Source organism: Flavobacterium sharifuzzamanii (assembly GCF_003254585.1).
In the GTDB taxonomy this organism is placed as follows: Bacteria; Bacteroidota; Bacteroidia; order Flavobacteriales; family Flavobacteriaceae; genus Flavobacterium; species Flavobacterium sharifuzzamanii.
Map to the genome: position 1 here is coordinate 115,344 of NZ_QJGZ01000035.1, position 57,671 is coordinate 173,014.

Annotated in this window: 52 protein-coding genes (1 of these 52 only partly in view); 37 read left to right on the forward strand and 15 right to left on the reverse strand. The window is 33.8% G+C overall.

The features are described 5' to 3' along the window. Positions 1 to 168: 168 nt before the first annotated feature. The 7 genes from DMA14_RS05620 (at position 169) to DMA14_RS05650 (ending at position 8,813) form a co-directional block, all read left to right on the forward strand. Positions 169 to 2,607 (forward strand): arylsulfatase, encoded by a 2,439-nt coding sequence (locus tag DMA14_RS05620; RefSeq protein WP_111423808.1) that lies wholly within the window; start codon positions 169 to 171, stop codon positions 2,605 to 2,607. A 94-nt stretch (positions 2,608 to 2,701) separates the two neighbouring features. After that, positions 2,702 to 3,283 (forward strand): hypothetical protein, encoded by a 582-nt coding sequence (locus tag DMA14_RS05625; protein WP_111423809.1) that lies wholly within the window; start codon positions 2,702 to 2,704, stop codon positions 3,281 to 3,283. 20 nt (positions 3,284 to 3,303) lie between these two features. Further along, positions 3,304 to 4,524: an OprO/OprP family phosphate-selective porin gene (locus DMA14_RS05630; RefSeq protein ID WP_111423810.1), complete on the forward strand. Its 1,221-nt coding sequence runs from the start codon at positions 3,304 to 3,306 to the stop codon at positions 4,522 to 4,524. A gap of 73 nt (positions 4,525 to 4,597) precedes the next feature. After that, positions 4,598 to 5,593 (forward strand): DUF6515 family protein, encoded by a 996-nt coding sequence (locus DMA14_RS05635; protein ID WP_111423811.1) that lies wholly within the window; start codon positions 4,598 to 4,600, stop codon positions 5,591 to 5,593. A gap of 103 nt (positions 5,594 to 5,696) precedes the next feature. Beyond that, positions 5,697 to 6,827, forward strand: a complete 1,131-nt coding sequence (locus DMA14_RS05640) for a formylglycine-generating enzyme family protein (RefSeq protein ID WP_111423812.1) — start codon at positions 5,697 to 5,699, stop codon at positions 6,825 to 6,827. Between the two features lie 119 nt (positions 6,828 to 6,946). Then, a complete protein-coding gene (gene pepT / locus DMA14_RS05645) occupies positions 6,947 to 8,224 on the forward strand; it encodes a peptidase T (RefSeq protein WP_111423813.1) in 1,278 nt (425 codons plus the stop codon). Between the two features lies 1 nt (position 8,225). Beyond that, positions 8,226 to 8,813: a YdeI/OmpD-associated family protein gene (locus DMA14_RS05650; protein ID WP_111423991.1), complete on the forward strand. Its 588-nt coding sequence runs from the start codon at positions 8,226 to 8,228 to the stop codon at positions 8,811 to 8,813. A 301-nt stretch (positions 8,814 to 9,114) separates the two neighbouring features. Here DMA14_RS05650 and yajC read toward each other — a convergent pair whose 3' ends face one another. The 3 genes from yajC to DMA14_RS05665 form a co-directional block, all read right to left on the reverse strand. Then, entirely contained in the window at positions 9,115 to 9,390 is a 276-nt protein-coding gene (yajC, locus tag DMA14_RS05655) for a preprotein translocase subunit YajC (protein ID WP_111423814.1), read from the reverse strand. A gap of 108 nt (positions 9,391 to 9,498) precedes the next feature. Beyond that, complete coding sequence (gene nusB, locus DMA14_RS05660) at positions 9,499 to 10,410, reverse strand: transcription antitermination factor NusB (RefSeq protein WP_111423992.1); 912 nt, start codon at positions 10,408 to 10,410, stop codon at positions 9,499 to 9,501. A gap of 289 nt (positions 10,411 to 10,699) precedes the next feature. Beyond that, positions 10,700 to 11,806, reverse strand: coding sequence for a Glu/Leu/Phe/Val family dehydrogenase (locus DMA14_RS05665; RefSeq protein WP_111423815.1), 1,107 nt, complete (start codon positions 11,804 to 11,806; stop codon positions 10,700 to 10,702). Between the two features lie 204 nt (positions 11,807 to 12,010). Between DMA14_RS05665 and DMA14_RS05670 the strand changes: the two genes are divergently transcribed. The 4 genes from DMA14_RS05670 (at position 12,011) to DMA14_RS05685 (ending at position 15,779) form a co-directional block, all read left to right on the forward strand. Next, positions 12,011 to 13,789: an ABC transporter ATP-binding protein gene (locus tag DMA14_RS05670; RefSeq protein ID WP_111423816.1), complete on the forward strand. Its 1,779-nt coding sequence runs from the start codon at positions 12,011 to 12,013 to the stop codon at positions 13,787 to 13,789. A gap of 68 nt (positions 13,790 to 13,857) precedes the next feature. Next, complete coding sequence (locus DMA14_RS05675; protein ID WP_008462177.1) at positions 13,858 to 14,226, forward strand: PUR family DNA/RNA-binding protein; 369 nt, start codon at positions 13,858 to 13,860, stop codon at positions 14,224 to 14,226. Positions 14,227 to 14,382: 156 nt separating this feature from the next. Beyond that, positions 14,383 to 15,207 (forward strand): alpha/beta hydrolase, encoded by an 825-nt coding sequence (locus DMA14_RS05680; RefSeq protein ID WP_111423817.1) that lies wholly within the window; start codon positions 14,383 to 14,385, stop codon positions 15,205 to 15,207. 23 nt (positions 15,208 to 15,230) lie between these two features. Continuing rightward, the gene (locus DMA14_RS05685; RefSeq protein ID WP_111423818.1) at positions 15,231 to 15,779 is read left to right on the forward strand and encodes an RBBP9/YdeN family alpha/beta hydrolase; all 549 of its coding nucleotides are present in this window, start codon (positions 15,231 to 15,233) and stop codon (positions 15,777 to 15,779) included. 91 nt (positions 15,780 to 15,870) lie between these two features. Here DMA14_RS05685 and DMA14_RS05690 read toward each other — a convergent pair whose 3' ends face one another. Then, positions 15,871 to 16,206: a tRNA-binding protein gene (locus DMA14_RS05690; RefSeq protein WP_095931381.1), complete on the reverse strand. Its 336-nt coding sequence runs from the start codon at positions 16,204 to 16,206 to the stop codon at positions 15,871 to 15,873. A gap of 129 nt (positions 16,207 to 16,335) precedes the next feature. On the opposite strand from DMA14_RS05690, the gene DMA14_RS05695 reads away from it, so the two are divergent. The 3 genes from DMA14_RS05695 (at position 16,336) to DMA14_RS05705 (ending at position 18,687) form a co-directional block, all read left to right on the forward strand. After that, complete coding sequence (locus tag DMA14_RS05695; protein WP_111423819.1) at positions 16,336 to 17,229, forward strand: alpha/beta fold hydrolase; 894 nt, start codon at positions 16,336 to 16,338, stop codon at positions 17,227 to 17,229. A gap of 128 nt (positions 17,230 to 17,357) precedes the next feature. Next, entirely contained in the window at positions 17,358 to 17,912 is a 555-nt protein-coding gene (locus DMA14_RS05700) for a thioredoxin family protein (RefSeq protein ID WP_111423820.1), read from the forward strand. Between the two features lie 379 nt (positions 17,913 to 18,291). Continuing rightward, positions 18,292 to 18,687, forward strand: coding sequence for a GreA/GreB family elongation factor (locus DMA14_RS05705; RefSeq protein WP_111423821.1), 396 nt, complete (start codon positions 18,292 to 18,294; stop codon positions 18,685 to 18,687). 106 nt (positions 18,688 to 18,793) lie between these two features. Here the strand turns inward: DMA14_RS05705 and DMA14_RS05710 are convergent, their stop codons facing one another. The 8 genes from DMA14_RS05710 to DMA14_RS05745 form a co-directional block, all read right to left on the reverse strand. Beyond that, complete coding sequence (locus tag DMA14_RS05710; RefSeq protein WP_111423822.1) at positions 18,794 to 19,096, reverse strand: cytochrome c; 303 nt, start codon at positions 19,094 to 19,096, stop codon at positions 18,794 to 18,796. A gap of 91 nt (positions 19,097 to 19,187) precedes the next feature. Continuing rightward, the gene (locus tag DMA14_RS05715; protein ID WP_111423823.1) at positions 19,188 to 20,120 is read right to left on the reverse strand and encodes a peptidylprolyl isomerase; all 933 of its coding nucleotides are present in this window, start codon (positions 20,118 to 20,120) and stop codon (positions 19,188 to 19,190) included. A 42-nt stretch (positions 20,121 to 20,162) separates the two neighbouring features. Beyond that, complete coding sequence (locus DMA14_RS05720; RefSeq protein WP_238989922.1) at positions 20,163 to 21,317, reverse strand: MFS transporter; 1,155 nt, start codon at positions 21,315 to 21,317, stop codon at positions 20,163 to 20,165. A gap of 199 nt (positions 21,318 to 21,516) precedes the next feature. Then, positions 21,517 to 21,867, reverse strand: a complete 351-nt coding sequence (locus tag DMA14_RS05725) for a cupin domain-containing protein (protein ID WP_111423825.1) — start codon at positions 21,865 to 21,867, stop codon at positions 21,517 to 21,519. Positions 21,868 to 21,877: 10 nt separating this feature from the next. Continuing rightward, complete coding sequence (locus DMA14_RS05730) at positions 21,878 to 22,783, reverse strand: archaemetzincin family Zn-dependent metalloprotease (protein ID WP_111423826.1); 906 nt, start codon at positions 22,781 to 22,783, stop codon at positions 21,878 to 21,880. A gap of 9 nt (positions 22,784 to 22,792) precedes the next feature. Next, on the reverse strand, positions 22,793 to 23,665 hold the full coding sequence (locus tag DMA14_RS05735) for a sugar phosphate isomerase/epimerase family protein (protein WP_111423827.1): 873 nt from the start codon (positions 23,663 to 23,665) through the stop codon (positions 22,793 to 22,795). A 32-nt stretch (positions 23,666 to 23,697) separates the two neighbouring features. Further along, positions 23,698 to 24,234 carry an NADPH-dependent FMN reductase gene (locus DMA14_RS05740; protein WP_111423828.1) on the reverse strand — a complete coding sequence of 179 codons (537 nt, stop codon included), beginning with the start codon at positions 24,232 to 24,234 and terminating at the stop codon, positions 23,698 to 23,700. A 68-nt stretch (positions 24,235 to 24,302) separates the two neighbouring features. Then, a complete protein-coding gene (locus DMA14_RS05745; protein ID WP_111423829.1) occupies positions 24,303 to 24,665 on the reverse strand; it encodes a hypothetical protein in 363 nt (120 codons plus the stop codon). A 181-nt stretch (positions 24,666 to 24,846) separates the two neighbouring features. On the opposite strand from DMA14_RS05745, the gene trmD reads away from it, so the two are divergent. The 3 genes from trmD to DMA14_RS05760 all read left to right on the forward strand — a co-directional run bounded on the left by trmD (position 24,847) and on the right by DMA14_RS05760 (position 27,660). Continuing rightward, entirely contained in the window at positions 24,847 to 25,527 is a 681-nt protein-coding gene (trmD, locus tag DMA14_RS05750; protein ID WP_111365359.1) for a tRNA (guanosine(37)-N1)-methyltransferase TrmD, read from the forward strand. Between the two features lie 81 nt (positions 25,528 to 25,608). Continuing rightward, positions 25,609 to 26,433 (forward strand): AraC family transcriptional regulator, encoded by an 825-nt coding sequence (locus tag DMA14_RS05755; protein WP_111423830.1) that lies wholly within the window; start codon positions 25,609 to 25,611, stop codon positions 26,431 to 26,433. 105 nt (positions 26,434 to 26,538) lie between these two features. After that, positions 26,539 to 27,660, forward strand: coding sequence for an agmatine deiminase family protein (locus tag DMA14_RS05760; protein ID WP_111423831.1), 1,122 nt, complete (start codon positions 26,539 to 26,541; stop codon positions 27,658 to 27,660). Between the two features lie 83 nt (positions 27,661 to 27,743). On the opposite strand, the gene DMA14_RS05765 is transcribed toward DMA14_RS05760, so the two are convergent. Together DMA14_RS05765 and DMA14_RS05770 are read right to left on the reverse strand one after the other, a co-directional pair. After that, on the reverse strand, positions 27,744 to 28,472 hold the full coding sequence (locus tag DMA14_RS05765) for a hypothetical protein (RefSeq protein ID WP_157957672.1): 729 nt from the start codon (positions 28,470 to 28,472) through the stop codon (positions 27,744 to 27,746). Positions 28,473 to 28,509: 37 nt separating this feature from the next. Further along, positions 28,510 to 29,052, reverse strand: a complete 543-nt coding sequence (locus DMA14_RS05770; RefSeq protein WP_111423833.1) for an SMI1/KNR4 family protein — start codon at positions 29,050 to 29,052, stop codon at positions 28,510 to 28,512. 272 nt (positions 29,053 to 29,324) lie between these two features. Between DMA14_RS05770 and rplS the strand changes: the two genes are divergently transcribed. The 17 genes from rplS (at position 29,325) to DMA14_RS05855 (ending at position 47,992) form a co-directional block, all read left to right on the forward strand. Then, positions 29,325 to 29,675: a 50S ribosomal protein L19 gene (rplS, locus tag DMA14_RS05775; RefSeq protein WP_111423834.1), complete on the forward strand. Its 351-nt coding sequence runs from the start codon at positions 29,325 to 29,327 to the stop codon at positions 29,673 to 29,675. Positions 29,676 to 30,185: 510 nt separating this feature from the next. After that, the gene (locus DMA14_RS05780; RefSeq protein WP_111423835.1) at positions 30,186 to 30,980 is read left to right on the forward strand and encodes a hypothetical protein; all 795 of its coding nucleotides are present in this window, start codon (positions 30,186 to 30,188) and stop codon (positions 30,978 to 30,980) included. Then, positions 30,973 to 31,728 carry a hypothetical protein gene (locus DMA14_RS05785; protein ID WP_111423836.1) on the forward strand — a complete coding sequence of 252 codons (756 nt, stop codon included), beginning with the start codon at positions 30,973 to 30,975 and terminating at the stop codon, positions 31,726 to 31,728. The genes DMA14_RS05780 and DMA14_RS05785 overlap by 8 nt, the downstream gene beginning before the upstream one ends. 298 nt (positions 31,729 to 32,026) lie before the next feature. Continuing rightward, the gene (locus DMA14_RS05790) at positions 32,027 to 34,246 is read left to right on the forward strand and encodes an NADP-dependent isocitrate dehydrogenase (RefSeq protein ID WP_111423837.1); all 2,220 of its coding nucleotides are present in this window, start codon (positions 32,027 to 32,029) and stop codon (positions 34,244 to 34,246) included. Positions 34,247 to 34,388: 142 nt separating this feature from the next. Further along, positions 34,389 to 36,770 carry a TonB-dependent receptor gene (locus DMA14_RS05795; RefSeq protein ID WP_111423838.1) on the forward strand — a complete coding sequence of 794 codons (2,382 nt, stop codon included), beginning with the start codon at positions 34,389 to 34,391 and terminating at the stop codon, positions 36,768 to 36,770. A 30-nt stretch (positions 36,771 to 36,800) separates the two neighbouring features. After that, positions 36,801 to 37,622 carry a DUF4249 domain-containing protein gene (locus DMA14_RS05800; protein WP_111423839.1) on the forward strand — a complete coding sequence of 274 codons (822 nt, stop codon included), beginning with the start codon at positions 36,801 to 36,803 and terminating at the stop codon, positions 37,620 to 37,622. Positions 37,623 to 37,624: 2 nt separating this feature from the next. After that, on the forward strand, positions 37,625 to 38,104 hold the full coding sequence (locus DMA14_RS05805; RefSeq protein WP_111423840.1) for a GyrI-like domain-containing protein: 480 nt from the start codon (positions 37,625 to 37,627) through the stop codon (positions 38,102 to 38,104). 5 nt (positions 38,105 to 38,109) lie between these two features. Next, positions 38,110 to 38,556 (forward strand): DinB family protein, encoded by a 447-nt coding sequence (locus tag DMA14_RS05810; RefSeq protein WP_111423841.1) that lies wholly within the window; start codon positions 38,110 to 38,112, stop codon positions 38,554 to 38,556. Positions 38,557 to 38,677: 121 nt separating this feature from the next. Further along, a complete protein-coding gene (locus DMA14_RS05815) occupies positions 38,678 to 39,340 on the forward strand; it encodes a thiamine diphosphokinase (protein ID WP_111423842.1) in 663 nt (220 codons plus the stop codon). A gap of 214 nt (positions 39,341 to 39,554) precedes the next feature. Continuing rightward, on the forward strand, positions 39,555 to 40,505 hold the full coding sequence (rlmF, locus tag DMA14_RS05820) for a 23S rRNA (adenine(1618)-N(6))-methyltransferase RlmF (RefSeq protein ID WP_111423993.1): 951 nt from the start codon (positions 39,555 to 39,557) through the stop codon (positions 40,503 to 40,505). 81 nt (positions 40,506 to 40,586) lie between these two features. Then, positions 40,587 to 40,823, forward strand: coding sequence for a uroporphyrinogen decarboxylase (locus DMA14_RS05825; RefSeq protein ID WP_111365373.1), 237 nt, complete (start codon positions 40,587 to 40,589; stop codon positions 40,821 to 40,823). A gap of 85 nt (positions 40,824 to 40,908) precedes the next feature. After that, positions 40,909 to 41,847: an alpha/beta fold hydrolase gene (locus DMA14_RS05830; protein WP_111423994.1), complete on the forward strand. Its 939-nt coding sequence runs from the start codon at positions 40,909 to 40,911 to the stop codon at positions 41,845 to 41,847. Positions 41,848 to 42,002: 155 nt separating this feature from the next. Beyond that, positions 42,003 to 43,994: an excinuclease ABC subunit UvrB gene (gene uvrB, locus DMA14_RS05835; protein ID WP_111423843.1), complete on the forward strand. Its 1,992-nt coding sequence runs from the start codon at positions 42,003 to 42,005 to the stop codon at positions 43,992 to 43,994. Between the two features lie 104 nt (positions 43,995 to 44,098). Then, on the forward strand, positions 44,099 to 45,328 hold the full coding sequence (locus DMA14_RS05840) for a hypothetical protein (protein WP_111423844.1): 1,230 nt from the start codon (positions 44,099 to 44,101) through the stop codon (positions 45,326 to 45,328). Between the two features lie 39 nt (positions 45,329 to 45,367). After that, the gene (locus DMA14_RS05845) at positions 45,368 to 46,378 is read left to right on the forward strand and encodes a dipeptide epimerase (RefSeq protein ID WP_111423845.1); all 1,011 of its coding nucleotides are present in this window, start codon (positions 45,368 to 45,370) and stop codon (positions 46,376 to 46,378) included. 1 nt (position 46,379) lies between these two features. Beyond that, a complete protein-coding gene (locus DMA14_RS05850; protein WP_111423846.1) occupies positions 46,380 to 47,402 on the forward strand; it encodes an aminotransferase class I/II-fold pyridoxal phosphate-dependent enzyme in 1,023 nt (340 codons plus the stop codon). A 125-nt stretch (positions 47,403 to 47,527) separates the two neighbouring features. Then, the gene (locus DMA14_RS05855) at positions 47,528 to 47,992 is read left to right on the forward strand and encodes a DUF1456 family protein (RefSeq protein WP_111423847.1); all 465 of its coding nucleotides are present in this window, start codon (positions 47,528 to 47,530) and stop codon (positions 47,990 to 47,992) included. A gap of 293 nt (positions 47,993 to 48,285) precedes the next feature. Here DMA14_RS05855 and sucC read toward each other — a convergent pair whose 3' ends face one another. Continuing rightward, complete coding sequence (gene sucC / locus DMA14_RS05860) at positions 48,286 to 49,479, reverse strand: ADP-forming succinate--CoA ligase subunit beta (protein WP_091131042.1); 1,194 nt, start codon at positions 49,477 to 49,479, stop codon at positions 48,286 to 48,288. A gap of 416 nt (positions 49,480 to 49,895) precedes the next feature. Here sucC and gltB point away from each other — a divergent pair, with 416 nt between their 5' ends. The 3 genes from gltB to lysA form a co-directional block, all read left to right on the forward strand. Then, on the forward strand, positions 49,896 to 54,410 hold the full coding sequence (gltB, locus tag DMA14_RS05865) for a glutamate synthase large subunit (RefSeq protein ID WP_111423848.1): 4,515 nt from the start codon (positions 49,896 to 49,898) through the stop codon (positions 54,408 to 54,410). Positions 54,411 to 54,503: 93 nt separating this feature from the next. Continuing rightward, positions 54,504 to 55,958 (forward strand): glutamate synthase subunit beta, encoded by a 1,455-nt coding sequence (locus DMA14_RS05870; protein ID WP_012024227.1) that lies wholly within the window; start codon positions 54,504 to 54,506, stop codon positions 55,956 to 55,958. Positions 55,959 to 56,548: 590 nt separating this feature from the next. After that, positions 56,549 to 57,671 carry the 5' portion of a diaminopimelate decarboxylase gene (gene lysA, locus DMA14_RS05875; RefSeq protein ID WP_262510315.1) on the forward strand. Its footprint extends 170 nt past the window's final position, so the window shows 1,123 of its 1,293 coding nt (coding positions 1-1,123); its start codon is at positions 56,549 to 56,551; its stop codon lies beyond the right edge, outside the window.

Consider the following 57,671-nt stretch of genomic DNA (forward strand, 5'->3'; position numbering starts at 1 on the left):
AAGCTTATAATGTCTAAATTTGAGAGATTACATTTTTAAATTATAAGCCAATAAAAATATTTCAATTCAGAAAAGACTAAAAATTCCATTTTTTTCAGATTATTTTTTATACCCAAAAGTTCAACAAAGTGCCCCGCACAAGATCAATAATAATTAATAACTTAAATCATGAAAGTCAGCAAACAATTCATTCTGAAAAGTATTTTCACTCTCCTATTTTGCCTTTCATTAGGCTTAACCGCAAAACTAGCTGCTCAGGCAGATCCTCAACAAGTCACGAAAGAAACCTTCAAAGGCAAAATAGCATTGGATGTGCGTGATTCAAAAGAAGACTGGGGACCTTATTCTCCAAAAAAAGCACCAGCTGGAGCACCAAATATCTTATTTATCTTATATGATGACACTGGTATGGCAGCTTGGTCACCTTATGGAGGAGCTATCAATATGCCAACTATGCAAAAATTAGCAGATAACGGGATCACTTATTCGCAATGGCATACTACTGCTTTGTGTTCTCCAACAAGATCAACCCTATTAACAGGAAGAAACCATCATCTTAATGGTATGGCTGCCATTACTGAAGCTGCAGCTGGTTTTCCTGGCGGAAGCGGAAGACTGCCAAAACAAGCCGCAACTATAGGTCAAGTACTGCAAGATAACGGATGGAGTACTTTTTGGATAGGAAAAGATCATAATGTTCCTGAGCAAGATGTGGCTGCAGGAGGCGATCGAAGCACATGGCCGTTACAAATGGGATTTGACCGTTACTACGGATTCCTTGGTGGTGAAACCAATCAATGGTATCCTGATTTAACTGAAGACAATCATTTTGTTGAACCGCCTGCAACTCCAGAAGAAGGCTATCATTTATCTAAAGATTTAGCAGATCACGCTTTGGAATTTCTTAAAGACCAAAAAGCAACAAATCCTTCTAAACCTTGGTATATGTGGTATTGTCCTGGTGCCAACCACGCACCGCATCAAGCTCCAGAAGAATATATTGCAAAATACAAAGGCAAGTTTGATGATGGTTATGAGGCTTATCGTAAATGGGTATTGCCACGTATGATTGCAAAAGGTGTAATTCCTAAAGGTACAAATTATGCAAATTTCAACCCACTGCCTCCTGGCATTTCAAATCCAGGTGATGAAGTTTTAGATTGGAATAAATTAAGTGCAGACGAAAAGAAACTATTTTCTAGATTAGCTGAAGTTTATGCTGGTTTCTCTGAATATACAGATGCTCAAGTTGGTCGTGTGATTGATTATCTAGAACAAACTGGACAATTAGAAAATACACTTATTATTTATGCTGCTGATAATGGAGCTTCTGGCGAAGGTTCACCAACTGGTTCTGTAAATGAAAACAAATTCTTCAATGGATATCCAGATGAGTTAAAAGAAAACTTAAAATATATTGACAAATTAGGAAGCCCTGATACTTATGAACACTATCCTACAGGATGGGCAGCCGCTTTCTCTACTCCATTTAAAATGTTTAAAAGATATAGCGAATATGCGGGAGGAACTTGCGACCCATTGGTTATTTCATGGCCAAAAGGAATCAAAGCAAAAGGCGTAGTTCGTGACCAGTTTCACCATTCTACAGACATTGTTCCAACTATATTAGATGTCTGCGGACTTCAAATGCCAAAAGTATATCGCGGTGTTGAGCAATATCCATTATCTGGAGTTTCAATGCGTTATACTTTTGATGCAGCGCCAAATACTAAAACACAAAAACACATTCAGTATTTTGCTATGTTAGGAAGCCGCGCTTTATGGAAAGATGGCTGGAAAGCTGTTGCGCTTCATGCTCCATTAACAGGAAAAGGAAACTTTGATAAAGATGAATGGGAATTGTATAATACAGATGTGGATCGTGCTGAAGTAAATAATCTAGCCAAAAAATATCCAGACAAGTTAAAAGAATTAATAAAGGATTGGAATGATGAAGCTGCCAAAAACCTAGTATTACCGCTCGATGACCGTACAGCTGTAGAACAATTAGGAATTGAAAGACCTTCATCTGAAGCACCTCGAGATCTTTACAAATATTATCCTGGAACTTCAGCAGTGCCAGAAGGTGTTGCTGTAAACGTTCGCGGAAGATCTTATAAAATCCTAGCCGATGTTGACGTTAAAGACGCTAAAGCTTCAGGAGTGCTTTTTGCACATGGATCGCGTTTTGGAGGACATACTTTATTTATAAAAGACGGCAAGCTAAATTATGTCTACAATTTCTTAGGAATTGCTCCTGAACAAAAATTTACTTCAAATGTGCCAATTACAACTGGAAAACATGTTTTTGGAATGGAATTCACACGTGAAAAAGCAGGTCCAAATGGAGAATCTCTTGGTCAAATGAAACTTTATATTGATGGAAAAGAAGTTGCTTCTGGCCCTATGAGAACACAATCTGGTAAGTTTACTTTAGCTGGTGACGGACTTTGTGTTGGATTTGATAGTGGAGATTCTGTTAGTAAAGAATATAAAACTCCAGGCACTTTTAAAGGCGGTGAAATTGTTGGTGTCGGAATTAGTGTTGGAAAACTTGAATATACTGACTTAAACAATGAAGCAAAAAGAGCTTTAGGAAGAGATTAAAAATAAACGAAAGAGGCATGTTTGATTACAATCTAAAGTGATCAAAGTGCCTTTTTTTCTTTTTAAACAAACGTTTCATTAATAGAGAAATCAAATGTTTTATACCAATTTGCCTTTAAAATTTTGTTCTCTTTTCTGTTTTTGCTTAATCTATTTTTTCTCTAATAAAATTTTAGCTCAGGAAAGTGACGAAAAAGAATTCAAATCGCATCATCAAATCGGAATATCCATTAATCATGTTCATGTTTTTGAAGGTCGTGATGACGAAGGAAATCGGGAGACTTTAACTCTTCCTGCTTGGGGGATAGATTATACATTTCAGTTTCATGAAAAATGGGCTATTGGACTCCATACTGATTTTATTATGGAAAAATATAAAGTCGAAAAAGTATATGCTAGTGAAGAAAACAAAGAAACTGTAGAAAGAAGTTATCCTATTGCCCCTGCCCTTATGGGAATTTACAAACCAAACGAACATTGGAGTTTTCTCTTAGGTTTTGGAGGCGAATTTGCTAAAGAAGAAGATTTTTTCTTAACCCGAGCTGGTGTAGAATATGGCTACGAACTCCCTAAAGGATGGGAAATTTTTGGCACTGTGAGTTACGATTTTAAATGGAATGCATATGACAGCTGGGGAATCGGTTTAGGAATTTCAAAAAACTTTGGAGGAAAATAATTTATAAACCTATTAATCTTATGTGCAGCTCAAATAAATCAAATCATATTTCTAAATGCCTACTCTTTGTTTTCCTTTTATTAGTTGGTTTTAAAGGATTTTCACAACAAGAAAAAGACACTACCAAACTAATGAATGTCCGTTATGGCAGTAAAGGAATTGAACTGGAAACCCGAGACAAAAAATTTCTGTTTCAATTGGCAAGCCGTCTTCAATTTCGCTTTTCAACACCAAATGATACAGATCCATTGACTTACGATGATTATAGCCAAGATGCTAAAACCACTTTCAAAATAAACCGTGCCAGATTAAAAGTCGGCGGTCATGCTTTTGAACCTTGGCTTAAATATTATTGGGAATATGAATTGAGTCAATCTAATTTGCTTGACTTCAGAATAATGATTGAGAAATGGGATTGGCTGAGTTTTAAAGTTGGACAATGGAAAACAGAATTTACACGCGAACGCTTTATTAGCAGCGGTGAACAGCAAATGGTAGATCGATCATTGATCAACCGCCCTTTTACTGTTGACAGGCAATTAGGAGTCGAAGTTTATGGTCATTTAAAAGGAGCTGGAATTGCCGATTTTAATTATTGGGCCGCAGCATTAACAGGAACAGGACGCGGAAGCACTTCAAACGATGATAATCACTTAATGTATTTTGGAAGAGCACAATGGAATTTTCTAGGTAGATTTCTTGATTTTGAAGGCTGCGATTTAGAATTTCATGAAAAACCAACTCCGATTATTGCCTTTTCAGCCATCACAAACCGAAGCCCTTACACTCGTTTCTCGCAAGCTGGAGGAGGTTCTCTCGACGGATTTGAAGATGGATTACCAGGTCAATACAGAGTCAATCAATGGAATTTAGAAAGTGCTTTTATGTATCGAGGCTTTTCTTGGCAGAGCGAATGGCATACCAAAGAAATTATAGACAAATACAATAATAATGATATGACTGTAATGAAAGGCTATTATATTCAAGCTGGATATTTCTTTCATAATGTTTTTGAATGGTGGCCAAAACATTTAGAAATGACTGGACGACATGCCGCCTATAGGCCTGATAATTCTATAAGAGAAAATAGACAAGACGAGTCTACATTGGCATTTAATTGGTTTTTTAAAGGACATAAAAACAAACTAACTTCAGAGGTAAGTTATTTTAGTTTTCAAGATAAAACACTTCCTTTACAAGAAGGATGGCGTTTTAGAATACAATGGGATATCTCATTATAATTCAAACTTTTAGTTCATTAATTCAAAATGAACATTTTTTTTTCATAACTTTAAATCACATAAATTACTGAATATGAAAAACATATCCAAAACAGTAAAAAAACTGGCACTTCTAATGTGTTTAACCGGAGCTTTTTTGTTTATTTCTGTTGACAGTTTAGCGCAGCGGCATCGAGGTGGCGGAGGTGGCGGCGGATTTAACAGAGGCGGCGGCGGAGCAGCTACACATACTCGCCAAGCTAGACCTGCTACACAATCTAGACCAAATGTGAGTAGACCTACCACAACAAGGCCAACAGCAACAACTAGACCAGCTGCAACTAGACCTGGAGCAAATAACTCAGGAACTAAAATAAATAGACCTTCTAACAATTCCAACAGAAACAATACGGTAAATAGAAATAATACCGTAAACAGAAACAATGTTGGTAACAGAAACACCAACATAAGCGGCAATAACATTAATAGAAACAGAAATAATGTCAACATCAATGTTAACAATAGTGTTCATGTTCGCAATAATCGAAATACAGTAGTTCGTCCCGGATATAGACCATATACACGTCCGCCTTATGTATATGGCGGTTACAGATACAATTGCTACCATCCTTATTATCCACGCCCTTACAGACCTTTTTATTGGGGACCAGTTTGGCATCCTTGGGGATTCTTTGTTGCAACTCTAGCAACTACAGCAATTATTGTTAGTGTGCAAAACGAAAAGTATCACTACGATCAAGGAGTTTGGTATACCTCAACCAATGGCGGTTATACAGCAGTTCCTGCACCAGTTGGCGGAACGGTAAATAATATTCCAAGCGGAGCAGAAACAGTAAATACTGGTACGGTAAATAATTACTATTACGGAGGAACGTATTACGAAAAAGACGGTGGAAAATATACTGTCGTTGCCCCTACTGCTGGAACAATTGTAGAAAACTTGCCCGAAGGCGGAGAAGAAGTTACAATTGGCGATGCAAAATATGTAAAATTTGGAGAAACCTATTATCAGCCTGTTCAAATTGATGGAAAAGATAAATATGAAGTAGTTCAAGTTGAAAAAGAATAATTTAATCTTATTAATTCTATAAAATTAATATACTTTAAAAAATAATTTTAACTAATTTTATCCCTGCTATTGACAACCATTATAAGCTCAAAATAAATAAACCATGAAAAACAAAACCTTTTGGATCTTTGCATTACTCACATTATCCATTATTTCAATTGCTTACAGTTATACAAGATTTAAAGATAAAGCAGAAAAAACAGCTGTTGAATGCCATGAAACGCCAACAATGATAGAATCTGCATTTAAACCAACTGTTGAAAATAAATTTAAACCAACAGAAAAAGCCCCGAAAGGCATGGTTTGGATTCCTGGAGGAGAATTTTCTATGGGAACAAATGTAGAAGATGAAAGTCTTTGCAGTATTAAAGGTGTAACGAAAGATGCAGCTCCAATACATAGAGTTTATGTTGATGGATATTATATGGATGAAACAGAAGTTACCAATGAAGAATTCGAAAAATTTGTAAAAGCTACAGGTTATGTAACTGTTGCGGAACAAAAACCAACAAAAGAAGAATTCCCAACAGCAAATGAGGAAGACCTAGTTACCGGTTCTGTTGTCTTCACTCCTACTCCTTCAGCGGTTAATCTGAACAATTTTTTACAATGGTGGCGCTACGAGCCAGGTGCTGATTGGAGACATCCAGACGGTCCGCAGAGCACCATTAAAGGAAAAGAAAAATATCCTGTTGTGCATGTTGTATACGAAGATGCCGCTGCTTATGCTAAGTGGGCTGGAAAAAGATTGCCAACAGAAGCAGAATGGGAATTTGCAGCACGCGGTGGCAAAACTGGAAATCTTTATGCTTGGGGTAATGATTTAAAACCTAAAGGAAAATTTCAAGCTAATATTTATCAAGGACATTTCCCTATCAAAGACGGTGATACTGGAGAAGATGGTTTTAAAGGCATTGCACCAACAGCACAATATGCTCCAAACGCATACGGCTTGTATGACATGGCTGGAAATGTATGGGAATGGGTAAACGATTGGTACAGTGTTGACTATTACAAATCATTAGCTGAAAGTGGAAAAGTAACAAAAAATCCGCAAGGACCTAGCGCTTATTATGATCCTAGTGATCCATCTGAAATAAAACGAGTTCATCGTGGTGGTTCGTTTCTATGTACAGATCAATACTGTACGCGCTATATGGTGGGAACAAGAGGAAAAGGCGAAATCAGATCTGCTGCAAACCATGTTGGTTTTAGATGCGTAAAAAGCAAATAAAAGACTTAAAATAACAGAAAGGGATTCTACATAAAGAATCCCTTTTTTATTAATTCAGATATGGAAAGCTAAATTTTGGAGCAGAAAAATTTTTCTATATTTGCTAAAAATCTAAAAAAATGCAACATATCATAGATCGTTTTATCAGTTATGTAACAATTGATACTGAATCGGATCCAAATTCACAAACAACTCCAAGCACACAAAAACAATGGAATCTTGCCAATAAATTAGTTGACGAACTAAAAGCAATTGGCCTTGAAGATGTAACTATAGATGACAAAGCGTATATCATGGCAACACTTCCAAGCAATGTTGATCACGAAGTGCCAACAATTGGTTTTGTTTCTCACTTTGACACTTCTCCCGATTTTAGCGGAGCAAATGTAAAACCTCAAATCGTTGAAAATTACGACGGAAAAGATATCGTTCTGAACGCTGAAAAAAACATTGTCTTATCTCCTGATTATTTTAAAGATTTATTACAATATAAAGGACAAACCATCATTACAACTGATGGAACAACTTTACTAGGTGCCGACGATAAAGCTGGAATTACAGAAATCGTTTCGGCAATGGAATACCTAGTTCAGCATCCTGAAATTAAGCACGGAAAAATCAGAATAGGTTTTACTCCAGATGAAGAAATTGGACGTGGAGCGCATCATTTTGATGTTGAAAAATTTGGAGCACAATGGGCTTACACAATGGATGGAAGCCAAATTGGCGAATTAGAATACGAAAATTTCAATGCTGCTGGAGCAAAAATTACTTTTAAAGGTAAAAGCGTTCACCCAGGTTACGCTAAAGGAAAAATGATCAATTCTATGCTTTTGGCAAACGACTTTATCAATGAACTTCCAAAAGGCGAAACTCCGCAAGAAACTAAAGGTTATGAAGGTTTTTTCCATGTTCATCACATTAAAGGAAATATCGAAGAAACAGTTTTAGAGTTGATTATTCGTGATCACAACAGAAAGAAATTCGAAAAGCGAAAAGAATTGATTCATAAACTGGCTAAACAGTTTAATAAAAAATTCGCAAAGAAATTTGGCGAAGATATAGTAATCGCTGAAGTAAAAGATCAATATTACAATATGAAAGAAAAAGTTCTTCCTGTAAAATATATTGTAGACATTGCCGAAAAAGCAATGAGAGAATTGAACATAAAACCAATCATTAAACCAATTCGTGGTGGAACTGATGGTTCTCAATTGTCATTTATGGGATTGCCTTGTCCGAACATTTTTGCGGGCGGACATAATTTCCACGGAAAATACGAATATGTGCCAGCAGAAAGCATTCAGAAAGCGACTGATGTTATTGTAAAAATTGCCGAACTGACCGCTATTCCAGGAATTTTTGATGCACCAGAAAAATCTAAAAGAAAAAAATAAAGTGGAACCGAATTCTGACAAAAAACACGTTTGGGACAAAGTCAATCAATGGGAAGAAGAACTTCTTTTCCTGAAATCAATTATTGACAAAACAGAACTGGTCGAAACCATAAAATGGGGAGGACCAATTTATGTTTACAACAACAAAAATGTTATCGGAATTGGAGGTTTCAAAAATTATTTTGCAATTTGGTTTCTAAATGGTGTTTTTCTAAAAGACGAAAAAAAGAGACTAATCAATGCTCAGGAAGATAAAACAAAATTGATGCGCCAATGGCGTTTTACTTCAAAAGAAGAAGTAAATGAAAAAGAAGTTTTAGAGTATATTCACGAAGCGATTGAAAACGAAAAACAAGGAAAAGTTATTAAACCTTCTAAAAAAGAAGCGATAGTTTCAGAACTTCTAAATGCAGAAATGGCGAAAAATCCAGATTTGAAGTCAGCGTTTGAAAAATTTTCTCCTTATAAACAATATGAGTTTTTAGAATATATCGAAACAGCTAAACAGGAAAAAACAAAACTTTCTAGAATCGAAAAAGTAATTCCGATGATTTTGGCGAATGTTGGATTGAATGATAAATATAGGTAGTTTAAGTTTCAATATTTAAAATCCAGATTCCAAAACTGTTGGCATTCTGAGTGAAGTCGAAGAACGAAACTATACGAGACCTTTGTCAAAGTTTAAAACTTTGACAAAGGTCTTTCTTTTTTTGTCATCCTGACGAAGGAAGGATCACACTCGGAAATCGACAAAGATTATCCACATTACTTTACGGAGCTTCTTGTGTGATCCTTCCTTCGTCAGGATGACAAAACAAGGCGCAAAAAAAATCCCAAACTCCTATTGGCATTTGGGATTTAAATTTTTGGAATTTATTTTAGAATAAAATTTACGCTTTCTTATTCAAAGCCGCGCTCAATTCTAAAGAGATAGCAGAACGCTCTAATTTTAATTTTCCAGACATCGTTTCGATTACAACAGTAGTTTCTGCTAATTCAGCGATTTTACCGTGGAAACCACTTTTTGTAACTATTTTATCACCTACTTTTAGGTTGCTTTCAAATTCTTTTTCGTTTTTAGCTCTTTTTTGCTGTGGTCTAATCATAAAGAAATAAAGCACTACAAACATTAGTAAATAAGGAGCAAACTTTAATAAATCTTGCATGGTATTTTGTTTTTATTGTTGTTATTAATATTTTTTTTCTTTTTCTCTCTCTCGTAGCTTGGAAGCTCAAAGCGACAATTGGGATTTAGAATTTCGGATTTTTCTTTTTTACATTAGTCCTCTTCCTACTTTTACCATCTTTTTATTGGCAGTCAGTTCCTTAACAAGATTGTCTAAAATTCCGTTGATAAAAATACTACTTTTTGGTGTAGAATACTCTTTTGCAATTTCTAAATATTCGTTAAGAGTTACTTTTACTGGAATTGAAGGGAATTTAATAAATTCGCAAATTGCCATTTTCAAGATAATAGTGTCGATCTCGGCAATACGATCACTGTCCCAATTTGGTGTTTTATCTTCGTATTCTTTTGCAAATGCCGTTTCGTTTAGAATTGTTCTTCTAAATAAATCTTTAGCAAAATCTTTATCTTCAACATCTTTATACAATTTTGGTACTCTAAAATCGTCTGGATCTTCTGTTTTGATAGCTTTCAATTGTTTAACAATATGTGTATTTACAACCGGAATATCATCAACCCAAGTTAATTTATCATCCTCTAAATACTCATATAATTTTTCATTTGGCACAATAACATTTTCAAACAAATCAATAATAAATTGTCTGTCTTCTTCAAACGTATTTACGTTATTGCTCATGTATTTTTTGTAGATATCGCTTGTTTTAACATCATTTAAAAGCAAAATAATATAATCGTCGTTTAAAGACCAGTTATTGATTTTACGATTTTCTAAAGCAATGCTAAGAGAATTACTTTCTGCTAAAAGCTGGAAGATTTTGTTTTTGATGAACTTTTCGTTCGGATTACGTTCTGCTGCAGTAGCAAGGTGTTTTTTACTTGACAGATGCAAATAGACAGCTTCTTTTTTGCAAATTTCTATCAATGAAGAAAGCATTATAAGATATAAGTCCTGAATATTGTCAATGCTGTAGAAAAGAAATTTCTCTTCTTTTTCCATGTTGTCAGAACCGCTTTGGTGCATTGCATAAATGGATTGCATTACTTTAACGCGTATGTGTCTTCTATTTACCACCGTGTAAGAACATTTAAAAATTAGTCTGCAAAAGTATAACTTTTGATGCGTATTTTAAAATTAATTCGTAAAAAAGTCGTCATTTTAGTGGTCAGTTTTCAGAATTTAGTGGTCAGTCTCTATTTATAGTCGTCAGTGATCAGTGTTTAGTGAGCAGTACCAAACATGCGTAAAAAAAAAAATCTCAGTTACAGAATAAACTGCAAACTGAGACTTTAAGACTGAACACTTAAGAAAGTGAACACTGAACACTTAATTACTTCTTAGCGTTCTCGATTCTTCTTTGATCGATACGGTTTTGAGCAATTGTAAGCGCCGCTTTGTGCGTTGTAATATTGTTTTTAGCAGCAAAATCAATAATTTCTAAAGTAGTATTATAGATATTTTCTGTTTTACTCATGATTTCAGCTTTACCGTAGTTTGCTAATTCAGCATAAACATTGATAATTCCACCTGCGTTGATCAAGAAATCTGGAGCATATAAAATACCTCTTTCTTGTAATCTTGCACCGTGAACATTTTCGTCAGCTAATTGATTGTTTGCTGCACCCGCAATAACTTTAGCTTTAATTTTATCTACTGTATTATCGTTGATTGTTGCTCCCATCGCACACGGTGCATAGATATCAACATCTGCAGTATACAAATCTTCACCAGTGTAAATTGTTGCATTGTATTTTGAAGCAACTTGGAATAATTTTTCTTCGTTGATATCAGTAATCGTTACTTGTGCTCCTTCTTTAGTTAAATAATCAACCAAAGTTTCACCCACATGTCCAATTCCTTGTACCAAAACTTTTTTACCGTCTAAAACATCAGTACCAAACTGACTTTTAGCTGCAGCTTTCATACCTAAATAAACTCCGTAAGCAGTAATTGGAGAAGGATTTCCAGAACCACCTCTTTCTTCAGAAATACCAGTTACATAAGGCGTTACATCTCTTACAGTATCCATGTCTTTAGTTTCCATTCCGACATCTTCTGCAGTAATATATCTTCCGCTAAGTGAGTGAACGAATTCACCAAACTTACGCATTAATTCAGGTGTTTTTTGAGTTTTAGCATCACCGATAATTACAGCTTTACCTCCACCAATATTAAGTCCAGTAATAGCAGATTTAAACGTCATACCTCTTGAGAGACGTAAAACATCGTTTAAAGCTTCCCATTCTGTGTTATAATTCCACATTCTGGTTCCTCCCAAAGCTGGCCCCATAACCGAATTATGAATACCAATAATTGCTTTTAAACCTGTATCTTTGTCATTGCAAAATACAATTTGTTCGTGATCGTCAAAAGATAATTGACCAAAAACAGGATCCATTTTTTGAAGTTCCTTTCCAGTTGCGAAAGTTGCATCCATAGCGCTAGTATTAATTAGGTTAAAATTATGAATTTGTCAAAAAGACAACTCAAACATAATTAAAAAATACACATGTGCTAATTTTTTATCTTTAAAATAACAATTTTACAATATAATTGTTTTGATTAAATCGCAAATTATTATAATTTTATTTAATAATAATTCTTAAATTCAAATCAATTCAATATCATATTTCTTAAAAAAATGAAAGAATTAAGCTATTTAAACAAATATTTCATTAAATATAAATACAGTTTTTCACTCGGTATTTTAATCACCATAATCGCACAAATATTTTCTCTATTTACTCCAAAACTCATTAGCAAGTCTTTAAACGCGATTGAGAATTTTGATAAATTATCTACTGCAGAGCAAAAATCAGAAATAGTAATTGCAACTTTTCGTCAGGATCTCATTCATAATGTGCTACTTATCATTGGAACTACTATCGTTGCAGGCTTTTTAACATTTTTAATGCGTCAGACTTTAATCGTGATGTCACGTCATATCGAATTTGATTTAAAAAATGAAGTTTTCAGACAATATGAGAACCTTTCACAAAATTTCTATAAACAGAATCGAACAGGAGACTTGATGAACCGTATTAGCGAAGACGTTTCAAAAGTTCGAATGTATGTTGGGCCAGCAGTAATGTATACTATAAATACAGCTATCCGTTTCGCGATTGTCATATTATATATGTATAATGTATCTCCGCTGCTTACCTTATACACTATACTACCTTTACCGATTCTTTCGTATTGTATTTTTAAGTTAAGCTCTGAAATCAATAAACGAAGCACAACGTTCCAGCAATATCTTTCTAAAGTTTCGAGTTTTACTCAAGAAATCTTTTCTGGAATTCGCGTTATAAAAGCGTATTCTTTAGAAAATCAGCATCAAAACAATATGGTTGATTTAGCCGAAGAAAGCAAACGCAAGAGTTTAAGTCTTGCTAGAGTTCAATCTTTATTCGGACCTTTAATGATTGCGCTTATTGGAATCAGTAACTTGGTTGTAATATATTTTGGAGGTGTCATGTATATTAACGGAAGCATTCCTAATATCGGAACCATCGCGGAATTTATTTTATATGTAAATATGCTGACGTGGCCGGTTGCTTCTTTAGGATGGGTTTCGTCTATGGTTCAAGAAGCGGAAGCTTCTCAAAAACGCTTGAATGAATTCTTGAAAATTGAACCAGAAATAAAAAACAACACCGAAAACACTTCTGAAATTCAAGGAAATATCTCTTTCGAAAATGTTTCTTTTACTTATGATGACACCAACATTGAAGCTTTAAAAAATGTTTCTTTCACGGTGAAAAAAGGAGAAACACTGGCAATCTTAGGAAAAACAGGTTCTGGAAAATCGACTATTCTTTCTTTGATTTCGAGATTGTACGATGTTACAGAAGGAGAAGTTAAAATTGACGAAAACGAAATCAGTACCTTAAACTTAAATGACCTTCGAAATAATATCGGAATTGTACCTCAGGATGCTTTCTTATTTTCTGATACTATTAAAAACAACATCAAATTCGGAAATCAGAATGCAAGTGACGAAGAGGTAATCGAAGCTGCTAAAAATGCAGTCGTTCACGACAACATTATTGCCTTCAACAAACAGTACGACACTGTTTTAGGCGAAAGAGGAATTACACTTTCGGGCGGACAAAAACAGCGTGTTTCTATTGCGAGAGCCATTATTAAAAACCCTGCAATTTTGCTTTTTGACGATTGCTTGTCTGCTGTTGATACTGAAACCGAAGAAATGATTTTGAACAATTTGTTCGAAATTTCTAAAGACAAAACAACTATAATTGTGAGCCATCGAGTATCATCTGCCAAGAATGCAGATAAAATTATTATACTCGAAGATGGTAAGATAATTCAACAAGGTTCTCATAATCAATTAATAAATCAAGAAGGTTATTACGCATCGTTATATTTAAAACAACTTTCGGAAAAAGAATTACTTTAATTGTTGCGTAATAGATAATTTTTTATGATTTTTGAGTACTATTAATTCCAAAAATGATAGAACGTATTATGAGAGAAAATGACATGTTAGAAAAAGAAGAGATTTTTTCTAAAGTATTACGCGCAGGAAGAAGAACTTATTTCTTTGATGTGAGAGCTACCAAAGCTGATGATTATTATATCACGATTACAGAAAGCAAAAAATTTACTGAAGAAGATGGTTCTTTTCACTTCAAAAAACACAAAATCTATTTATACAAAGAAGATTTTAGTGCTTTCTCTGAAATATTAGAAGAAATGACTTCTTATGTTTTAAACCACAAAGGTGAAGAAGTAATTTCTGAAAGACACCAAAAAGATTTTAAAAAAGAATACAGCTCTGAAAAGACTGAAAGCCAAAGATCTAGTTTTACAGATATTGATTTTGATGATATTTAAATCCAAAATCATCTACATAAAGTAGAAGTCCAATTTGTTATGCATTTTGGACTTTTTTTATATATTTATGTTTTGAGATGCGAATTGTAAAATGTGAGATGTACGATTCATGCACCCTTTACTTCTAACAATTTTACAAATTACATTTTACTTCTAATGAAAAAATTAATTATTCTCCTAAGTCTCTTCTTCTTTGGAATTTCTCTTTCTGCACAGAATATAGAGTATGAAACGAAAAACAATATCCAATATTATAGTGCAGCTGTAAATAAATCTGATAAATACATCAACGAAAGATGTGTTTTGGATATTTATTATCCGAAAAACAAAACCGGATTTGCTACAATCGTCTGGTTTCACGGCGGCGGATTAACTGGCGGAAACAAAGAAATCCCAGAAGCTTTAAAAAATAAAGGTTTTGCAATTATTGGCATAAATTATAGATTGTCACCAAAAGCAAAAGCTGAGAAAGCTATCGAAGACGCTGCAGCAGCTGTTGCTTGGACTTTCAACAACATAGCAAATTATGGAGGCGATAAATCCCTAATTTTCGTTTCTGGACATTCTGCTGGAGGATATTTAGGAATGATGATTGGTTTGGATAAAAAATATCTTCAAAAAGAAAACATCGACGCCAACCAAATTGCAGGGCTTATTCCGTTTAGCGGGCAATGCATTACGCATTTCGAAATTAGACGAGAAAACGGAATTCCTGAAAAACAGCCTACAATTGACCAATTTGCTCCTTTATATCATGTTCGTGCCGACGCTCCGCCAATGTTATTAATTACTGGCGATCGCGAATTAGAAATGCTTGGGCGTTATGAAGAAAACGCATACATGTCCAGAATGATGAAACTGGTTGGACATACACAAACTAAATTATATGAATTAGACGGTTACGGCCACGGAATGACAGAACCTGGTTTTCCTCTTTTACTTAATGAAGTAAACCGAATTTTAAAAGAACGTAAAAAATAATCACTAATAAAAATTCCACGGCAATGGAGACACAACTATTAATTATACCAGGACTTGGAGATTCTGGAGAGAAACACTGGCAAACTTTTTGGCATAAAAAATTCGAAAACTCAATTCGTGTTGTACAAGATAATTGGGATGAACCGATTCGCGAAGAATGGCTTGAAAGATTAAATGAAAACATCTTAAAACTTGACAAACCAACAATTTTAGTAGCGCATAGTTTGGCTGTTTCATTGGTTCTGCATTGGGCAGAAAAATACAATAATCCGAATATTATTGGGGCATTTTTAGTCGCTCCTGCTGATGTTGATTCACCTCAGCATACACCCGAATGCATAAGAAATTTTTCTCCAATTCCGCTTTATAAATTACCTTTTCCATCGGTAGTAGTAGCGAGCGAAAATGATCCTTATGCTTCTTTTGAAAGAAAAAAACTCTTCGCTGAAAAATGGGGAAGCGATTTTGTAAATATTGGTCAACAAGGACACATTAACTCCGATTCTGATCTAAAATATTGGGAGGAAGGACAATTAATACTTCAGCAATTGATTGAAAGCATAAAAAAGTAATCAGTTTACAGTTATTCTTAGTGTTCAGTTTTTTAGTATTCAGTTATTTTATCAACTTACGACTGAACACTAAAAAACTGAACACTGAACACTATCCTATACGTAATCCATTAGGAATCTTAAAATCCGGAGCTAATAAAATTACATCTCCCTCTTCACCTACAGCACCAAGCACTAAACATTCACTCATAAATTTTCCGATTTGCTTTCTAGGGAAATTTACAACTGCCACAATCTGACGATTAACTAAATCTTCTTTCTGATATCTTTTAGTAATTTGTGCAGATGACTTTCTAATTCCGATTTCTGAACCAAAATCAATTGTTAGCTGATAAGCTGGTTTTCTTGCTTCAGGAAAATCGTTTACTTCTATAATTGTTCCTACGCGCATATCTGTGCGTTCAAATTCGTTCCAGGTTAAATCCATTTTTAAATTCTATTATTTACAAACCTATAAATTTTGTAATTAATGCGCCTAATTCTATAACCTTTTTCTTTTTCTTAAATCTAATTTTACGAGAAGAAAACGAAAAACACTCACGAAAAAAGATATAAAATGGAACATACTGAACCAAATGCATGCATGTCAATTAAAGATTTTGAATCTAATTTAAAACAGGTTCACACTGATAAATATATAGAAACTGCTCAAAATGTAAGACTTTATGTGAAAGATTACGGCCAAGGAAAACCAGTAATTCTAATTCATGGCTGGCCCCTTTCTAATGAAATGTGGGAATATCAGATTGATCATCTAGTACAAAACAATTGTCGGGTAATTGCCTACGATCGTCGCGGATTCGGAAAATCTTCTCAGCCTTGGGACGGTTACGATTATGATACTTTGACGGATGATCTTAAGGAAATTATTGAGCAACTAGAATTAGAAAATGTAACGCTTGTCGGCTTCTCAATGGGTGGTGGCGAAGTGGTTCGTTATTTCAGTCGTCATGGCGGAAAAAATGTTATTAAAGCAGCTTTAATTTCATCAATTATTCCATTTCTTTTAAAGACTCACGATAATCCCGATGGGCATCCGAAAGAGAAAAGTGAAAATACAGCAGCAGCAATCAAAGAAGACAGAATTGGTTTTGTAGACAATTTCGGAAAAACGTTTTTTGGCATAAACATTATCAATAAACCAATCAGCACTCCGTTATTAGAATATTACAGAAACTTATGTTCTGTGGCTTCTCCAAGAGCTACTTTAAAATGTGCAGAATCTTTTTCTTATACAGATTTTAGAGATGAATTGGATTTCATAAAAGTTCCAACCTTGATTATTCATGGCGACGACGACAAAATTGTACCTATTGACCTTACTTCAAGAAAAGCGGCAAAATCAATTGCCAATAATACTTATATCGAATATGAAGGTGCGCCACACGGTTTATTCTATACCGACAGAGAAAAACTAAACGAAGATTTACTGGAATTTTTGAATTCATAAAAATTTAAAAAAGTACCCAAAGAAGCAAGCTGAAAAGGCTAACTGCTTTCTTTGGGTATTTTTTTATTCTTGTGCTCTTTTATTTACAGTTTTTTAAACCTATTTTTGAAATTCAAATTTCGAATAAAATGGCACGAACTGAATCAACAATGCTTCCTTTAGGAACAATTGCACCTGATTTTTATCTAAAAGATACCAACTCGAACAATACTTTTTCTTTTGAAGATTTAAAAGGTTCGAAAGGTACTTTGGTTATGTTCATATGCAACCATTGTCCGTTTGTGCACCATGTCATTAAAGAAGTTGTAATGATTGCCAATGATTATCGGGTTCAGGGATTAGGAGTAATCGCTATTTCCAGCAATGACGTTGTCAAATATCCTGAAGACAGTCCAGAATTAATGACTGACTTTGCAATGGAAAACAAAATTGATTTTCCTTATTTGTACGATGAAAGTCAGAAAACCGCAAAAGCTTATCAGGCAGCTTGCACTCCAGACTTCTATTTATTTGATAATCAAGACAAATTATTCTATCGCGGACAGCTAGACGATTCAAGACCTGGCAACGGAATTCCCCTTAGCGGAAGCGATCTTAGAGGTGCAATTGATGCCTTAATTTACAATAGAAGTTTAAAAGAACCACAGAAACCAAGTTTAGGCTGTGGCATTAAATGGAAGTAAAACCTCACTAAATTCAAAAAGATTGCGTATCTTTGCAAATCAATTTAACAATCCTTATGGGAAATAAAACACCATTTACAGCTTCTATAAAGTCGTTTTGCGTAGCAAAACCGCTACCTGCTGTAATTATTTCACATAATAAGGCCTTTATTAATTAGGCCTCCGTCTACTTCACTTTTTCTTCTTTTTGACGGAGGATTTACATCAACTTAAACATTTCTATTATTTGACAAAAATCAATTTTTGATCAGATATTTTTTTGTTTTTCAGATTAAACATTTCGATTCTGTCTTTTAAAAGTCAGAGAAATATTTACTTGTAAATTATTCTAAGAAGAAAAAATCATTTAAAATTTTATAATAATAAATTCAATATAGATATGAAACCAACACCCACTTTCTGTAAATCAGATTATCAATTTTTAAGAGAATTGATTTTAAAAAGTAAAAACTCAACAAATACTAAAGAAGCCAATCTACTTTCGCAAGAATTAGATCGTGCCATAATCAGCAAAGAAAGCGAATTGGATAGCTCGGTAATTCGAATCAATTCATTTGTAACAATAGAAGATGTAAAAGCTAAGAAACAAATGAAAATTCAGATCGTTTTACCTTCTGCAGCAGATGTAAAACAATCTAAAATTTCAATTCTAGCACCTTTAAGTGTTGCTATTATTGGTTTTAAAGAAAATGACGAAGTGGATTGGGAATTACCTGCTGGAATCAAAACTTTAAAAGTAATAGCTGTAAACAATTCGGCTGTACATCATTCTTAAATTTTAAAACACCTCATTCTGTGACGGTGTTTTTTTTATATCTATTTGAAAACAAAAAAACTGTTCAATCGAACAGTTTTTTTATGCTTTTTTCTCAAACTCAAAATTACAATTGCGAATCAATGTAATTGGTAATTGAAGCCATTTGAGTTTCGTCTAATTTTGCTTTTTTACCCATTTTTACTAAAATCGGCGTCCATTCTTCTTTTGTGAATTTTTTCGGCTCAAATAACTTGTGGCATTTTGCACAATTATTCTCGTATAAACTTTTACCTGCTTCCAATTCAGGTGTTAATGCAACAGCTTTCGTCGTTTCGTTAGCTTGCTTAGATGCTACTGGAGCTGCTTTCTTACTTCCGCAAGAAACCATAAATAAGGCAAGTCCTGCAAGGATTAATATATTTTTCATTGGCTTTGTTTTTTTAGTAAATATAAAAAAAATCCCATTCGGCGTTCGAATGGGATTCTATTTATAACAATACTAAATTGCTTCTAAACTCTTATTTTACGTCCATTAATTCAACGTCGAAAATCAAAGTTGCATTTGGTGGAATAACTCCTCCTGCACCAGATGGCCCGTAAGCTAAATCAGATGGAATTACAAAACGAGCTTTGTCTCCAACTTGCAATAAAGCAATACCTTCGTCCCATCCTTCGATAACTTGTCCAATTCCTAATTTGAATTCGATTGGTTTTTTACGTGGGTAAGAAGAATCAAAAACTTTTCCGTTTTCTAAAGATCCTTCGTAATGAACAGAAACTGTTTTTCCAGCTTCAGCTTTTTTACCTTCTCCTTTTTGAATCATTTTATAACGTAAACCGCTTTCTGTTCTATCAAAACCAGCAGCTAATTGTTCCATTTTTGCTTCAGACTCTGCTTTTAAAGCTGCTTCACGTTTCATACGAGCACCTTTTAAACCAATGAAAGCTTCGATAGCATTCCATTTTTGAGCTTCTTCTCCAACTCTGATAATCTCAACAGACTCTAAATTGTCACCTTGAGCAACAGCATCGACAATATCTTGTCCTTCAACAACGTGTCCAAAAACAGTGTGTTTGTTATCTAACCAAGGAGTTGGAACGTGAGTGATAAAAAACTGAGAACCATTACTTCCAGGACCAGAATTAGCCATAGATAAGATTCCTGGACGATCGTGTTTTAAGCTCGGGTGAAATTCATCATCAAATTTGTAACCTGGATCTCCAGTTCCAGTTCCTTTTGGACAACCACCTTGAATCATGAAATCTGCAATTACTCTATGGAAAGTTAATCCGTCATAGAATTTTTGTCCTTGAGGTTTCACTTTGTTTTCCATATTTCCTTCTGCAAGAGCAACAAAGTTCCCTACAGTTCCTGGTGTCAAATCATGTGTCAATTTTACTAAAATTGAACCTTTGCTAGTATTGAATTTAGCGTATATTCCGTTTTCCATGTTGTTATTTTTAATTTGAACGCAAATTTACAAATTAATTTTTTAATCAATTTGAGCTTTTGCTTTTTTAGATTTTGATTTATATGTAAGTCCGTAAATCGTTAATGACAATAACGATAAGACCATACAGCCGATTGTTACATACTGCCATCCGCCAAATTTCCACAACAACAGACCGTATGCAGATCCCGCTGCTGTTCCTAAAAATGTCAGCGACATAAATACGGTATTCAATCTGTTTCTTGCTTCTGGCAATAACGAATAAACTCTAGTTTGATTGGAGATGTGAACACCTTGAATTCCGATATCAATAAACACAATTCCGATTGCGATTCCAATCACACTTTCTATTGAAAAATAAAAAATCAAAAAGCTGATTAAAACCAATAAAATACCATAACCAACCGCAATTCTCGAGTTCCCTTTGTCTCCCAATTTTCCAACAAGAGGGGCTGCGAGAGCTCCAGACGCACCAACAATTCCGAACAAACCAATTGTAGCACTATTAAAATCGAAAGGTTTTCCAGAAAGCAAAAGCACCATTGTAGTCCAAAATGCTCCAAATTGAGCAAAACTGAAAACATTAATTGCTGTTGCTTCACGCAAAACAGGTTGTGTTTTTATAAGCGTAAACAGCGACTGAATTAACTGTCCGTAAGTTCCTTGAAATTGTGGTTTGTTCTGCGGAAATTTGCTCTGAATGACAAAAAAAATCAAAAGACAAATTCCTGCTGCGATATAAAACATAGATCTCCAGCCTAGAACTTGACCGATGAAACCGCTTAAAGTTCGCGAAAGCAAAATTCCGACCAAAAGCCCGCTCATGATAGTTCCTACAACTTTTCCACGCTGATCGGGAGCACTTAAAGAAGCTGCCAATGGCAAAATAAGCTGCGGTACAATCGATGTGATTCCGATTAGCAGTGAAGCGATTTGTAAAACAAGAAAACTTTTGGCTGTTGCCGCAATTAATAAGGCTATTACAGTAGCAAAAGTAGTCATCAAAATTTGCCTTTTACGTTCTATTTTATCGCCAAGCGGTACCATAAAAAACAATCCGATAGCATAACCCGCTTGAGTAAGATAGGTTATCGTTCCGGCACTTTCTTCTGGAATTTTAAATTCGTTGGCAATTAAAACAATCAAAGGCTGGCAGTAATAAAGATTTGCAACTATAAGACCAGTGCAAACTGCCATAAACAGTACATTAGTTTTAGATAAATTCATGCTGCAAAAATACCATCTATATTTAAGCTAAACTATAATTTAAGTTTTTTTTAAAATTAAATCTGTGTCTTCGTTATATCGAATTCGTAAAATCAGCGTAAATTTTTAGAACACTGATGACGCAGATTCGCTATCGCGAAGACGCGGATTTTTACTGATTTCTTATTTTTTAATATTGTAAAAAGTCTTCTCTTGCAGGGCTGAAAACATCTGTCAACATACCTGTTTCCAAGCAAACAACTCCATGAACAGCGTGAGGCGGAATATAAAAACTATCCCCTTCTTTTAGAGTCTGGGTTACACCGCTGATTGTGACATCAAATTTTCCACTTGCAATGTATGTAACTTGAGAATGATAATGATCATGCAAAGTACCAATTCCACCTTTTTCAAAATGAACGTTTACCAACATTACTCTTTCATCAAAAGCCAAAATCTTACGCTTAATTCCTTCACCGACTACTTCCCACTCTATTTCGTCTCCTTTTATAAATTCTTTGCTTGTTCCTAAACTCATAATCTTTTTATTTTTATTGAATGCTCTTAAGGTCTTTTTCCATTAACTCTACACCACTGGTTAATTGGTTGTCCTTAAAATATTTTTCTAATTCTTTCAATCGTTTTACATTATCATAATTAAATCCCGAATTTAATTTTCTTTGACAAAGAGAACACAATCTAATGGAATGTCTATCTGTTTCTACCATACTATTTGTACCGTTCATAACACAACTGGCTTCAATACAATGATACAAACCAAACATGTGACCTATTTCGTGTGAACAAATTTTCAGCAATCGTTCTAAACCTAAATTAAAATCGGCTTCTTTTTGCATTCTATACATAGAACTTACTGCAATTTTATCTCTATACGATGCCAATCCAAAAACATAATTCCATTCGGGTTTTGGGTACAGATCTTTTTCAGTTATTGCCATTAAAGCAATTCTTTTATTAGGATTTTCTTCTTTTAAAACATCTGTTAAAATATATCCAGCTAAAAACTGTTCCTGTCCAACATCTCCAATTCGTCTGGCATGATTCGGAATAATATCATTTGAAACATTTTCTAAAACCTTAGTTTCTAACTGAAAAAATATTTGCAGATACTGACGAACTAATTCGATTTGTTTTATTTGCATTGAATCGAACTTTCCTATAGGCTGCAAATAAATAATGTTTTCTTCTTTGGTTGGAACAACATGCTTATTCCGAACAAATTTTTCGAAACTTTGCCCATTTTCTTTATGAGAAAACAACCAATCGCCAAAGGCAGGCTTACCAAGCTTAACATCATTAACTTTAATATCCACAAAATAAGGTTGAGGCGGTAAAATTTGCTGTGGAACTGACTGTGTCTTTAAATTTGTCTTTTCTTTTTTATCAGATTGACAAGACAAAAAAATCACAAATACCAACAAAAGAAGTTTCTTCATAGATATGAATTAGATTAAATTTTTAGAAATAAAATCACAACTCGATTTGATAGATTCAATAGAATTTGAAGCAAAATTATTTTCCTGTTCTACAAAAAAATGAACCATTCCTGATTGTTTAGCTTCTTTGAAAACAGGTTTAAAATCAATTGTTCCCAAACCAACTTCGGTATTTAAATCATTATTTTTCTTGTCTTTATCTTTTACATGCCACATTTTGAAACGGCCTGGATTTTCTTTGAAAAGCTTTAAAGGATCATTGCCAGAATGAATTACCCAGTATAAATCCAATTCAAAATAAACCAAATCTTTGTCGGTTTCGTTTAATAAAATCTCATAACCTGTAACTCCATCATGTTTTTGAAACTCAAAATCATGATTATGATAAGCTAACTTCAAACCAGCTTTTTTACACATTTTTGCCGCTTCGTTTACGCGAGCTGCTATCTTCTTATAATCTTCGATATTTCTTCTAAAAGGTTCATCGACCCACGGAATGGTTAGAAATTCACTTTTTAGAACTTTTGCTGCCTCAATTGCTGCAATCAATTCTGTAGTATTTCCATCGTATAAAAAACTTCCCAAATTATAATGTCCGCTAACTGCTTTTAGTCCATTCTCATCTAGAATCTTTTTTAACTCTTGAGGCGTTAATCCCCAAAACTGATCTTTGATTGAAAACCCGTATGTCTCGACAGTAGTATAACCTGATTTAGCGACTTTTTCTACAGTTCCTTTTACGTCTTTAGGAAGTTCATCACGAAGCGTATACAACTGTAAACCTATTTCTTTTTTATTCATAGAAAGTGCAAATGATGGTGAAGCCAAAACTGCAGTTGCAGCAAGACCTGTGGTTACGATAAAGTTTCTTCTGCTAATCATTTTAATGATATAAATTTCAGAAAGTAAATATATTATAAAAATTGATTCTTAAAGTTTTCTGCAAAGTTTTGAAGTGCATTTGCAGTTTGTTCCGAAACGATTTCTCCTTCGGCATTCACTTTTCCGCGTACTCCTTGAATCAGAAGCTGTGTTGCCTCATCAAATTTAGCTTCGAGTGTTTTCATTACTAACAAAAGCTGTTCGTGCCCCATTTCGCCAGAAGCTGAAGCTGTTATCAGACCTGTTTTTTTGTTTGAAAAAATAGTGGTTGAAACGCACCACTCTAAGGCATTTTTTAAACTTCCAGGAAGACTGAACACATATTCTGGCGTGCAAATGATAACGCCATCTGTACTTATAATTTTATTTCTAAATGAAGTGATTTCTTGCGGAGGATTATCTGTATCTAAATCTGGATTAAAATGCGGAAGACGTTCTAAATCTTCAAAAAACTCTACTTCAAATTCAGGTTTTAAATAATTTGAAATGTATTTCAGAATTTTGAAATTACTGGAATTACTTCTCGTGCTTCCAGATATGGCAAGGATTTTTATTTTTGGTGAAGTCATTAAATAAACAATTCGTATTTCTAAATAAATCTAAAAATACGAATTGTTTAAAAATATCTGGGATAAATTTATTTAGATGTCAAAAGATTTAATCCTTCCATTTTTACAGAATCGATTGCCTGTGGCGGGTAATTTTGTTTTTCTTGACGTGTCGATGTGACTTTGCCTTCTTTATTTACATATACATAATTGTAAAGCCAGTAATGCGATCCTGCAATCTGAGACCCTTCTGAGTTATCTTTTACAAAAATCTGATCGGCATAAACAAGAATCTCTCCATTTTGATTATTATCTAAAGTTCTTACAGGATTCCCCAAAATTTTTAGCACTTTCGTTTTAGCTTCTCCCACAGCGACCGTAGCTGAGCTAGTACTTGCACAGGAGAATACAAAAAGTGCAAGCAATGCGGACATTAATATTGTTTTTTTCATAATTAAGTGTTTGAATTTACGTTTGGATTTGGTTGTTATCCACTGATAATTAAGACTGTAATGATAAATAAAATTACAACATTAACTTTTACACAATTCAACAAGTATGTTATATAATTATTACCAAAAGACTCAATAGCATTATTTGTATCTTTGCCAGCAAGAAAATTATCGAATAAAGATGCGAATTGACATTATTACTCTTTTACCTGAATTATTAAGAAGTCCGTTTGAGGCTTCCATTATGAAACGCGCCATAGATAAAGGTTTGGTCGAAGTGCATTTTCACAACCTTCGTGATTATAGCACCAACAGACAGAAAAGTGTAGATGATTATCCTTTTGGCGGAGGTGCCGGAATGGTAATGACAATTCAGCCTATAGACGACTGCATCACACATTTGAAAAGCCAACGCGAATATGACGAGGTAATTTATATGTCTCCTGACGGCGAAACTTTAAACCAGAAAATGGCAAATAAAATGTCTATGTATGAAAACATTATCATTTTATGCGGACATTATAAAGGTGTTGATCAAAGAGTTAGAGATCATTTTATCACAAAAGAAATTTCAATTGGCGATTACGTTTTATCTGGAGGAGAATTGGGAGCCATAGTTTTATCTGATGCCTTAATCAGATTAATTCCAGGTGTTTTAAGCGATGAAACCTCAGCATTGACTGATAGTTTTCAGGACAATTTGTTGTCAGGACCAATTTATACAAGACCTGCAGATTATAAAGGATGGAAAGTTCCAGAGGTTCTAACAAGCGGACATGCAGCAAAAATCGATAAATGGCGTGAAGATATGGCATACGAACACACTAAAAATAGACGTCCAGATTTATTGGAAGGTCATTAAAAAATAGTATTTTATCTCAGTTTATAGCCTCAATCTTATCTTGAGGCAAACTGAGATCGAAACTGTAAATCTGGATGAAAAATGAATAATTTCAACCTAAAACGTATTTACAATACCCGCAATTATATTGAGACACATTACAATCAAATTATCTCAATAAATGCTCTTGAAGATATTTCCAGCTATTCTTACAGAAATTTACAGCGTGTTTTTTATTCTTTGTTTCAAGAAACTATTGGTGCTTACCAAACTCGGCTGAAAGTAGAAAACGGATATAAAAAACTTTTATATTCGAATAAACAAGTTTCAGATATTGCTCTTGAAATTGGTTTTGCCGATGTACAGTCTTTTTCTAAAACTTTCAAAAAACATTTTAAATGCTCTCCTTCTGCGGCACGAAATCAAAAAGAATTTCTTTTAAATGATTTTCACCCAAAAGAACTTATTGTTTCTATTTTAGAACCCGAAATTGTTTTTGTTCCCGAAATAACCGCTTATTATTCCAGTTGCAAAACTTCATACATTAATCCTGAGATAGAAACTCTTTGGGATTCTTTATTAGAAAATGAAATTGCAGAACCCATTTCAGATTACTTTGGTATTATTACAGACGATATTCTAATTACCGAAAAATCGAAATGTACGTACGAAGCTTGTATCGTTACTGAAGCTATTATTCGAAATCTTCCAACAAAAAAACTTTTTGGTGGCAGATACGCACGTGTTTTTCATCACGGATCTTATGAAACCCTGGAGGACACCTATCAGCAAATTTTTGGAGCATGGTTTCTCAGTAATAATTTTGAAATATCTCATTTACCAGTTATTGAACAATACATCAAAAACGATTCAAATTGCAAAACGCCAGCTGATTATCTTACAGCTATTTATATTCCTCTTATTTAAATTGTCCATTTTGGACAACTTCTCAATTACTATTTAGAAATACATTTGTCTCGTCAAGTTATCGATAAAAAATGGCATTAAACATTTAAAAATAAAACAAGTAAGATGGAAAAGCTTTTTTTAACATTATTATTAATTCCTCTAATCTCTTCTTGTCAAGGAGATGAAATAAATACAATTACAGATAAAATAGAAAATACCGAAGTTATGTATACAATGCCAGAAGAATCTGCTCCGCATGAAGGAACTTGGCTTCAATGGCCACATCAATATCAATATGGAATTGATTATAGAAATGATTTAGACGCTACATGGATTGCCATGACTAAATCACTAATAACAAGTGAAAAAGTTTTTATTATTGCCTACGACGTCGTCGAGAAAAGCCGAATTGAAGCTTTATTACAAGAATCAGGAGTTTCATTATCTTCTATCGAATTTAAAATTTATAAAACCGATGACGTTTGGGTAAGAGATAATGGTCCTATTTATGTAAAAGACAAAAATAATCAATTAGTTATTCAAGATTGGGGATTTAATGGTTGGGGCAAAAAAGCTGCTTTTCAAAATTGCAATATAATTCCATCAGAAATTGGTGCAGAACAAAAAATTACAATTTTAGATTTAAACAAAACAATGATTAATGAAGGAGGAGCTGTAGAAATAGACGGAAATGGCACTTTAATGGCAACCAAAAGTTCAATCCTAAATTCAAACCGAAACCCTTCAATGACGCAGCAGCAAGCCGAAGCGAATTTTAAAAAATATCTTGGAACAACTCATTTTATTTGGTTAGACGGCAAAGCAGGAAGAGAAATTACTGATATGCATATTGATGGATTCGCTCGTTTTGGCAATAAAAATACCATTGTAACCATGAATGAAAATGATTTATTGTATTGGGAGGTTCCTCAAAATGACATTAGTACTTTATACAATTCGAAAGATAAAAACGATAAAAATTATACTTTCCTAAAATTGCCATTGTCTAAAAATAATGTTGTCACAACTTACGGTAAAAACTTAGGATACAAAGGTTCTTATGTAAACTTTTATATTGGAAACACTGTTGTTCTGGTTCCTAATTATAATGATCCGAACGACAAAGTAGCCAATCAGCTAATTCAAAGTTTGTATCCTACCCGAAAAGTAATTGGCATTGATGTTCGCAATTTATATGCAAACGGAGGAATGATTCATTGTGTTACGCAGCAACAGCCGAAGTAAAAAGGTTTCAAATTTCAGGTTATTTTTTGTTTCAGGTTTAATCCCAAGACAAAACAACCTGAAATTTGAAACAACTAAAAGTTTTATCCATTATAAGTAATAGAAGTTATTATTCTATCATTAATTTCTATATCCAACAGATGATCCCTAAAAAAATCATCTCCACCTACAATTGAAGTAGAAATATTTCCATGCTCATCTATAAATATTTCTGCTCTATATATTTCCAAAGTATCATACCAATCACTATCTGCTTTTTGTTCTACATTTACATCACATTCATTATTATAAAAATTAATCAATTCCTTTTTACAATCTCCTAACCAAGCTATATAAATAATAATCTTATCAAAAAAAGAATCAATATCTTCATTAGGAAGATATATTGAGAGCTTTCCATCTTTGATTAATTTATTAAATATGACTAGTTTTCTATTCTTGATTTCAAACTTATTTTCCTGTTTTTTAGACAATTCAAAATCACTTAATTTAATTATTGGTTGCTCTTTTTTTTCTCGAAGCTTTCTAACATCTTTAATGATAAAATTATTCTCATGAGATTTTGCTTTCTGTTCTAACACATATAATTTAGAAACATCTTTACTATTTTTCGGATCTGCTGTTTCTTTAAAAGTTTCATATGCCGATCTATGAAAACATAAAAGAATGTACACATTTGAGAGAACTAAATTTTCCTGTTTGCTTTTCTCAATGTTTTCTAACTCATATAAAAGGTCATACATTTTCTCAACACTTTCTTTTGAACCATTCGACTTTCTAAATTTATTAGAAAACTCGATATACTCTTTCATATAATTTTTATTCATTTACACATAGTATATTTTAATCTTATTCTTCAATGCTACTTCTTTTTATAAAATCATAGAAATCCTCATACTTGTCATTAACTTGGTCGGGAAATTCATGATCCCATAATACAACCGGATAGTTATTATCTCCATTGTTTCTATTAGTGTCAAAACAAAGATATCCCCAATCTTCCCACATAGCAAAAGGAATTAATCCATTATCTATCAAATCATCTTTCAAATGTTCATGAAAAATTTTTTCTACCAATGACATTTTCCAACTATTAATAGGGTGTTCAAAAAATGACGCTTCTGAGATGTGAAGCTCATAAAAATGTTTATACTTCAAAAACATTTTATAATCCTCAGGAAATTCACAACCAATCTGATTCTGTAATTCTTCAATTTCATCATCTGTTACCGTACTAGCAACAGGAAACCAAGTTTTCCATTCCTCACTATTATCCTGATTAGGATCTGCCATTTCTAGTTCAATTTTTTGAGGAAGTATGTTTCCATTAAATTCAATAAGGTTATTCAGATTTAGATCTATAATTTTTTTTATGATTTCTCCATTTTCCATATTACATTGAAATAATTTTAAGTTTTTTATTCTAATATTTTTATCTCATATTTTCAAAATTAGTAAAAAAAAACCTATGTTTTAATAAAAAAACCTGTCCTCAATTCATTTAAAATTTATTACACTAAACATCTTCTTATCAATAATTTAAAATTTTTACAATTTATAATTCATAATTTATAATTATTTTCTACATTTGCACCCGAATTTGACCAACCTCTGGCGAGATCCGTGAATGTTGCTCTAATATAAAAACCATAATTTAAATTATCATGGCAGATTTATTAAAATTCGTTCAAGACGAATTCGTTGCTAAAAAAGATTTCCCAGATTTCGGAGCTGGAGACACAATCACTGTTTTCTACGAAATTAAAGAGGGTGAAAAAACAAGAACTCAGTTCTTTAAAGGAGTTGTGATTCAAAGAAGAGGTTCTGGAGTTACAGAAACTTTTACTATCCGTAAAATGTCTGGATCTGTTGGTGTTGAGCGTATCTTCCCAGTAAACTTACCAGCTTTACAAAAAATCGAAATTAACAAGAAAGGTGCTGTACGTAGAGCTAGAATTTTCTACTTCAGACAACTTACTGGTAAAAAAGCTAAGATTAAAGATAAAAGAAGATAATTTATTTTTTTCTAAAGTACAAAAGTCCCAAACTGATATTTCAGATTTGGGATTTTTTTTTGTTTTAAAACTTATGGAAACTCTCTAGAAAGTTCTCTCTACCGCTTTATTTATCTTTGAACTGAATTTTTTTTTTCAATAATAAATTTAAATCATAAAATTTTACTTACATTCGTAGTCATTAACAAACATTTAACAGTATTAACACTATGAAAACCAAAAAAAACCATTAAAATTTTATGTTTATTACTTTTTTCAATTATTTTTTCAAATTGTGAAAATGAAAGTACAATCCAATCTAATGCCAACCCAGCGGTTATTGAAGCAAAAAATTGGCTTGAAAAAAATAATCCAAAATTAACAATTCTGAATTATACTAAACAAATTGATTGGGATCAAGCCATAATAACTGATGGTAGCAAAGGGAAGGTTGTAGAGGTTCCTATTACTTTAAACAATAATACAGAAATAAAAAAAGGAGATAAAATAATTAAATCTTACAATAGATTGATGTTTATTAAAGACAATAAACTTACATACAAACTATCGCATGTTTTAATCACAAGTGAAAAAGAAAATTTTGACCTCAAGGATGAAAATTTTAATTTTTACAACATAAAAACAGATTTTGAAGGCACTGTAACCGTCTTAAATATTGATGATAAAATAGATTCTTATAGTACAATTTCAAAAAAATCTATAACTTCAACAAGCAACAAAACAAAACTTGAAGAACAAGTTTGTACTTATGTTGTCAAAACCTATGACGATGGAAGTTATGATGTAATGTATTTACTATACTGCACTGGTGGTAGTGGCACTGGTGGTGGTTCAGGTGATGGTTCAGGTGGTTATGGCGACAATCCTAATCCAGAACCAAATCCATGTGAAGAAAGCATAAATAACCTTATCGCTTCTTCTTACCCAACCTCAGAATTTTTAGGATCAACAATTATCGAAGAAAACGGCGTAACTAGAAGAAAAAATTATAAATGGATAATTTTCTCAGGACCCGGATATACTTTAAACTCTAGCGAAACAGGTACACATCAAAAAGTTACAAATTCTGACCCTTCATTGCAATGGCAATGGGTAAGCTTAACACACAATGCTATTTATAAAGAAGGAATTGTCGCTGGAGGGGAAATATCAAACTCTTTAATATATGCTCAACCAACTATTGGACTATATAATTCTATTATGGATTTAAACTATAACGTCACTTTTTCACGTTCTGTATGTGGCCAACCCACTTCAAAAGAAAAAAATTATAGCGCTGTACATAATTTCAATATAAATGACTAAAATCAATAAAGCTGCAAGCTCAAAAATATTATTAGCAATTTTTGGGCTTACAATATTTTCGTTTATTATATCATCTTTCATTAGAAAGACTGAAAAAAATGAAATTACCAAAACATATATACATAATAGTTTTCCCGTTTTTAAATCTGATGCAAGTTTTTTTATAGTAAATGACAGTGTTGCGGTCATTAACTATAAAAATTATGCCTTATATGAATTTGAAGACATATTTAACATTCAAAACGATTCAGCAATTATTAATGAAAAAGTAATTAACAAGTACTTTTTACTTAAAGAAAAAGAGTCATATGGATACTATTATGATTCTCTAAATGCTAAGACTGGAAAAAGAATTAGAATGGATTCCATTCTGAGTAAAAAAGCATATTATAAACAGACCTTTTACTTTCCGTCACTTATGCAATTTATTAGTTCCAAAAAAGATCAAAATGGCTATAAATTAATAGAAAAATATAAATGTAAAACAAAAGTAGATCTAACCTATCCAGATACCATAATAGTATATTTTTCAAACAAAATGAAAAATACAAGTTTCACCTTATCTAAAGATCTTGATTCAATAAAAAAAATGAAAGTAGTAAAAATGAGGGCTATATTTAACTCCCAATTTATCAAAGGTAACCCTAATAAATTTCCACAATACGAATATAAGTTTGAACTAAAGCAAGATTCAATTTCTAATCTAAAAAAATATCAAGATTTTATTGAAAAAAAAATTAGTAGATAATTTAATATTTTTATAATAATTTACACTGAGATGTTATAAAAAACTCGTTTCATACTGCTTGAAACGAGTTTTTTTTATGTTCTATTTTCATCGCTAACAAAACTGTAATTTTTTAATACCAAAATCATCGATTTAGCAATTTAACGAGCTCGAAATAACAATCTGTTAATTTCGTCTTTTCTTATCAAAACTCAACCGTTTTCGTTGTGATTTTATTATATTTGCTCCGCTCATTTTGAGCCGAATATATCTTTTACATCGTTAACTCCTGACGATACGATTATAAAAAAAAAAGAAAATGAATAAATCAAAAATTTTTTACACCTTAACTGATGAGGCGCCTCTATTGGCAACGTACTCTTTGTTACCAATTGTTCAAGCTTTTACAGCAACAGCTGGAATTGAAATCGAAACCAGAGATATTTCGCTGGCAGGAAGAATTTTATCAAACTTCCCAGATTCTTTGACAGATGCTCAAAAAACTGGAGATGCATTGGCAGAATTAGGCCAATTAGCAACTCAGCCAGAAGCAAACATTATTAAATTACCAAACATTTCAGCATCTGTACCGCAATTAAAAGCGGCTATTGCTGAATTACAATCGCACGGATACAACGTACCAAATTTCCCAGAAGATCCACAAAACGATGCTGAAAAGGAAATTAAAGCAAAATATGCTAAAGTTTTAGGTTCTGCTGTAAACCCAGTTTTACGTGAAGGAAACTCTGACCGTAGAGCTCCAAGAGCAGTTAAAAACTTTGCAAAAGCAAATCCACACTCAATGGGTGCTTGGTCTGCTGACTCCAAAACTAAAGTAGCTTCTATGTCAGGCGGAGATTTTTACGGAAGTGAAAAATCATTGACTGTAAATGAAGCAAATGATGTAAAAATCGAATTTGTTGCCAAAGACGGAACTACGACTGTTCTTAAAGCAAGCACTCCATTAAAAGCTGGAGAAATCATTGACAGTTCTGTTTTAAGCGTAAGCAAATTAAAAGCTTTTGCTACTGATGTAATTGCTGAAGCTAAAGCTGCAGGAGTTTTACTTTCTGTACACTTAAAAGCTACAATGATGAAAGTTTCTGATCCAATTATCTTTGGCGCTATCGTTGAAGTATATTTTGCAGATGTTTTCAAAAAATACGCTTCTTTATTCGCTGAATTAAACGTTGACACAAGAAACGGTTTAGGTGATATCTATGCTAAAATTGCTGGAAGACCTGAGCAAGCTGAAGTTGAAGCTGCTATCGATCAAGCAATCGCAAACGGTCCAGCTTTAGCAATGGTTAATTCTGATAAAGGAATTACAAACTTACACGTTCCATCTGACGTAATTGTTGATGCTTCTATGCCGGCAATGATTCGTACTTCTGGACAAATGTGGAACAAAGAAGGAAAAGCGCAAGATACATTTGCTGTTATTCCAGACCGTTCTTATGCTGGAGTTTATACTGCAACTATCGATTTCTGTAAAAAACACGGTGCTTTTGATCCAAAAACAATGGGAAGTGTTCCTAACGTTGGATTAATGGCTCAAAAAGCTGAAGAATACGGATCTCACGACAAAACTTTCCAAATGAAAGGTGATGGGGTTGTACGTGTTGTAGATGCAAACGGAACTGTTTTAATGGAACAAAACGTTGAAGCTAATGACATTTTCAGAATGTGTCAGGCTAAAGACGCTCCTATTCAAGACTGGGTTAAACTGGCTGTAAACAGAGCTCGTTTATCTAGTACTCCTGCTGTTTTCTGGTTAGACGAAAACAGAGCACACGATAGAGAATTGATCGTAAAAGTTCAAAAATACCTTAAAGACTACGATACTACAAACTTAGATATCCGTATTTTAAACCCAGTTGCTGCAACTGAATTTACTTTAGACAGAATCATCAAAGGTTTAGATACTATCTCTGTAACAGGAAACGTTTTACGTGACTACTTAACAGATTTATTCCCAATCTTAGAATTAGGAACTTCTGCTAAAATGCTTTCTATCGTTCCGTTAATGAACGGTGGTGGATTGTTCGAAACTGGTGCTGGAGGTTCTGCTCCTAAACACGTTGAGCAATTTACAGAAGAAGGATACTTACGTTGGGATTCATTAGGAGAATTTTTAGCTCTTGGTGCTTCTTTAGAGCATTTAGGACAAACTTTAGACAACTCTAAAGCAATTGTTTTATCTGAAACTTTAGACCAAGCAAACGATAAATTCTTAGCAAACGATAAATCTCCTGCTCGTAAAGTGGGTCAGATTGACAATAGAGGTTCTCACTTCTATTTAGCATTCTACTGGGCTCAAGCTTTGGCTGCTCAAACTAAAGATGCTGAATTAAAAGCAATCTTTACTCCAATTGCAGCTGAATTTGAAGCTAACGAAGCTAAAATCGATGCAGAATTAATTGGTGCTCAAGGTAAACCTCAAAACATTGGGGGTTACTACCAACCAACACCAGAATTGGTAAGCAAAGCAATGCGTCCAAGCGAAACTTTCAACGCTATTGTTGCTAAAATCAAATAATTCAGAATACATTTTGTATTTCTAAATAAGTAAAAGGACAACTCGAAAGGTTGTCCTTTTTTTATCTTAACTTATGTTTAACAAAAATTCCGTAAGAATATGTAGTAAGAATTTGTTAACTATGTAAATCAAAATCAACATAATGATTACAAAAAATACCTGCACATTTTTTCTTTTTATTCTTACGATTTTCACCTCATTTGCGCAGGAAAAATTCACTCTTAGCGGAACTATCAGCGACAGCAAAAACAACGAAACTTTAATTGGAGTAAATATCTTTATTCCTTCCCTAAAAATAGGAACTACAACCAACGAATACGGTTTTTATTCACTTTCTGCACCTAAAGGAGAATACGAAATCGAAATCAGCTATGTTGGTTATCAAACTATTGAAAAACATATTTCTCTAAATCAAGATACAAAAAGCAATTTCTTAATTAAAGAAGGTGGCGAAGAACTCCAAGAAGTTGTCATTACAGAAAACAAAGGCAAAATAAATGTCAAATCGCCAGAAATGAGCGTGAACAAACTCTCTATTTCGACCATAAAAAAAATGCCTGTTGTTTTAGGAGAAGTTGATGTTTTAAAATCCATTTTACTTCTTCCAGGCGTTACTAATGCAGGCGAAGGTGCTTCAGGATTTAATGTCCGCGGAGGCGGTGCAGATCAAAACCTGATTCTTTTAGATGAAGCAACTATCTTTAATTCTTCTCATGTTTTCGGATTCTTTTCTGTATTTAATCCCGATGCCATTAAAGATTTAAAACTGTATAAAGGTGGAATTCCAGCACGCTATGGCGGAAGAGCTTCTTCTGTTTTAGAAATTTATCAAAAAGACGGAAGCAGTAAAGATTTTCACATGAATGGCGGTATCGGATTAATTTCGAGCCGTTTATTGGCTGAAGGCCCAATTGTAAAAGACAAAGGTTCTTTTCTGATTGGAGGACGAGCTTCTTATGCCCATCTTTTTCTAAAGTTCTCTGAAGATGATAAAGATAATGCGGCCTATTTTTATGACTTAAATACCAAATTAAGCTATAAACTCAACGATAACAACAGTTTGTATTTATCCGGTTATTTTGGTCGAGACGTTTTTAGATTAAACAAAAGCTTTACCAATACGTACGGAAATTCAACTTTAAACCTAAGATGGAATCATTTATATTCTAATAAATTATTCTCCAATCTCTCCTTAATTTACAGCGATTATTATTACGGATTAGATCTTGATTTTGCGGGATTCAACTGGGATTCTGGAATCAAAAACTACAACATTAAATACGATTTCAAACATTATCTTTCAGATAAACTAAAACTGAATTATGGCGTAAACGGAATCTACTATGATTTTAATCCCGGAACCATAAAACCAACTGGCGAGGATTCAGGAATAAATCCTGATCAATTAGACAAAAAATACGCTTTTGAACCTTCTGTTTATTTGGATGCAGAAAGTCAGCTTTCTAAAAAAATTACTGTTGCTTACGGATTGCGATACAGCTTATTTTACAGATTAGGCGCTTCGACCATTAATTATTATGACAATAATCAAGCCGTGGTTTTTAATTCTGATATGCAGATTTACGAAAAAGGAACACCAACCTCAACTCAGTATTTCAGTAAAAACAAAGTCATTCAGAGTTATGATAATTTTGAGCCGCGTTTTTCTCTTTCTTATCAATTAAATGAAGATCAATCCATAAAAGCGAGTTACAACAGAATGGCGCAATATCTTCAATTAATTTCTAACACCTCTTCTCCTACTCCGCTTGATGTTTGGATGCCAAGCGACAATTATATAAAACCGCAGCTTGCAGATCAAGTAGCTCTAGGCTATTTTAGAAATTTTTCAAATGACGCATACTCCTTAGAAGTAGAAACGTACTATAAGAAAATACAAAACAGATTAGATTATATAGACGGTGCCGATTTAATTGCCAACAATGCTATCGAACAGGTTATTTTAAACGGCCACATGCGCTCGTACGGTTTAGAACTCATGGTTAAGAAAAACAAAGGTCGATTTAATGGCTGGATTTCATATACATTATCAAGATCTGAACAGCAGACTCCTGGAAGAACGCCAGAAGAAACAGGGATTAATAATGGAAAATGGTACGCATCGGCTTATGACAAAACACACAATTTAGCCGTTACATCGGCTTATAATTTAAATGATAAATGGTCTTTTGGTGCTAACTTCATATTGCAGTCAGGACAACCTGTAACATATCCGAATGGGCAATATGAGTATTTAGGAATTGTAGTTCCAAATTATGGTTTGCGAAATGAAAACCGTCTTCCTTCTTACAATCATTTGGATATTTCTGCAACTTTAACGCCAAGAAAAAACAAAGAGAGAAACTGGAAAGGCGAATGGGTTTTCAGTATATATAACCTTTATAACCGAATGAACGCGGCATCAATCAACTTCAGGCAAAATGTTGATACTGGGGTAAATGAAGCGGTGCAATTATCCATTTTCGGAATTGTACCAGCAGTAAGTTATAATTTCAAATTCTAAAAAATCAGTTCAAAAACTAAAGATATAATTATGAGAAAATTAGTTTTTTTTATCGTATTTTTTACATCACTTTTTTTTACAAGCTGTGAAGAAGTAGTAGATGTTGATTTGGACACGGCTCCTCCAAGACTGGTTATTGAAGCATCAATAAACTGGGAAAAAGGAACGACAGGAAATGAGCAGATCATAAAGCTGACTACAACAACTGGTTATTTTGAAAATTCAATTCCAACCGTTTCTGGCGCGATTGTTTATATAAAAGATAGTCATAATGAACAGTTTAATTTTATTGAAATCAAAAAAACTGGGCAATATTCATGCATTAATTTTAAACCCGTTGTAGGCGAGCAATATACATTAACAGTCATTAGCAGAGGAAGTAGATACATCGCAAATGAAACTTTAAAATCAGTAGCGCCTATTACTAGAATTGAGCAAAAAAATGATGGTGGTTTTACAGGAAAAGACATTGAAATCAAAAGTTATTTTACAGATCCTGGCGACGAAGAAAACTATTACTTATTTAAGTACGTTTATTCGAGTAAAGTGACTTCTAATTATTATGTTTCTGAGGATAAATTTTACCAAGGAAATGAAATTTATAGCGTAACCGACGATGAAGATTTGAAAGCTGGAGATGAAATTCTAGTAACACATTACGGAATCTCTAAACAATATTACAATTACATGAATATTCTAGTAAGTATTGCCGGAACAAATGTTGGCGGACCATTTCAGTCTCCTCCAGCAACTGTAAAAGGAAATATTGTCAATGTAACTAATAAAGATAATTATCCTCTTGGCTATTTTTCCTTAAGCGAAACCAGCACAAAAAAGTACAAAATCGAATAATTATGAAACCAATAATCAAAACCTTAAACGAAAAAAAACTCATTGGGCATTTTTTAGAAATGTCTTTTATTGAAAATAAAACTTTTCAATTATGGAATGGTTTTATGCCAAATCGAAAAGAAATTAGAAATACAGTTAATGCCAATTTATATTCTTTAGAGGTTTACAAAGAAAATCATTTTGATGATTTTGACCCTAATGACAGTTTTCAAAAATGGGCAGCAGTAGAAGTTTCAGATTATTCAACTATTCCAGATGGAATGGAAACTCTTATTATACCTCATGGTTTGTATGCCGTTTTTCTTCATTTAGGTCCAGCCTCAGAAGGACATAAAACCTATCATTATATTTTTGCAGACTGGCTTCCAAATTCTGATTACACAGTTGACGATAGGCCTCATTTTGCTGTAATGAATGAAAAATACAAAAAAGATGATCCAAGTTCTGAAGAAGAAATTTGGATTCCGATAAAAAACAGATAATAATTATGATACTAGAAACGCTAAAAACACTTTTCAATCGAGATTTAAATAAACTGAAAAGTGAAATTGAATCCTATCAAAATGAAAGTTCTATTTGGACAATTGATAAAAATATTTCCAATTCTGCTGGAAACCTCTGCCTTCATTTAATTGGAAATCTAAATGCCTTCATTGGCACTGAAATTGGCAAAACTGGTTATGTTAGAAATCGTCCTTTAGAATTTTCTTTAAAAGATGTCCCAAAAGCAGAATTAATTCAGAAAATCGAAGATACAATTTCAGTTGTAAACAATGCTCTTGATAATTTAACAGAAGCCGATTTAGAAGCGATTTATCCACAGATTGTTTTCGAAAAAGAAATGACAACTGGATTTTTCTTAGTTCATCTTTCAACACATTTGGCTTATCATTTAGGGCAGATAAATTATCATAGACGACTTCTTGATGTTTGATTTTTTACCACAGATTAAAAGAATTAAATAGATTAATCCTTTTAATCTGTGAAATCTGTGGCAAAAAAATAGAATTCTAAAATTGTAGTAGTAACTTAGCACCACATTCAAAAAATTACACATGTCATCACATCATATAGTCCGCGACGATCAAGAACCCGCATTAATAATTGCAAATGGCGCTGCGTGTGATCCCGAATTGTTAGGACAATTGTTAGAATGGTCTCCATTGGTTATCGTTTTAGATTCGGCTATTGAAAGAGTGATTGAATTAGGCATAAAAGTCGACGTTTTATTGGGTGATTTTGATCGTGGATTTGATCCTGAAATATATAAAACTTCACAATTTCCAATCGAAATCGTTCATACCCCAGATCAAGACAAAACTGATCTTGAAAAAGCTTTTGATTATCTTATCGAAAGAAAAATTCCTGCCGCAAATGTCGTTTGGGCAACCGGAAAACGTGCCGATCATACTATTACAAACCTTACACAAATTGTTCGCTATAGAGATTTACTCAAAATTGTAATTCTTGACGACCATTCAAAAATATTCCTGCTGCCAACAAAATTCGAAAAATGGTATACAGCAAAAACACCTATTTCGTTAATTCCGATTGGTGTTGTAAACGGAATTTCTTCAACCAATTTAAAATACGAATTAAACAACGATACACTCACAATGGGCTACAGAACAGGAAGCAGTAATTCTGTTGAACAAGACGGAATTGTAACTATAACACATCGCGACGGAGATTTGCTTTTAATGGAGTGTTTTGATTAGGAGCATTAAAAAAATTAAAAGTCCCAGCGGGACGAAATATTTATAGATTAAAATGTTTTGATCTAATTAAAGCTCCAGCGGAGCGACATCTGTTTATGTCGCTCCGCTGGAGCTTTTGTTGTAATAATAAATTAAACTAGCTATAAATATTACACTCCTCTGGAGCCTTTCCTCAAAAAAGGAATACCTATCTTTGCAATCGAAATCAATGAAAATGAAAGCAGAAAACAATTCACAAAAAGACAATTTACACCCAAGAAATCTTCATCGAGGCCGATATGATTTTGAACTTCTCATTTCAAATTGTCCCGAATTAAAAGCTTTTGTTTCAATCAATAAACACGGAATAGAAACCATTGATTTCAGTAATCCGCTTGCCGTAAAAACATTAAACAAAGCTTTACTTAAAACGTATTACAACATTCAAAACTGGGATATTCCTAAAAATTATCTTTGTCCTCCAATTCCAGGACGCGCAGATTACATTCATTACATCGCCGATTTATTGGCTGAAAGTAACAATAATCAAATTCCAGAAACCAGTACAGTCTTAGGATTAGATATCGGAACAGGCTCAAATTTAATCTATCCGATGTTAGGGAATTCGATTTACAACTGGAGCTTCGTAGGAACAGACATTGACAAAAAATCAATTGAAAATTGCGCTAAAATTATTGAAGCCAATCCAGAATTAATTGATTCAATTAGTGTACAACAGCAAACCGAACCTCGATTTATTTTTAAAAATATTATCACATCAGAAGATCGTTTTACATTCACGATGTGCAATCCACCTTTTCACGCATCTGCCGAAGAAGCTCATAAAAGCACTTCTAGAAAAGTTTCTAATTTAAATCCGAAAGAAAAAAGAAGCACAAATCCTGTTTTAAACTTTGGAGGACAAAATGCAGAATTATGGTGCAACGGCGGCGAAATTGGATTCATCACACAAATGATTTACGAAAGTGCCAAATATCCTTCACAGGTTTTATGGTTTACAACTTTAGTTTCTAAAAAAGAAAACTTAGCATCGATTTATAAAATCCTGAAAAAAGTAAACGCCGTTTCTGTAAAAACAATCGAAATGTCGCAAGGACAAAAAAATAGCAGAATTGTAGCTTGGAGTTTTCTTGAAAATACAAATTCTGAGAAATATTTCTTTTAACATACTCATTTCCAATACCAAAATCTTGATTATATAGTTTGCTTTTGCTACATTTATTGTAAACTATTTAAAATCAATATCATGGCAGAATACATTGGTTATCTTGCATCTGTTTTTATTGTCGGAGGATTTTTGCTGAAAAACCTTCGTGCAATACGATTCATTAATATGTTTGGCTGTATCTGTTTTGTCATTTACGGTATCTTTTTAAACGATTACAGAGATTTCAATCAATGGCTTTGGCCGGTAATTATTCCGAATGCTATATTAGCATTTGTTCAGATTTATTATTTGACTTCCAAAAACGACAAATCTTAAAATTATGATATTTTAAAATAAAATTCTGATACGCTTTTCGCCCGCTCTACTCGTAACTTTAAGCTGAAAATTGAATTTTATTGCCATGTTAAAACTATATTCCCGATTAGCCATTTTACTTTTTTTAGTGACAAGTTGTGCTTCAAAAAAACCAAAGTTTGAAGATTACGTCTTTAAAACCAAAAATGAAGAAGCAAATTATCAAACCGCTTATGACAAAGCATTGAAACTGTGGAACATTCCGTACACTGAAGAAGATGTAAAAACAAGTTTCGGAACAGCACATGTTGTAATGGCCGGACCAAAAAACGGAAAAGATCTGGTTTTGCTTCACGGAATGGACGCCAGTTCTTCCATGTGGTATCCCAACATTCAAGCTTTCGCTAAAAATCATCGTATTTACGCCATAGATTTTATAATGGAACCCAATAAGTCCAACTTAACCGCAAAACCGCTTTCATCAGACGATATTGTTACTTTTTACAATGAAGTTTTTGCTTACTATAAATTAAAGAAATTTGATATCATTGGCGCTTCACGCGGTGGCTGGATTGCTACCTTACTAGCCATTCAAAAACCAAATTCAATTGATAAAATTGTTCTGTTAAGTCCAGCGCAAACTTTTAAATTTATTGATAAACCAAGAAAAACGACTTCGGCATTAATGCTGAAACTTTTTCCAAGCGAAAAGAAATTTAGCAAAACATTAAACACTTTTTCAACTCATCCAGAAAACATAAGCCGTATTTATAAAAGGCAATTCTATTTGGCCAATAAATATGCAAAATCCAATTCCAGCATGCTCAAAATGATGCCTTTTTCAGATAAAGAATTAGAATCTATTCAAAATCCTGTTTTGGTTTTAATTGGCGATAAAGATGTCATCAATTCAGAAGAAAGTTTAGAACGAGCTCAAAAACATCTAATAAACAACAAAACTAAAGTCATAAAAGATGCTGGACATTTTCTAACTATCGATCAGCCAAAAATTGTAAATGATGCCGTTATTAATTTTTTAGATTAAGAGTTTTTTGTCGCACATTTTACAAATATGCTTTGCATTTACATTCATTCAAAAATAAAGATTTAATGCAAATTAGTACAATTCGGAACAGACTTTAAACTACTTACTTATACAAACTTTGTATCTTTACAAAACCAAATTTTCAGTATACGCAAATGAAATTTCAAGTTTCCTCAGAATATAGTCCAAAAGGAGATCAGCCTCAAGCCATACAAAAATTGGCACAAGGTGTAGTCGACGGAGATAAATATCAAACTTTATTGGGAGTTACAGGCTCTGGAAAAACTTTTACTGTTGCCAATGTAATTCAGGAAGTGCAAAGACCAACTTTGGTTTTGGCACACAATAAAACTTTGGCCGCACAATTGTATTCAGAATTCAAGCAGTTTTTTCCAAACAATGCTGTTGAATATTTCGTTTCTTATTACGACTATTATCAGCCAGAAGCTTTTATGCCTGTGACTGGAGTTTTCATTGAAAAAGATTTATCTATTAATGAAGAACTGGAGAAAATGCGTTTGAGTACTACTTCTTCTCTACTTTCTGGCCGTCGCGATGTTTTGGTTGTAGCTTCTGTTTCTTGTTTGTATGGTATTGGAAACCCAGTCGAATTTCAGAAAAACGTAATTGAAATCAAACGAGATCAAGTTATTTCACGAACTAAATTATTGCACAGTTTAGTTCAGAGTTTATATGCCAGAACAGAAGCCGATTTTAATCCTGGAACTTTCAGAATTAAAGGAGATACAGTCGAAGTGTACCCAAGTTACGCAGATGATGCGTATCGAATTCATTTCTTTGGAGATGAAATAGAAGAAATCGAATCATTTGATGCTAAAACTTCTCAGGTTATAGAGAAATTTCAAAGGTTAACTATTTATCCAGCCAATATGTTTGTGACTTCTCCAGAAGTTTTACAAGGCGCAATTTGGCAGATCCAGCAAGATTTGGTAAAACAAGTAGATTATTTTAAAGAAATAGGAAAACATCTGGAAGCCAAACGTCTCGAGGAAAGAACCAATTTCGATTTAGAAATGATCCGTGAATTAGGGTATTGTTCTGGAATTGAAAATTACTCAAGATATCTTGACGGACGTGAAGCTGGAACAAGACCTTTCTGCTTGTTAGATTATTTCCCAAGTGATTATTTAATGGTTGTAGATGAAAGTCACGTAACGGTTTCGCAAGTTCACGCCATGTATGGAGGCGATCGAAGCCGAAAAGAAAACTTGGTAGAATATGGTTTCCGCTTGCCTGCTGCAATGGACAACCGTCCGTTGAAATTTGAAGAATTCGAAGCATTACAAAATCAGGTAATTTACGTTTCAGCAACTCCTGCCGATTACGAATTGCAAAAATCTGACGGTATTTATGTTGAGCAGATTATTCGCCCGACTGGATTATTAGACCCAGAAATCGAAGTTCGTCCGAGTTTAAATCAGATTGATGATTTGATTGAAGAAATCCAGATTCGATGCGAATTGGATGAAAGAGTTTTAGTGACAACTTTAACCAAAAGAATGGCAGAAGAATTAGCTAAATATTTAACCAAAGTAAGCATTCGATGCCGCTATATCCATTCTGAAGTTGATACTTTAGAACGTATCGAAATCATGCAAGATTTGCGAAAAGGTATTTTTGATGTTTTAATTGGAGTTAACTTGCTTCGTGAAGGTTTGGATTTACCAGAAGTTTCACTTGTTGCTATTTTAGATGCTGATAAAGAAGGTTTCTTGCGTAATCACAGGTCTTTAACACAAACTATTGGTCGCGCGGCGAGAAACTTAAATGGTAAAGCCATTATGTATGCTGATAAAATTACAGCGAGTATGCAGCGAACAATTGACGAAACCAATTATAGAAGAACCAAACAGATTAATTTCAACGTCGAAAATAATATCGTTCCTCAAGCATTAAACAAAAAAATCGAAAGCGCATTCACCAAAAATCCATTGGTTGAGTACGAATTAGGGCACCCGATTCCTGTTGCAGCTGAGCCAGAAACTGCTTATTTATCTAAAACAGAATTGGAAAAAATGATTCGTGAAAAGCGTAAAACGATGGAAAAAGCAGCTAAAGAATTAGACTTTTTACAAGCCGCTAAACTTCGTGACGAAATTAAAAAACTGCAGGAACAATTACCGTAAAAAACTTATTTTAAAAAAGTTAAAATCATTCATTTTTTTTTAAAAATTAACCAATCTAATCTTTTTAAAATTCATTAGATTTATCAAAATTTTAAAAATCTGAAATGAAATATCATTTACTCTTTTTTCTCTTTTTACTTGTCAATTGCTTTTCAACAGCACAATCTAATACTAATGATTTTTGGAATGAAGAATTGGAAAATTCATCTGATATTATAAAACCTAATACCCTTTCAACGCATCCTTTTGGAATATACATTTCAAGATTAAATCACAATTTTAATGTTCGTAATACTGAAAAATACTCATTTTCATTTGAAGTTTCGAGTGGAAATGTTATGCTTCCTTATGTAAAGGCGTATGAATTAACAGATCCGGTTGATCGTGAAAATTCCAAAAATCAGCCATGGCACACTCGCGAATATTCATTTGATTTAAACAAAGTGCCATCTAAAATCAAAGAATTTGAGGCTGATGGTGTTATTAGGTCTTATCGATTTAACTTTGCATTACCGATTACAATTCATCATGAACTTAATTTCAGTCTCCGAGCCAACTCACTGGATCGAGGCAAATATCCTTTTTCTGTTTTTACTTCAGATGAATCAATTGAATGGTTTCATCGCAATATTGCTGGCGGAAAAGATCCTTTTTCAAGATATTATTACGGAATCAACAAAGCAGGAATATCATACAAAGATGAAAATGGAAAGATTCTAAAAATGGATAACAATAATTTTACAATTCCTGGAGTTGATATTAATTATACCTATTATCCTAAATTAGAAATGAATGAAAAACATCATATTTATCTAAATTTTGGAGCACAATTAGGCATTAATACTTCAAAATATAATCCTGCTGCTGATTTTGGAATTTCTTCTTCTATCATTAAAAAAATGATTATTAAAGATAAAAACATTCTAAGTTTTGGTTTAAGTGCAGGAGTTTTACGTCAGCATATTTTTGAGTACGGAGACGGCGTAAATCTCAGCAATCAGGACTTTTTATGCAGTTTTGAAGGTTTGATCAATTACAAAGTAAAACTTAGAAATAGCAATCACATTTCTTATGGCATCAATTACAATTTCCAAAATTCATATAATAAGAAAAAAGACATCGATTATATTGTTCTAACCGGCCAAAGAATCAATACACATTGGCAGAAAACAATTTCTCATTTATATGAAGATGTAGAAGGATGGAGTGCAATTTTTACTTATTCTACTAAGCGGTTTTCTTATTTTGCATATCTTCGAGAAGATTTAAATTTAGATAATGCACCAGATTTACAAACAGGCATCGGAGTAAAAATGTCTATCAAAAAGAGTTAGAATTCTATTTTTTGAACAAAAAAACAAGCACATTAAATCATGAAACTAATTTTAAGAGAATACAATCTCAAACTAAAACACACTTTTACCATTTCGAGAGAGTCTATTGATTTTCAGCCTTCGTTAATTGTCGAGTTGCAAAGCGAAGGTTTCTCTGGTTTTGGCGAAGCAACTTCAAATCCGTATTACAACACAACTGTGCCAATGATGATGCAGGATTTGGAAAAAATCCGAAACCTTATTGAAAATACTGAAAATGAAACTCCAGAAGTATTTTGGGCAAAAATTCATCCCTATTTAAAAGATGACATGTTTGCATTATGCGCTCTAGATCTCGCTTATAATGATTTGTACGCTCGCAAAAAAGGCAAAAAGCTTTATGAATTATGGAATTACACGACAGAAAGAAATCCAATGACCGATTATACCATCGGAATTGCTTCTATTGATAAAATGGTTTCTAAAATGCAGGAGCTCCCGTGGCCAATTTATAAAATTAAATTAGGCACCAAAGAAGACATCGAAATTGTAAAAGAACTTCGTAAACACACCAATGCTGTTTTCAGAATTGATGCCAATTGCGGATGGACGGTTGAAGAAACCATCAACAATGCCGTTGAATTAAAAAAACTAGGTGTAGAATTCTTAGAACAGCCCATGAAGGCTGATAATTGGAAAGGTCATAAAGAAGTTTTTAAACATTCTGTTCTTCCTGTAATTGCTGATGAAAGCTGTATTATTGAAGAAGATGTAGCAAAATGCCACAATCATTTTCATGGTGTTAATATAAAACTGGTAAAATGCGGTGGTTTAACTCCTGGAAAACGCATGATCGAAGAAGCTAAAAAACTAGGCTTAAAAACAATGGTGGGTTGTATGACTGAATCTACTGTTGGAATTTCTGCGATTGCACATTTGCTTCCTCAATTAGATTATGTAGATATGGATGGCGCGCTTCTTTTAGCAGAAGATATTGCAACAGGCGTTACTATAAAAGACGGCGTTGTAAGCTATTCAAATTTAAACGGAACGGGAGTTACATTACTGTAAAATGAAAGTCGAAAAATTTCCAGATCGAGTTATCGAAATTGACCAAGAACAATATTTGTATTTTGGTGGAACTGCTTATTTAGGACTTCCAACAAATGTAGCATTTCAGGAATTAGTGGTTCAGAATATTTTAAAATGGGGAACTACTTACGGAAGTTCTAGAACTGCGAATATTCAATTAACAGCTTATGATGCAGGCGAAAGATTTTTAGCGTCTCATATTGGTTCAGAAAGCACTGTTACGGTTTCTTCGGGAATGCTGGCTGGAAAACTGGTTTTGGAAAAATTAAAAGAGCAAACGGACTTTTTTTATCATTTAAATGAAATACATTCAGCCATTCAGATTAAAAATAGTCTGTCTGTTTTTATAAATAAAAAATTGAATGAACGCTTATTAGATTCAAAACCAGAAAAAATTACAATTTTAACTGATGGTGTTCCTTCGTTTGAAACAAAACCTGCCGACTTATCATTTTTAGAGAAAATTTCAAAAAGCAAAGAAATAACATTAGTCATTGACGAATCGCATTCGCTTGGAATAGTAAACGAAAATGGTTTTGGAATTTATGCTTCAATTGAATTTCCGATTAAAAGAAAAATCTTGGTTTCTTCTTTAGGAAAAGCTTTCGGATTAACAGGCGGAGTCATTGCATCGGATTCTGAATTTATAGAAGAAATAAAAGAACTGGAAACTTTTACAAGCGCAGCAGGGATGAATCCAGCTTTTGTGCAAACACTTTCTGATGCTAAAGAGATTTATAAAAAGCAACATCAAAAACTGCTAGATAATTTAAATTATATTGACTCGATTTTAGTAAAAAACAGCAATGTAAAATTTGACAAAAACTACCCTTTGATTTATTTATTATCAAACGAATTAGTAGAAAAACTAAAACAAGAAAAGATCATTATTGCGAGTTTTAGATACACCAAAGAAACCGAACCGTTAAATCGAATTGTAGTTACAGCAAATCATTTAAAGGAAGATTTAGACAAACTGATTAGTGTTTTAAATAAAAGATAGCCACAAATTGCACTAATTTTCACGAATTAAAATTTTAAAATGAATTAGTGAAATTCGTGAATTCGTGCCGAAAAAAATAAATCGGCTGAATTGCTTTTAAAACGTACCTTTGTAAAAAATAAACGATGACAAATAACGATATACTTAAAAAACTTCGCGTGGCTTTGATGCTCCGTGATGACCAAATAGTTGAAATTTTAGAATTAGTAGATTTTAGAATTTCAAAATCAGAATTGGGTGCTTTTTTTAGAGCAGAAGATCATCCAAATTACATGGAATGTGGCGATCAAGTTTTGAGAAACTTCTTAAACGGATTGGTAATTCACTTAAGAGGAACAAAAGAAAACCCTAAAAACCCTAATGACGTTTTAGCAAAACATAAATCAGAAATTCCGAAGAAAGAAACTTCTAAAGAAAGACCTGAATTTAAAGCTACTCCAAAAGATTCTGAAAAATATAGAGCTGACCAAAAACCATCTAACTCGGGCTCATCAGCTGGAAAACCTAAAAAGAAATCATTCCCAAAAGGAAATGGAAAACCAGTTGTTGTAGAAAAAGTGGTTTTTAAAAACGGGAAGAATAAGAAATAATTTTGCTACAATTCCAATAATTTATCTGGAACTAATATATTTTTAGCCACAGATTAAAATGATTATACTGATTTTTAAAATCTTTGTTAATCTTTTTAATCTGTGGCTAGATTTTTATACAAAGAATTTATTGTAGAGACGCAAGCCGTGCGTCTTATGTAATGTAACCATAACTGTTCATCTTTGCGTAGACGCACTGCAGTGCATCTCTACAGATAAACTTGCCTTAATGAAACAAAAAAAATCCACTCCTTTCGGAATGGATTTTCTATATAAATTGATTTCTTATTTAATTAAGAAAGAGCAGCTTTAACTTGGTCAGCAGCTTCTTGGAATTGAACCGCAGATAAGATTGGCATACCAGAGTTGTCAATTAATTCTTTTGCAATTTCAGCATTTGTTCCTTGCAAACGAACGATAATTGGCACGTTAATAGCGTCACCCATGTTTTTATAAGCATCAACAACACCTTGAGCAACACGGTCACAACGAACGATACCTCCGAAGATGTTAATTAAGATAGCTTTTACGTTTGGATCTTTCAAGATAATTCTGAAAGCTGTTTCAACACGTTTAGCATCAGCAGTTCCTCCTACGTCAAGGAAGTTAGCAGGCTCAAAACCAGCGTATTTAATTAAGTCCATCGTTGCCATTGCAAGACCAGCTCCGTTTACCATACATCCTACAGTACCGTCAAGGTCAACATAGTTAAGACCAACTTCTTTAGCTTCAACTTCGATTGGATTCTCCTCACGGATATCTCTCATTTCAGCATATTTTGGTTGTCTGTATAAAGCGTTATCGTCGATGTTAACTTTAGCGTCAACAGCTAAGATTTTGTTATCAGAAGTTTTAAGAACTGGGTTGATTTCAAACATAGAAGCATCAGAACCAATGTAAGCATTGTAAAGTGCGTCGATGAATTTAACCATTTCTTTGAAAGCATTTCCAGAAAGACCTAAATTGAAAGCAATTCTTCTAGCTTGGAAACCTTGTAATCCTACAGATGGATCAATTTCTTCAGTAAAGATTAAGTGTGGAGTGTGCTCAGCAACTTCTTCGATATCCATTCCACCTTCAGTAGAATACATAATCATGTTGCGTCCAGTACCTCTATTCAATAAAACAGAAACATAAAATTCAGAAGTTTCGCTTTCACCTGGATAGTAAACATCTTCTGCAACTAATACCTTATTTACTTTTTTACCTTCAGGCGGAGTCTGAGGTGTAATCAACTGCATTCCGATGATTTGTTCTGCTAACTCTTCAACTTGTTGTAAGTTTTTTGCCAGCTTAACTCCACCACCTTTTCCACGACCACCTGCGTGAATTTGTGCTTTTATTACATGCCATCCTGTACCAGTTTCGGCAGTTAATTGTTTTGCAGCAGCTACAGCTTCAACCGCATTGTTAGCCACAATTCCGCGTTGTACGCGTACTCCGTAACTCGCTAAAATTTCTTTTCCTTGATATTCGTGTATGTTCATAATATAGAATTTGTCTGGTTCTGAATTTATTTCAGAATAAAAGTGCGACAAAAGTAACAAAATACAACTTAATAGTAAAATCTTTTTCAATTAAATAAATGTTATATATAGGTATTAGGCGTTGATAATTTTTCAAAGCAAACAAATCGTTAACGGAACAATTTGTTAATGTTAACACAATTCGCATAAAAAGTTTGATATTTAACAAAAAATTCATTGGTTTTATTGGCCTGCCGACGATTTTTCCTAATATATTTTAAGAGTAATTATATTTTTAGCAATTCGAGATACCTAATATAACAATATTAATAATTAAGAACCCTTTTTCTAATATTACAGCAAAAATGTAAGCAAAAGCACTATTTCAATACATTATGTTTAACGAAATCTTTATTTTTGTAAAAAAAATATCAAGAATGAGAGTTAAAGAACAAGGGCTTTATCTGCCTGAATTTGAACACGACAATTGTGGTGCAGGATTTATTTGTAATTTGAATGGTATTAAGTCAAATGATATTATTCACAAAGCATTAGACATCTTAATTAAATTGGAACATCGTGGTGCCGTAAGTTCTGATGGAAGAACTGGTGACGGAGCCGGAATTTTATTCGACATTCCTCATGATTTTTTTAAGAAAGTTTGTGACTTTGAAATCCCAGAAGCGCGTGAGTATGCAGTAGGAATGGTTTTTTTACCAAAAAGCAAAAACCAGGTTTCTTTTTGTATTAATGCATTTGAAGCTACTATCAAAGATCAAAACTTAAAAGTTTTAGGTTGGAGAGATGTACCCGTTGACGTTGAAAATCTAGGTGAAATTGCCGCAGAAAAAGAACCAACAATTAAACAAGTTTTCGTTTCTAAAAACGGACAAGATTTAACTGAACAAGAATTTAATGCAAAACTTTTTGCAGCTAGAAAAATTGCTGAACATGCCGTAAGAGGATCTAAAACTTCTGAAAGCCACATGTTTTATTTTACTAGCTTATCGACAACTACTATAATATATAAAGGTCTATTGATGCCAGAAGACATCAGCCGTTATTATATAGATTTGAAAGATCCAGACTTGGTGACTCGTTTAGCGCTTGTACACCAACGTTTCTCTACCAATACATTCCCATCTTGGGACTTAGCTCAACCGTTTAGATACATGTGTCATAATGGTGAGATCAATACACTTCGTGGAAACGTAAGCCGTATGCGTGCTCGTGAAGAGCTTATGCAAAGCAAAGTTTTCGGAGAAGACATTAAAAAATTATTCCCAATTATCTTAGAAGGAAAATCAGATTCTGCTTCTATGGATATGGTGATTGAACTTTTATTAATGACTGGCCGTTCTCTTCCAGAGGCAATGATGATGGTAGTTCCTGAAGCTTGGGAAAAACACCAAACAATGTCTCCAGAAAAAAGAGCTTTCTATGAGTACAATGCTTGTATCATGGAGCCTTGGGATGGTCCTGCTTCTATTCCGTTTACAGATGGAAACGTAATTGGAGCTTTACTAGACAGAAACGGATTGCGTCCTTCTCGTTATACCTTAACGAAAAGCGGATTCGTAATTATGTCATCTGAAATTGGTGTATTAGACATCGATCCAGAAGATGTAATTCAGCACGGTCGTTTAGAGCCAGGAAAAATGTTCTTAGTTGATATGAATGAAGGGCGTATCATCGAAGACGAAGAAGTTAAAAAAGCGATCGTTACAAAACGTCCATACAAGCAATGGGTTGATGAAAACTTATTGCCATTGGCTAGCGTTCCATATACTAACAATCCTACTCCTGTTGAAAAATTAGATTTCTTAACAAGACAGCGTTTGTTTGGTTATACTATTGAAGATTTAAAAACCATCATCAACCCAATGGGAAGTGACGGAGCTGAAGCAATCAGTTCTATGGGTAACGATACGCCTTTGGCAGTTCTTTCAGATCAGCCACAGTTACTGTACAATTACTTCAAACAATTATTTGCTCAGGTTACAAACCCACCGTTGGATGGTATTCGTGAAGAAATCATTACTGACATCAGTTTAGCAATTGGTGGAGATTTCAATATTTTCGAAATCGAATCGAAACAATGTAAAAAATTAAAAATCCAAAATCCAGTTATTTCTAACGAGGATTTGGATAAAATCAGAAACATTGATCACGCAGATTTCAAATCGGCTACAATTTCTACTTTATACAAAATAGAAAAAGGAGTTAACGGTTTAGAAAGAGCGCTTGAAAAATGTGTTCAGGCAACTTTTAAAGCGGTTGAAGAAGGATGCAATATCATCATTTTATCTGATAGAGGTGTAAGCGAAGAATTAGCGCCAATTCCAATGTTATTGGCTTGTTCTTACATTCACCACTCTTTGAACATTTTACAAGTTCGTTCTAAATTCGGAATCATTATCGAATCTGCCGAACCAAGAGAACCTCATCATTTTGCTTTATTGTTCGGATACGGCGCAAGTGCCATCAACCCTTACATGGTAAATGAAATCATTCACGATCAAGTTGAAAAAGGTTTCATTACAAAAGTAAAAGCTGATTATGCCGTTGTGAACTACAACAAAGCAATTGCAAAAGGAATCGTGAAAATCATGAACAAAATTGGTATCTCTACTTTACATTCGTACAGAGCTGCTCAGATTTTCGAGATTTTAGGTTTAAACAAAACATTTACATCTAAATACTTCCCTTATACTCCATCAAGAATTGAAGGAATTGGTTTAATGGAAGTGGAGAAAGAAGTTAAAAAACGTTTCCAAAAAGCTTTCCCAAATTCAAAAATCGCAAACTTGCTTTCTCTTGAAATTGGAGGTATTTACAGATGGAGACGTGGTGGAGAAAAACACATGTTTAACCCAACCACTATTTCTAAATTACAACAAGCGGTTCGTTTAAACAGCCCAGAAAGTTATAAAGAATACTCAAATGCCGTTAATGAGCAAAGCTCAAACTTAATGACCATTAGAGGTTTATTTGAATTCAACAATTTAGATCCAATTTCTATTGACGAAGTAGAACCTTGGACAGAAATTGTAAAGAAATTCAAAACTGGAGCAATGTCTTACGGTTCTATCAGCCAAGAAGCACATGAGAACTTAGCGATTGCAATGAACAGAATTGGAGGAAAAAGTAACTCTGGAGAAGGTGGAGAAGATCCAAGACGTTTCCAGAAAGAAATTAACGGAGATTCTAGAAACTCTGCAATTAAGCAAGTTGCATCAGGACGTTTTGGTGTTTCAATCAACTATTTGACAAACGCTAAAGAAATCCAAATTAAAATGGCTCAAGGTGCTAAACCTGGTGAAGGTGGACAGTTACCTGGAGAAAAAGTTGTGCCTTGGATTGCTGAAACGAGAAACTCTACACCTTACGTAGGTTTGATTTCGCCTCCTCCTCACCACGATATTTACTCTATTGAGGATTTATCTCAGTTGATTTACGATTTGAAAAATGCAAACCGCGAAGCTCGTATTAACGTAAAATTAGTTTCTGAAGTTGGAGTTGGAACCATCGCTGCCGGTGTTGCCAAAGCAAAAGCTGACGTTATCTTGATTTCTGGTTATGACGGAGGAACGGGAGCTGCACCATTAACATCTTTACAGCACACAGGTATTCCGTGGGAACTTGGTTTAGCTGAAGCACAGCAAACTTTGATCTTAAACGATTTAAGAAGCCGTGTAGTTTTAGAATGTGACGGACAGTTAAAAACAGGACGTGACGTTGCGATCGCTGCTTTATTAGGAGCTGAAGAATTCGGATTTGCAACTGCACCGCTTGTAGCTTCTGGATGTATCATGATGAGAGCTTGTCACTTAAACACTTGCCCAGTTGGTATTGCAACTCAGGATCCTGAATTGAGAAAAAACTTCAAAGGAACTCCAGAGCACGTAATCAACTTCATGTATTTCATTGCTGAGGAGTTAAGAGAAATCATGGCACAATTAGGTTTCAGAACTTTAAAAGAAATGGTAGGTCAGTCACAAAAATTAAATGTGAACAAAGCCATCAAACATTATAAAGCAAATGGTTTAGACTTGTCAACCATTCTATACAAACCGGAAAAAGCGAAAACAGAGCCAAATCATAATACAACAACTCAAGATCACCAACTTGAAAACGTATTGGATTTTGACATCATCAAAGAAGCGATTCCGTCTATCTATAGAAAAGAGAAAACAAGAGTAACTTTTAAAATTAAAAATACAGACCGTTCTGTAGGTGCGATTTTGAGTAACGAAATCTCAAAAATCTACGGCGCACAAGGATTACCTGATGACACTATTTTAGTTGATTTTGAAGGTTCTGCTGGACAAAGTTTTGGTGCTTTTGCAACAAACGGATTGTCATTTAAAATTCACGGAAACTGTAATGATTATTTAGGAAAAGGTCTTTCTGGAGGAAAATTAATTGTAAAAGTACCTCCTACTGCAACTTTCAACCCTGAAGACAATATCATTATCGGGAACGTTGCCCTTTACGGAGCTATTACCGGAGAGGCTTATATTAATGGAATGGCTGGAGAGCGTTTCTGTGTAAGAAATTCTGGAGCAACAGCAGTTGTTGAAGGAATTGGAGATCATGGATGCGAGTACATGACTGGTGGTACAGTAGTAGTTTTAGGAAAAACAGGAAGAAACTTCGCAGCTGGTATGAGCGGTGGTGTAGCTTATGTTTACGATCCAAACAAGAAATTCGATTCTACAGTTTGTAACATGGAAATGGTTGCATTCGATCCAATGGAAGAAGAAGATCTTACGAAACTAAGAAAACTGATCAAAAATCATTCATTGTACACCAGCAGTCCATTAGCAAAAAGAATTTTAGCAGACTGGGAAAATCAACAACAGCACTTCGTAAAAGTAATGCCAACTGATTACAAAAAAGCATTACAAAGAATTGCAGAAGAAAAACAAATAGAAGAACTAATAGCTTAATTAAAAGGTTCTGAGATACAAAGGTGCAGAGGTGCTAAGTTTTTAACCCACCTCTCACATTTTACAACTCACAACTAAATTTATTTAAATGTCATGGGTAAAATAGGCGGATTTAAAGAATATAACAGAGCCGATGAAAGTAATTTAGCAGTAGCAGAACGTGTTTCTAACTACAACGAATTTACTATTCCGGTACCAAAAGATAAATTAAAAGAACAAGGATCAAGATGTATGGACTGTGGAATTCCTTTTTGCCACAGTGGTTGTCCGTTAGGAAATTTAATTCCTGACTTCAACGACATGGTGCATCAGGAAGAATGGCAGAGTGCATTAGAGATTTTACAATCTACGAATAACTTTCCTGAATTTACAGGACGCTTATGCCCTGCTCCATGTGAGAAATCATGTGTATTAGGAATCATCAAAGATCCGGTTTCTATCGAAAACATCGAAAAAAGCATTGTAGAAAGAGGTTTCGCCGAAGGATGGATCAAACCACAAGCGCCAAAAACAAGAACTGGTAAAACTGTTGCTGTTATTGGTTCAGGACCTGCAGGTCTTGCAGCTGCTCAGCAATTAAACAGAGCTGGTCACACGGTTACTGTTTTTGAAAGAGACAATGCAATTGGAGGTTTATTACGTTACGGAATTCCGAATTTCAAATTAGAAAAAGGAATTATCGATCGTCGTGTAGCTATTCTTGAAGCAGAAGGAATCACTTTCAAAACTAATGTAAACGTTGGTGTTAATTTCAGTGTTGAAGAATTAAACCAATTCGATTCTATCGTTTTATGCGGAGGAGCAACTGAAAGAAGAAGCTTGCCAACTAAAGGAATCGAAAGCAAAGGTGTTGTTCAGGCAATGGATTTCTTGACACAACAAACTAAAGTTTTATACGGAGAATCAATTCCAGATCAGGTTAAAGCAACTGGTAAAGATGTAATCGTTATTGGTGGTGGAGATACAGGTTCTGACTGTATCGGAACTTCAAACAGACACGGAGCTAAATCAGTTACTAACTTTGAGATTTTACCAAAACCTCCAGTTGGAAGAAGCGAGTCAACTCCATGGCCTTTCTGGCCGTTGCAATTAAAAACATCTTCTTCTCACGAAGAAGGTTGCGACAGAAACTGGTTGATCAACACTAAAGAATTCATTTCTAATGATAAAGGTGAATTAACTGGATTAAAAACAGTTGAAGTACAATGGAAAATGACTCCAGGTCAGCGTCCTGAATTGATTGAAAAAGAAGGTTCTGAGAAAATCTGGCCTTGCGATTTAGCTTTATTGGCTCTTGGATTTACAGGTCCAGAAAAAACATTAAGCGAGCAGTTAGGAATCGAAACTGATATGAGAAGCAACTACAAAGCGCATAACTATCAGACGAACGTTCCTCACATTTTCACTGCTGGTGATATGAGAAGAGGACAATCATTAATCGTGTGGGCTATTTCAGAAGGTCGCGAAGCTGCAAGAGAAGTAGATTTATTCCTTATGGGATCTACAAACTTGCCTACTAAAGGAAAAGGAGATTTACCGAGCTTATAATTTTTAAGTTTCTGAGATACTAAGATGCTAAGGTTCTAAGTTTTTTTTCCTTGCATTTTATTAATCTTTTCCGATAACAACATAACTACTAACAAACCCTTGAATTTATATTCAGGGGTTTTGTTTTTTTTTAGCCACAGATTATATGGATTTTCTTTCAGCCACGACCCGAGCGATAGCGAATTGGCGAAGCAATTACACCAATTTCCACGAATTTTTGTTTTCTAGCCGATTTCCCTTGCAAGCATAGCCCGTGGTTTCAACCACGGGACGCAATATATGATAACGTCCAATCCGCAACGTTTCCCGTGGTTGAAACCACGGGCTATATTTTGAGCATTTTTTGCGAAAAATCTAAGATTAAAAATTTGTGGAAATTCACGTAATTCGTGGCAAACAAAAAAATCCTTTTAATCTGTGAAATCTGTGGCAAAAAAATAATTTCAACAGCATTTAAGAATAAGTTAATTCGCGAATTCGAGCCAAAAAAACTTAGTACCTTAGCATCTTAGAACCTCAGAACCTCTAAAAAGGTTACAAAATTCCAAAAACACCAACTTTTTGTTTGAAATAAAACAATTTGTTATATTTTGTTATTTTTCTGCAAATTATTTGCTGGTAATCAAAAGTGTAATAACTTTGCCCAAAATGATTTAAAAATGCAAGCAAAAGATTTACTGCAGTTAGCAGACCAATTTGGAAGTCCATTGTATGTTTACGATGCTGAAAAAATCCAATCTCAGTACAACAGATTAACTAAAGCTTTCTCTAAGGTAGAAAACTTAAGAGTTAATTACGCCATGAAGGCATTGTCTAACATTGCGATTCTACAGTTATTAAAGAACATGGGGTCTGGTTTAGACACTGTATCGATTCAGGAAGTTTTATTAGGACTTCATGCTGGCTATGAACCCGAAAGAATTTTCTTTACACCAAACGGCGTTTCTCTAGAAGAAATCGAAGAAGTTGCCGCAATGGGTGTACAAATCAATATCGACAATTTATCTATTCTGGAGCAATTCGGAACAAAACATCCACATATTCCAGTATGTATTCGTATCAATCCACACGTAATGGCGGGCGGAAACGCTAACATTTCTGTTGGACATATCGATAGTAAATTCGGAATTTCTGTGCACCAGATTCCGCATATCTTGCGAATTGTCGAAAATACAAAAATGAGCATCGTTGGAATTCACATGCACACAGGATCTGATATTTTAGATATCGAAGTATTCTTGTATGCTGCTGAAATCTTATTTGATACCGCAAAACATTTCAAAGATTTACAATTCTTAGATTTCGGAAGCGGATTCAAAGTTCCTTACAAAAAAGACGATATCGAAACAGACATCGAAGAATTAGGTAAAAAATTATCTAAAAGATTCAATGCTTTCTGTGCAGAATACGGAAGAGATTTAACGTTGATTTTCGAACCAGGAAAATTTCTGGTGAGCGAAGCAGGTCATTTCTTAGTAAAAGTAAACGTTGTAAAACAAACAACTTCAACAGTTTTCGCTGGAGTAGACAGTGGTTTCAACCACTTAATTCGTCCAATGTTATACGGATCTTCACACCATATAGAAAACATCTCAAACCCAAAAGGAAAAGAGCGTTTTTACTCAGTTGTAGGATACATTTGCGAAACCGATACTTTTGCAAACAACCGTAGAATTCAGGAAATTACTGAAGGAGATATTTTATCTTTCAGAA

Bases quoted from the DNA above. Each gene is read 5' to 3' on its own strand.
- DMA14_RS05620 (WP_111423808.1), top strand. From the start codon at position 169: ATGAAAGTCAGCAAACAATTCATTCTGAAAAGTATTTTCACTCTCCTA.
- DMA14_RS05625 (WP_111423809.1), top strand. From the start codon at position 2,702: ATGTTTTATACCAATTTGCCTTTAAAATTTTGTTCTCTTTTCTGTTTT.
- DMA14_RS05630 (WP_111423810.1), top strand. From the start codon at position 3,304: ATGTGCAGCTCAAATAAATCAAATCATATTTCTAAATGCCTACTCTTT.
- DMA14_RS05635 (WP_111423811.1), top strand. From the start codon at position 4,598: ATGAAAAACATATCCAAAACAGTAAAAAAACTGGCACTTCTAATGTGT.
- DMA14_RS05640 (WP_111423812.1), top strand. From the start codon at position 5,697: ATGAAAAACAAAACCTTTTGGATCTTTGCATTACTCACATTATCCATT.
- pepT (WP_111423813.1), top strand. From the start codon at position 6,947: ATGCAACATATCATAGATCGTTTTATCAGTTATGTAACAATTGATACT.
- yajC (WP_111423814.1), bottom strand. From the start codon at position 9,390: ATGCAAGATTTATTAAAGTTTGCTCCTTATTTACTAATGTTTGTAGTG.
- nusB (WP_111423992.1), bottom strand. From the start codon at position 10,410: ATGCAATCCATTTATGCAATGCACCAAAGCGGTTCTGACAACATGGAA.
- DMA14_RS05665 (WP_111423815.1), bottom strand. From the start codon at position 11,806: ATGGATGCAACTTTCGCAACTGGAAAGGAACTTCAAAAAATGGATCCT.
- DMA14_RS05670 (WP_111423816.1), top strand. From the start codon at position 12,011: ATGAAAGAATTAAGCTATTTAAACAAATATTTCATTAAATATAAATAC.
- DMA14_RS05675 (WP_008462177.1), top strand. From the start codon at position 13,858: ATGAGAGAAAATGACATGTTAGAAAAAGAAGAGATTTTTTCTAAAGTA.
- DMA14_RS05680 (WP_111423817.1), top strand. From the start codon at position 14,383: ATGAAAAAATTAATTATTCTCCTAAGTCTCTTCTTCTTTGGAATTTCT.
- DMA14_RS05685 (WP_111423818.1), top strand. From the start codon at position 15,231: ATGGAGACACAACTATTAATTATACCAGGACTTGGAGATTCTGGAGAG.
- DMA14_RS05690 (WP_095931381.1), bottom strand. From the start codon at position 16,206: ATGGATTTAACCTGGAACGAATTTGAACGCACAGATATGCGCGTAGGA.
- DMA14_RS05695 (WP_111423819.1), top strand. From the start codon at position 16,336: ATGGAACATACTGAACCAAATGCATGCATGTCAATTAAAGATTTTGAA.
- DMA14_RS05700 (WP_111423820.1), top strand. From the start codon at position 17,358: ATGGCACGAACTGAATCAACAATGCTTCCTTTAGGAACAATTGCACCT.
- DMA14_RS05705 (WP_111423821.1), top strand. From the start codon at position 18,292: ATGAAACCAACACCCACTTTCTGTAAATCAGATTATCAATTTTTAAGA.
- DMA14_RS05710 (WP_111423822.1), bottom strand. From the start codon at position 19,096: ATGAAAAATATATTAATCCTTGCAGGACTTGCCTTATTTATGGTTTCT.
- DMA14_RS05715 (WP_111423823.1), bottom strand. From the start codon at position 20,120: ATGGAAAACGGAATATACGCTAAATTCAATACTAGCAAAGGTTCAATT.
- DMA14_RS05720 (WP_238989922.1), bottom strand. From the start codon at position 21,317: ATGGCAGTTTGCACTGGTCTTATAGTTGCAAATCTTTATTACTGCCAG.
- DMA14_RS05730 (WP_111423826.1), bottom strand. From the start codon at position 22,783: ATGAAGAAACTTCTTTTGTTGGTATTTGTGATTTTTTTGTCTTGTCAA.
- DMA14_RS05735 (WP_111423827.1), bottom strand. From the start codon at position 23,665: ATGATTAGCAGAAGAAACTTTATCGTAACCACAGGTCTTGCTGCAACT.
- DMA14_RS05740 (WP_111423828.1), bottom strand. From the start codon at position 24,234: ATGACTTCACCAAAAATAAAAATCCTTGCCATATCTGGAAGCACGAGA.
- DMA14_RS05745 (WP_111423829.1), bottom strand. From the start codon at position 24,665: ATGAAAAAAACAATATTAATGTCCGCATTGCTTGCACTTTTTGTATTC.
- trmD (WP_111365359.1), top strand. From the start codon at position 24,847: ATGCGAATTGACATTATTACTCTTTTACCTGAATTATTAAGAAGTCCG.
- DMA14_RS05755 (WP_111423830.1), top strand. From the start codon at position 25,609: ATGAATAATTTCAACCTAAAACGTATTTACAATACCCGCAATTATATT.
- DMA14_RS05760 (WP_111423831.1), top strand. From the start codon at position 26,539: ATGGAAAAGCTTTTTTTAACATTATTATTAATTCCTCTAATCTCTTCT.
- DMA14_RS05765 (WP_157957672.1), bottom strand. From the start codon at position 28,472: ATGAAAGAGTATATCGAGTTTTCTAATAAATTTAGAAAGTCGAATGGT.
- DMA14_RS05770 (WP_111423833.1), bottom strand. From the start codon at position 29,052: ATGGAAAATGGAGAAATCATAAAAAAAATTATAGATCTAAATCTGAAT.
- rplS (WP_111423834.1), top strand. From the start codon at position 29,325: ATGGCAGATTTATTAAAATTCGTTCAAGACGAATTCGTTGCTAAAAAA.
- DMA14_RS05780 (WP_111423835.1), top strand. From the start codon at position 30,186: ATGTTTATTAAAGACAATAAACTTACATACAAACTATCGCATGTTTTA.
- DMA14_RS05785 (WP_111423836.1), top strand. From the start codon at position 30,973: ATGACTAAAATCAATAAAGCTGCAAGCTCAAAAATATTATTAGCAATT.
- DMA14_RS05790 (WP_111423837.1), top strand. From the start codon at position 32,027: ATGAATAAATCAAAAATTTTTTACACCTTAACTGATGAGGCGCCTCTA.
- DMA14_RS05795 (WP_111423838.1), top strand. From the start codon at position 34,389: ATGATTACAAAAAATACCTGCACATTTTTTCTTTTTATTCTTACGATT.
- DMA14_RS05800 (WP_111423839.1), top strand. From the start codon at position 36,801: ATGAGAAAATTAGTTTTTTTTATCGTATTTTTTACATCACTTTTTTTT.
- DMA14_RS05805 (WP_111423840.1), top strand. From the start codon at position 37,625: ATGAAACCAATAATCAAAACCTTAAACGAAAAAAAACTCATTGGGCAT.
- DMA14_RS05810 (WP_111423841.1), top strand. From the start codon at position 38,110: ATGATACTAGAAACGCTAAAAACACTTTTCAATCGAGATTTAAATAAA.
- DMA14_RS05815 (WP_111423842.1), top strand. From the start codon at position 38,678: ATGTCATCACATCATATAGTCCGCGACGATCAAGAACCCGCATTAATA.
- rlmF (WP_111423993.1), top strand. From the start codon at position 39,555: ATGAAAGCAGAAAACAATTCACAAAAAGACAATTTACACCCAAGAAAT.
- DMA14_RS05825 (WP_111365373.1), top strand. From the start codon at position 40,587: ATGGCAGAATACATTGGTTATCTTGCATCTGTTTTTATTGTCGGAGGA.
- DMA14_RS05830 (WP_111423994.1), top strand. From the start codon at position 40,909: ATGTTAAAACTATATTCCCGATTAGCCATTTTACTTTTTTTAGTGACA.
- uvrB (WP_111423843.1), top strand. From the start codon at position 42,003: ATGAAATTTCAAGTTTCCTCAGAATATAGTCCAAAAGGAGATCAGCCT.
- DMA14_RS05840 (WP_111423844.1), top strand. From the start codon at position 44,099: ATGAAATATCATTTACTCTTTTTTCTCTTTTTACTTGTCAATTGCTTT.
- DMA14_RS05845 (WP_111423845.1), top strand. From the start codon at position 45,368: ATGAAACTAATTTTAAGAGAATACAATCTCAAACTAAAACACACTTTT.
- DMA14_RS05850 (WP_111423846.1), top strand. From the start codon at position 46,380: ATGAAAGTCGAAAAATTTCCAGATCGAGTTATCGAAATTGACCAAGAA.
- DMA14_RS05855 (WP_111423847.1), top strand. From the start codon at position 47,528: ATGACAAATAACGATATACTTAAAAAACTTCGCGTGGCTTTGATGCTC.
- sucC (WP_091131042.1), bottom strand. From the start codon at position 49,479: ATGAACATACACGAATATCAAGGAAAAGAAATTTTAGCGAGTTACGGA.
- gltB (WP_111423848.1), top strand. From the start codon at position 49,896: ATGAGAGTTAAAGAACAAGGGCTTTATCTGCCTGAATTTGAACACGAC.
- DMA14_RS05870 (WP_012024227.1), top strand. From the start codon at position 54,504: ATGGGTAAAATAGGCGGATTTAAAGAATATAACAGAGCCGATGAAAGT.